The organism is Geomonas sp. Red276 (assembly GCF_054784495.1).
This window is the reverse complement of record NZ_BLXW01000039.1, coordinates 1-46,867: the sequence shown is the minus strand read 5'-3', so window position 1 is coordinate 46,867 and position 46,867 is coordinate 1. Positions and strand designations below refer to the sequence as shown.

Here is a 46,867-nt window from a genome sequence, read left to right as displayed (position 1 = left end):
CGAAGACCACGTGGTGGTCGGGGTGGACGGTGCACTCCTTCCAGGTCGGCAGGTCGAAGCGCGATTGCGGAAGCGGCTGAAGCGCCTGCAACTCGTCCCTCTCGAAACGTACCAGCGGCGCCTCGTGCGTCGTGCCGTGCGGGCGCTTGCCGATCTCCTCCCGGCACCAGATAAGCGCCTTCTCGTTGGCCTCGGCCAGGTCAGCGTAGCTTCTGCCGGCGACCAGTTGCTGCCTTACGACCGGCATGCAACGTTCCACCTTCCCCTTGTGTTCNACCTCCGCGCACCCAGACTTTTTTCCCGACGAAGCGAGTCGGTACGGAGTAGTAGCTCTTCTCGAAGACCACGTGGTGGTCGGGGTGGACGGTGCACTCCTTCCAGGTCGGCAGGTCGAAGCGCGATTGCGGAAGCGGCTGAAGCGCCTGCAACTCGTCCCTCTCGAAACGTACCAGCGGCGCCTCGTGCGTTGTGCCGTGCGGGCGCTTGCCGATCTCCTCCCGGCACCAGATAAGCGCCTTATCGTTGGCCTCGGCCAGGTCAGCGTAGCTTCTGCCGGCGACCAGTTGCTGCCTTACGACCGGCATGCAACGTTCCACCTTCCCCTTGTGTTCAGGGGTGCGCACCTTGGCGGGATCGGCGACGAAGCCGAAGTGACGCTCCAGTTCCGCATAGGCCCGGTTGATGGTCGGGTCGTACAGGTCGGGTTTCGCGACTCCGCTCTTGAGGTTGTCAAGGAGCACGGTGGCGGGAACTCCGCCGAAGAACTGAAAGCCCAGGATGTGGCAATCGAGCCAGGTAGCAACATCCTGGCGCTCCACGAACCGGACGAAGCGGTGACGGCTGTACGAGAGGGTCAGTACGAAGGCCCAGACTTTGGTGCGCTTCCCGCCGAGGACGATCTTCACCTGGCCGAAGTCCACCTGGGCCTGCGAGCCGGGCGGAACCTCGATACGCACCGTCACATCCGGCTGGCCCGGTGCGATCAGGTTGACGTAACGGTTCACGCTGCGCTCGCTGAAGTGGTGCCCCGATTCGGACAGAAGCCGCCAGACCTGCCTGGCGGTCATGTCCGGCTCGGTCAAAAGCTCCTTGATCCGGTCGTGGTGCACGGCGATTGCNGAAGTCCACCTGGGCCTGCGAGCCGGGCGGAACCTCGATACGCACCGTCACATCCGGCTGGCCCGGTGCGATCAGGTTGACGTAACGGTTCACGCTGCGCTCGCTGAAGTGGTGCCCCGATTCGGACAGAAGCCGCCAGACCTGCCTGGCGGTCATGTCCGGCTCGGTCAAAAGCTCCTTGATCCGGTCGTGGTGCACGGCGATTGCATCACGTGCCGGGGCGACAGCCTTGGCCCCGGTGACCGATGCCAGTACGGACAGGGCGATGGCGGCGACTTCCTCGGCACTGCTGACCATGGTCAGACCGGCGGCCGTGGCCAGTTCCAAATACTTGCGTAGGGTGGGGCGGGTGATGCCGAGGCTGGCAGCGATCTGGCTCTTGTTACGCCCCTGCTGCCACTGATACAGCACTTCACTGATCTCAATCATCGGTATGCTCCTTCTTGCCATGAGGTCTCCTGCACGGAAATGATTCGCACAGGGTAGAAGGAACTCCGCTGATCGCTAAGTGGAAAATGAGGTTGGCGACGGTTGCAGCCAAACTGGAAAATTAGGCTGGCGACGGGGGTGGAAAATTCGGTTGGCGACAACCCCCTTCAAACTGGCAAATTACCATGGCGNCGGTATGCTCCTTCTTGCCATGAGGTCTCCTGCACGGAAATGATCCGCACAGGGTAGAAGGAACTCCGCTGATCGCTAAGTGGAAAATGAGGTTGGCGACGGTTGCAGCCAAACTGGAAAATTAGGCTGGCGACGGGGGTGGAAAATTTCGTTGGCGACAGCCCCCTTCAAACTGGCAAATTACCATGGCGGCCGACACCGAATGACGTGATAACTATGTTTTTGGACGTCGCACAGCTGTCTTGAGGCGTTTGTGTAACTAATTACTCGGTAGGTATCTCGATGGCCGTGAATAAACCTGAGATTGCTAGCAGTCCAGCGGCAAGCGGACCGGCAGGAAGCCCCTTCGAGGCTCAGGTAGGCGCACACTATCTGTTAGCAATGCTGATCGGCTCGGAGCCATTAGGGTTACCTGGGACGATAATCGACCGTGTGGAGTTCCCACGTGCCGCAGAGGGCCGCCCACTAGACGACGTTATTGGGTGGCACCTCTGGGGTCGCATCTGTAATATTTACTTTTTCAACTTCTCAAGCGCGACAATTTCTCTAAGACTCTGTTTCTAGCCGTTTCGGCCAACAGAATGTACCACCAGTAGCTCCCAGAGCTGTATCAAGTATGGGACGGCAGAGCGTTGTGCGGCCACGCCGAAAGCTAATAGCTGAATTTATCTTTTAAGAAAGGTATGGCAATGAGCAGGCCGGATGGGAGGCTCGCGAGAAGGTAAATTCTTTGACTTTACCTTTTGCATGTCCTAATCTGCGGCCGTCATATATGAAGCCCAATTCTTTTCGGATGGTGATCTGCTGCCATGCATGATGGAATATCGTCATCACTTTGCCCATTCTGCGCCCTTGATCCCTCCCGTATCGCGGCGAGTAATGAGCTTGCCGTTGTCATCCTCGATGGTTTTCCCGTATCCCCCGGGCACACGCTGATCATTCCCAGACGTCACATAGCCTCTCTTTTTGAGGCGACAGAAGAGGAGAGGGCGGCATTATTCTCTCTACTTGGGGAGGCGCGTGAACTGCTTCTGCAAGAACGCTCCCCCAATGGCTTCAACATCGGGATAAATGACGGAGTTGCTGCCGGGCAGACGGTTATGCATCTCCATATCCACCTCATCCCCCGCTACCTGGGGGATATGCCTGACCCGCGTGGCGGCGTGCGTTGGATTTTCCCCGCCAGGGCTGCGTACTGGAAATAGCAATGGCGAGACCGTCCGCTGAAGAACAGCTGCAGTTTTTGTCGAACTTGCAGAGACTTTTGGACGAAGGCTCTTTCGTCGCCACCTACAAATTTGCCCTCATCTTGTCCCTTGCCGACTTTTCAGTGAAATACGGCTCCGACGACGGCGAGTCTGTGCGGCTCACAACGCGTGACATCGCTGAGAGCTTCATCGAGTATTATTGGCGACAGGCCGTCCCTTATGTACATGATGACGCAGATTTGGAGTTGCGGTTGCTAAAGCACAGCACCGGTAATCAACCGGTGATTTTGAACCGCATCGTGGAACTCCATGCTGCCTTCAGTGGCTCCCTCTCAATAGCCAGGCGGCAAGTCGTCTTGTGGGAAGCGCTTGTCCGCAGCGTGGCACAGACCATTGCCAGCATGCCCCTCTGGAAGCTGCAGGTCGTCGGGCGGTCCACCTTGCCCTTTCTCTACGTTCAGCATGGCTCCGGAAGCAGGATCGATCTTCTTCCCGGCGTGGTCTTCAACTTTCGGCGTTTTTACGACCTGATACGAAACATGGTGCAGGGCGCCTGGACCCGACATGTCAGGCGCATCAATAAGGACACCCTCGGCAAGGCAGATCTCGCGGAATTTCTCTTTGGTGCGGAGCGAACGGCCCAGCCGGGACTGCGTTCGCTGCTGAAGGATGTCCAGGTGGACAGCTGCTTTTATTGTAGTGGACGGCTGAGAGAGGCGGGGGAGATTGACCACTTTATCCCTTGGGCTCGTTATCCTATCGACCTCGGGCATAATTTTGTGCTGGCCCATACCACCTGCAACAGAAACAAACGCGATTACCTGGCCGGCCAGGAGCATCTCGAACGGTGGCAATTGAGGAACTCCAACCTTGGGGCTTTACTCGCGCGGGAATTTGACGACCGCGGTATTCTGCATGATATCAATGCCACAAAGCGGATCGCCTTCTGGGCGTATGACCAGGCTGAGAATTCAAGGTCGAATTTGTGGCACCAAAGCAATATCGTCTCCCCGATCGAGGACAAGTGGCGGCAGGCTTTCGGTGGCACTGGTCTGTGAAGCCGGTGGCGTCCTTTGGGGCAAGTCTTGTTTGTTAATTCTCGGAGACGTGTCAAGGGGGAGCTGATAGATGATTTTCCACTGCACTAAGGCGCTTGCAGCCAAGCTGGCTTCGGTGTCACCGTCGCCGCTGGGCGATAGTAATCCTCTCGGCTCTTGGCATGCGCATCTCCATGTCATCGACCGGCGGCAGTGCGTCATGTTTTGCCACGACAGCACCCGTTTTGTACTCTTCGAGGCTGGCCTCAAGAAAGAAGAGTTTCATAACCTGGGACTACTTCATAAAAAGCTCTACTTGGCCGTACTTATGTCGATGGGAGTCTCTGAAGCAACTCTCAAGCGGGTTGAGCTGGTGATGGGGCCTGCTCAGTTTGATACGGTAACCGACCGGTCAGTGCTCGGGACGTTGAATCAGTCCCGTGGTGAGTTTGATTACTTCATTTCCGGTTACAGCAACATCCTGGAAGTTGATCCCATCATGGCCGCGAAGTGGTTCAACAAGAGGCCACTGACCGCCAGGGGCAAGTGGTTGTGGCCGGAAAAAGACATGCTTGAACTAATTGGCTCATTGTAGGCCTGCCCCAGGCATCTTGTGTGGTGATGGGTGTGCTTATGTTTCAGCTCCCTCCTCGGGCGCGATAACTGCGCTGAGATCGACTTTGAGGCTGCGCGCTATCTTTTGCAGGAGCTGGACCGATGACGTCCGCTTCCCGGATTCGATCTGCGATATGGCGGCCGGAGTCACCCCGCAAGATTTGGCCAGCTCACCTGCGGAGATGCCACGGTATTCCCTCCAGACCCTGACAGGATGCTCGCCCTCAAGCAGCCGATCGATTACCTCCACCGGTATGGCCTCCTCGTCGCCGGCGGCAAGCGCCGTCCTGGCCGCATCAAACTCCTTCACATCCGCCAGCATCTCGGCATCCTCCAACAGACGGCGGTATTCCTGATAAGGGATCACCGCGTACTCCGGTTTGCCATCCCTCTTGATGATTTGCGGTTTCATCGATAGATTCCTCCCCGCGGACCGATATCGACCACCAGAATTATCATTTGCCACGTATTTCGTAAAGCACTCACCACGTTTCCTCCGGCGGAAGGCAACCAAGACAGGCCGGTATCCGGCACTGGTTAACGCATAACTCCGGAAGATGTAGTTGACGGGCAGACCACCAACCATGAGCCCACGTCGGCTGATCGGGATTATGCTCTGTGCGGATAGCCCCCATTTGAGCAGCTGGCGGGAAACGAGTGTCTCGGCGTTGTCACTCACCCAGAATTGACACGTGTTCTCAAATTTGCTAACCTTTGCCCATGAATTTCACCATTGAATATTTTCACGCTCGAGTTCTTGCCGAGATCGAATCTTGGCCTGACGGTATCCTTGCTGATTATGCGAGGATCATCGAGTTGTTGATGGAGTTTGGGCCAAACCTGCGCATGCCACACTCCCGATCAATGGGTGGCGGAGTTTTTGAGGTACGACCGCGGGGGCGAGAAGGAACCGGCCGGGCATTTTATTGTTTCGTGGTGGGACGGCGGATTGTCGTTCTGCATGCATTCATCAAGAAATCACAAGCCACGCCGGATCAGGAGTTGAAGATAGCTCGGAAGAGGATGAAGGAGGTTCAAAATGGCTGACTTAAAGTATGAACCGGTACCGCATGACCACAAGGCATTTCTAGAAAAAGCGAATAAGAGGGAGGAGTTCAGAAATACTTATGAGGGCCTGGAGGAGGAATATGCCCTGGCAAAGGAGATGCTTGCGGCTCGGGCGCGAGTAGGGCTTTCACAAGAGGCCGTCGCTGAACTGATGGGAACGACAAAGAGTGCAGTGTCGCGATTGGAAGCTATCGGTAAACATGCACCTTCTGTGGCAACTCTCAAGAAATACGCTCAGGCCGTAGGTTGCCACCTTGAAATCAAATTCGTTCCGGGGCATAGCAAGCAAGAACCTTAACTGCCACCCTGTTGCTGGGGCGGGGGGCGTTACTCGGATGGCTCCCTCTGGAATTCCTGCACGATGGCGTCGGCAAAATCCAGTAGGTCGCCGAGCCGGTTTTCGATGACGTCCACCATCAGCTTTATATCTTCACAAAGCAAGTTCAGGGGGGGGACTGGCCTGCGCATGAACCTGGTCAAGCGCCGCCTTTTCATCGGGACGGGGTAAAACATGCCCCTGACCTTGCGCCCCTTCCCTCCCCTGGAACTGGATCTCCAGCCGGCAGGTAATGGCATACACGATGGGGAAGGCGCCGTCGGCCTGGCGCGGCCAGGAGACCTGGGGCTCCACCTCGTAAAAGAGCCAGGGCATCCAGAAGTTGCGCCGGTAGCGGGCCGAGATCACGTAGGTGTTAATCCAGTCATCAACGGCGGTCTGGCCGAAAATGCTCCCCCCCACGGTGATCGCGCTGCGCGAACTGAGCTCGTGGAGCAGGGCCAGTTCGCTACCCCACTCCATCGCCCCGATTTCCTGGGATACCGTACCCGAGTTGGACCAGCGAAGCAGGCTCTTCGGGTCGAGGGAGCGCTCCAGGATCAATTCCGTCGTTTCGCCGAGCCCCGCCTTGCTCTTTACGAAAAACGTTTCCGCCATGCGTGCCAGAGACAGCTCGCTGATTCGGTAGGCGTATTGGTAACGGGCCCGTGTGAACAGTTGGATCGGGATGGAGAGATCGATACCTGCTCCGAGGAAGGCGTAGGTGGTCGGCGTCCGGCGCAGCTGGTAACGCAGTTCGGTGTTTACGAACCGGGCGGGCTGGGTGGTACGGTCAAAACCGGGGTTGCCCGGATCCTGGGGGAGCCGGGGCGAAATGGGATCTGGCTCCTTCTCACCGGAGATGATGAGGTTCAGCCGGTTGTCGAGCCGCTTGAGGGCGATGTCCGCCCGCACCGTGGCGCCCGGCGCGAATTTCCCCCCCTGTTCCCATCGCAGCGAATTGCGCCAGACGAGGTGGTACGAGGTTCCCGGCGCCTTTTCCATGTTGGGGGTGCCGAAAAAGGTGTCCAGACGTACCGTTTGCTGCAAAATGCCCGACTCCACACGGTCGTGCGCGGCCTCGGCGGTTTTCCCCAAGGCCCGGATCTTGTCCGCCAACTGGTCTAAAAAGGTGGGGCCGGGGAGGTAGGCTTCCGGGGGGAGGAGGCTTGGGCGGGCCGCGGGGCGCGGTTTGCCCAAAAGTGGTACACTCGCCCCCTTCAACCCTGGCTCCGGCTGGAAAGGAGTGCTCCCCGTGTTCGCACCTCCTTCGCCCTGGGCACGGGGAACGGGAGCAGATGACGGAGTCTCGGAGGGGGGCGCGAGTTGGCTTTGTTGTCCCGGGTGGGGCGGTGAATGGGACGGCGCCGTTTGCATTGGCGGTGCCGGTTGTGCCGCAACCGGAGAAGAGGCTGATGGCAGAGCGGGAGTCGGGATCTCCTCGGCGCGGGCGGATTGTATCCTCAGCCCTGCCACCACCCAAAACGCGCCGACGATTACCGACAAAAGCAAACGCTTTACTTTTGGCGGTTCAGGTAGTGCCCGCCTCTTTCCGATCATACATCGCTCACCGAGAGGAATCGTCCATCAATCGCTACGCCCTGAATGGCTGAGGGTGAGTTTAGATGTAACGAACTGTATTAGCAACCGTGAATCATCCTCCTTCTCCTTGTTGCCAAGCGGCTCCGCTCTTGTCGAACACCACCTTTGGACAGAGCGATACAAATATCAAGTAGGTCCCCTCTGAAATTCTCTGCCATTCATGGCGGAAAGAAATTGCAGGGCATGCCAGAGCAGGAGTTGAAGATAGCTCGGAAGAGGATGAAGGAGGTTCAAAATGGCTGACTTGAAGTATGAACCCGTACCCCATGACCATAACGCATTTCTAGAAAAAGCGAATGAGAGGGAGGAGTTCAGAAAGGCTTATGAGGGCTTGGAGGAGGAATATGCCCTGGCAAAGGAGATGCTGCTGGCTGGGCCTTTACCTCAGTGGCATAGCAGCTTGTAGGTGGCTTCGTTGAGGGAGCCGGGGGAAAGGGGATACTCCTTCGGGGAGCGGTAATGCTTTCGTGGGGTCAGGAACTCGCCCGCCGTGTCATAGGGATACTCTGCGACGTCATAGAGCCGGTGTTTCTGGCAATCGGCGGTAAAAAGGAGCTTCACACCTCCCAATCCGGACCGGGGGGTGACGTAGTGCCAGCGTACCCACACCGCCGGTTGGCCGTGATAGGGGGCGAAGGACAGCAGGTCGAACGAGGCGGCGACCTGCCGGTCCTTCCGGTACAGTTGCCAGTTGGCCTGAGCGGCTGTTGACGTCGACACCAAGACGATCACCACTATCCATAGTCGAAGCATCGCACACCATCCTGATTAAAAGAGAACTTCTACTTCCCCCCGTCAGTAGGAGCCACCTGACTCTCCAATCCATTATTTTCCAGAACCGGAAAACATACATTCATTTGCTGACCTCCCCTCGGTATTGTCGCATAGGTCCAAGATGCATTCAATAATTTGAATGTCAAGAAGAGGCAGCGGCGGTGGCCATTTTTTCAGGAGCGCTTGACAGGACTCATTGATGTGTTTTAATGCCAAGCAGTGCCTGTTCGGAGACTCTCGTACCTCGTACAAGGAGACCTACTATGGCAACCAACCCGTTCGACCTTATCGAGCCCACCTGGCGGTCACTCGGCCATCTCGAGTACGGCTTCTGGATGGTGCGATTCGGGGAAGCACTGGCGAAACACGAGGACCACCAAGGGGAAAACGCCATTCCACGCCCCCTCGCCGGTGGGGCACAGATCATCGAGGGGGGGAACCAGATGATCGGTCTGGCCAGGGCGGCGGAAGGGGGTGACCGCTTCCGGAAGGCCGAGCTGGACGCCTATCGGCCCCAGGCTGACCTCCTGGTTTCGGCCACGGTGAACTGGGTGGTCACCAGGTCGATCGTGGAAAACAGGCCGTCGGTCAGGGGGAACCTCCACCTCGAAGAAAAAAAGAGGGAGAAGAAGCTGCTGAAGAATCCGGCGCCGCTGGGCGTCACCGCGCCAACCACCCCCAAGGTGAAACGCTCGGACAACCACAGCAGCATAGTCTACGTCAGCGTCGGCAGGATCCTAATGGCCTCGATGTACTACGTGCAGATCTGCCAGGGCGACCCCACCGATCAATCGGCCTGGGTCGACGCGGCGCAAGCGGACAGCTGCCGTAACATCGAGATAAAGGGGCTCACCCCCGGCGCGGTCTACCATTTCCGGGTCAGATGCTACGGCTCCGGCGTCTACAGCCCCTGGTCCCAGGTGGTCACCGTCCGCGTCCTGTAATCCCGCCGCAAAAAGAACGGCCCGAAGGGGCCCGGAGGCCCGGCAGAGGGGAAACGGGTACAGCCGTTCCCCCTCTGGCCGGGTCTTTGCGTTCCCACTTCACGTTCCCGCCTCGAAATTTCCCTTTCCAAGCTGAAGTTATCCACTTCTCTCCGGAAGTTTCACTTTTCGAACGAAAGTTGATCACTTTTCCGCGGAAGTTAAACTTTCCGAACGGAAGTTAACAACTTTTCTGCGGAAGTTACACTTTTTAGATGAAAGGTGACAACTTCTCTGCGGAAGTTTCACTTTCTGCGCGAAAGTGCATAACTTTCGAACGGAAGTGATTAACTTCTGCGTGAAAGTGCATAACTTTCGTTTGAAAGTGCATAACTTTTGCTCGGGTGTTAACAACTTTTGCGCAAAAGTTTCACTTTCCAAATGGAAGTTAACAACTTTTGTCCGAAAGTTTTAACTTCTGAACAGAAGTTGATAACTTTTCTCCGAAAGTTTCACTTTTCGAACGGAAGTGAATAACTTTTGCTCGAAAGTTTCACTTTCTGAACGGAAGTTGATAACTTTTGCGTGGAAGTTTCTCTTTTCGGATGGAAGTTAACAACTTTTTTTCGGAAGTTTCACTTTTCGAACGGAAGTTGATAACCTCTGTTCCAAAGGGTTGATTTGCTTAGGGAAGGGGGGGGCTTACAACCTCCCTCACCCGGCCTTCGGCCACCCTCTCCCCCGAAGGGGCGAGGGTGGCCGAAGCTACGCCACCGTTACTGCCTCCCCCGGCCCTTCATCTGTAACTTTTTAAACAGTTCAAACCACAGCACACTCAGAAGACCGGCGGACGCCGATATGGCGACATCTACCGGATGTACGGCACTGAAACGGAATACTTCCCTGGCCACGGGAATGTTCAGTACTACGGCGAGAAATGCCAAGGCCCCCCCGGTGACCCACCACTGGGCTGAATTCGGTGCCCTCAAGATGGAGCCTATCGTTGCCGACCAGGATCGGTTGGTGATCATCAGCCCGAGGTTGGCTATGATCAACGTCATGAACGTCAGGGTCCGTGCCTCGTACTCTCCCTGCCCACGGTTGAGACAAACGCCGAACACCGCCAGCAGCACCAGCAAGACGCCCAGTCCCTGCAGAGTGCTCAACAGGAGAACCATTTTGCTGAACAGCGGCTCCTGGGGCTTTCGCGGCGGCCGGTGCATCGCGGAGGGCTCGGCCGGCTCGACTTCGTAGACGACGGAACAGGCGGGATCGATGATCAGGTGGAGAAAAGCGATATGGATCGGCATGAAAAGCAGTGGCCATTTGAAGAAAACCGGGATGAGCGACATGCCGGCAATCGGCACGTGGATGGCCAACAGATATGCCATCGCCTTCTTGAGGTTGTCGAAAATCCGCCGCCCCATCCGGACGGCTCGGACGATCGAGGCGAAGTCGTCATCAAGAAGCACAAGAGCGGAGGCCTCACGGGCCACGTCGGTACCTCTTCCGCCCATGGCTATGCCGATATGGGCAGCTTTCAACGCCGGCGCATCGTTGACCCCGTCGCCGGTCATGGCGACGACCTCGCCATTGGCCTTGAGCGCCTGGACCAAACAAAGCTTCTGTTCCGGGACGACGCGGGCGAAGATGTTGACGGTTTTCACCCGTTCCCGTAATTCACCCGCCTCCATGCGAGCCATCTCGTCGCCGGTGATCACCTGGTCCGGCTCCCTTAGCCCGATCTGCCGGGCGATGCTTCTGGCGGTGCCGGGATAATCCCCGGTGATCATCACCATTCTCATGCCGGCCCGGTAGCAATCCTGCAGGGCTCCGGCCACGGTAGGGCGCACCGGGTCGGCAAAACCGATCAGACCCAGGAACTCGAAGGTGAAATCGTGCTGCGCTCCCGGCAACCCCTCCTCACGGAAGTACGAGCGGGCGACCCCCAAGACCCGCAATCCATCGTCGGCCATTTTGGTAACCGCCGCCATCATCTCCTTCTGCTCGTTTTCCGCGAAATGGCAAAGGTCGAAGACCGCCTCAGGCGCGCCTTTGGCGGCTATCACATAGGTTTCACTTTTCGCAGCCCGCCAGACATGGGACATGGCAAGCAATTCCGGCGAGAGCGGGTATTCCTTTTCCAGGAACCAGTCGCCGTGCAGATGCTCGGTGTGCGCGAGGAAGGTATCGCCGAATTCCTTGATCGCGCGCTCCATGGGATCGAAGGGATCCCGCTGGCTGGCGAGGATGCTGAACTCGACGAGATCATGAAAAACCTCGGGAGGCAGATCCGTGCGGAAATCGCCAACGTGGCAGAGGAGGCCGTCGGTGTGCAGGGCCGCGACGGCCATCCGGTTCAGGGTCAAGGTGCCCGTCTTGTCCACGCAGAGCACGGTTGCCGAGCCGAGGGTTTCCACTACCGGCGATCGCCGGGTAAGGACCTGGGTTCGGGAGAGCCGCCAGGCTCCCAAGGCGAGGAAGATGGTAAGGACCACCGGCAGTTCGTTGGGCATCACTGCCATGGCCAGGGTGAGACCCGCCAGCATACCGTCGAGCCAGAGGCCGCGGGTGAGACCGTAAGTGACGATTAGAATCGCACACAGAGCGGATACCACCGTGGCAAGGATTCGCACCAGCCGGGCGGTTTCTCTCTGGAGCGGGCTTTCTTCGGCCGTTACCGTCTGTAAAGCAGCGCCGATTCTTCCGATCGCGCTTTGTCGGCCGGTCGCGGTGACACGGGCCAGCCCCTGGCCGCTTACCACCAGCGACCCGGAGAATACGAAGGGGAGGTCGTCGCCGCCAGGCTGGAGAAGTGGGGAGGACGCATCGCCCGGCCGTTTCCTCACCGGGGCCGATTCTCCGGTCAGCAGCGATTCATCGGAAGCGAGGTTGGTGCAATCGAGGACCAGGGCGTCGGCCGGGACCCGGTCCCCCTCCGCGAGAACGATGATGTCGCCACGGACGACATCGCGGCCTGCGATTCGTTTCTGGACACCATCCCGAATCACCAGTGCCCTGGGGCTGGAAAGATCCCGGAGCGCCTCCAAGGCCCGCTCCGTTTTGCTCTCCTGGTAAAGCGTGATCCCCATGACGAAAAAGATGAAGGCCAGCAGCATCAGGGCTTCCTGCATGTCCCCAACCAGCAGGTAAACTGCGCCACAGGCCGCCAGCAACAGGAACATCGGTTCCCGCATGACATCGAGGGCAATCCTGAGGTTCCCGCGTTGCCCGGAAGAGGGGAGGTCGTTGGGGCCTTCCTCGCGGAGAATTTCCTCAGCCTCGAGCGACGTCAGTCCGGCGATGTTGTGGAGGTCCATTGTCCTTCCCCCCTGTTTTTCATGGGAGCCCCGTTCATCTCTGGCGGGCAGGTCAACGGCACCTGCCCGCCAGTCATCTTCTCACCCCATCCGCCCCACCTCGAGGGGAGGGGCTGCGTCCGGCGGTCAGTCAAACAACTCGGACAGCCACGACTTTTTCCTGTGGTAGCCGTGCGATCCGTGGTGGTCGTTATGGTGGCCGTCATGACCTTGCAGGCCGTACCCGTCATGCTGGGGGCGCCGTTCGGGGGGATATGGGGTGGCGTAGCTCTGGGAACGTTCGAGTATCTTGTCCAACTCTCCGCGATCGAGCCAGACGCCGCGGCATTCCGGGCAATAATCGATTTCCACGCCATTGCGATCGGCAATTTTAAGGTCAATTCCTGTGCAGACGGGACATTTCATAGTGTATCTCCTTTGCGGTGGCGGTCTTCATGCCCGGGACAAGAGGGGCACGACGGTTGCCGGACCGGGCAACGATCGTTGCCTACCCCTGCGGGTAACATGAGACCGGTGCGAGGACGATGAGCCGCTTGCGGCATTTTCCCCATCCTGCCCCCGGTCGCCCCCTCTGAAGAGGAGTGCGCGGCTGGCTGGGCGGAAAGAGCGGCTTGTGGGCGACTTCAGGAGGACATGCTCAACGATGACGTCAGGCGGAGGGGTTGCGGTTTTTCGGGGGGACGTATATCTCGGAAGATACCTGCGGGAGGACGGCAATGAGCGCCGGGATACGATTGCGGGAAATGGCGGGGGAGTAGGCGACGGTTGAAAGGGGCGCGAGTTGGAGGTAATCGGCGCAGCAGCAGCTCGTTTCACAACAGTCTGCTTCGAGTTGAGGTGGGCCCTGCTCGGGAGAGAATAGCTGCAGCTGCACCTCTGAATCGGTGGCCGCGTGAAAGTCCGTGCACGGGTGAGCAAAACAGGCTACCGGAGTCAGTAGTACGACCATTATGAGCAGTATGGCTGTCAGGCTCTCGCGCATGCCCGTAACATACCAAAGTTTTCAAAAAGGGCAACAGCTCTTTGCGTTCCCAAAAGAAGCCGGCTGCCTGTGAGGATTACCATGGCTAAAAGTAAAGGCACCCGGTTTATGCCGAGTGCCCATTGCATTATTGTTGGGCGCCGCCTCTGGCCGACCTCCCTCACCCGGCCTGCGGCCAATGACTCGTCATCCTCTCATCTGGAGGGGGGAGTGTCGGTCGGGAACATCACGTGGGTCATCAGGGCCACGATCTGTCCGGCGGGGCATCTCGCGTTGTTGAAGACCAGGTGGTAGAGGGTCGGGTCGGCGATGTCGCGCCCCAGGAAGTCTTTCAGGAAGGCGTCCCGCTGCCCCTGCCGCTCACTGATCAGATCCTGCGCCTCGTGGGAGGGAAGCTTGGTCCGCGCCATGACGCTACTCACCTTGAACGTCATGGGGGCGACGATTCTGAAATGGAAGCAGTTGGCCAGCTCCTGGGTCAAGATCGCCGCTCCGCGCCCCACCAGGATCACGTTCCCCTGCTGCGCGAGCGCGAGGATCTGGCGCGCCAGCAGCCGGTAGTAATCCTTGTCGCTCTTCCAGCGCGGGGTAAAGGTGGAGAGCATGTCGTCCAGGAAGCGGTTACGGCTGCCGATGTTGGCCAGCACCTCTTCGTTGACGCGATTATCCTGGGCCACCGCCTCCAATAGCGCCCGGTCCATGACCAGCCAGGGCGCGCCGGTCCGCTTTTCCAGCACCGCCTGCAACTGCGCCGCGACCGGATACCCCTGACAGCCGTACTCTCTCGTCAGGGTGACGGTCGGGCGCAGCCTCTCTCCGGCTAGGCCGTGTTCCTTCAGGTTCCTGCGGGTGACTTCGATGAGACTGCCGATTCTTTCTTCGATGGAAGGGATGAGCATTCTGTCTGTCATGGTCGCCACCTGTGCTTGACCTGAGTTGGGTGTCAGGATGATCTGTGAGTATAAGTAGGCACTCATTTTGGTCATAGTCAACCGCCGCCGCGGCGATTTTTTGCCCCAGCTTCAGATCCGCACCTGCGCGGCTGCTCTCAAGACACGCAGCGGATGGGATAGTGCCTTGACAACAATACTTTAACTGGGAAAGTTACATATCGAGGACTTTTCTATGGCAGTAGCGTTGCGGGAGGCTGAGGATGAAAGAGTCAGTTGCCGCATTCAAGAACGCCCTGCTCGCCCTGGACCGCGTTTCCGCGCAGGAGGTGCTGCAGGAGTCGATCGATAGGCTGGGGGTGGTGCCGACCCTGGAAATGTTGATAACCGCCTCCCTGACCGAGATCGGCCGCGGATGGGAAGCCGGAGAGCTGGCACTCTCCCAGATCTACATGGCGGGGCGGATCTGCGAAAATCTGATCGAGACCTTCCTGCCGCTCGGGGATCCGGGCCGAAAGAGCCAGCCGCGGCTCGCCGTCGCCGTTTACGAGGACTACCACATGCTCGGCAAGCGGCTCGTGCATTCGGTGCTGCGCTCGGCGGGTTACGAACTGCGCGATTACGGACGGGTCGATCTCGACTCCACCCTGCGGCTGGTGGCGGAGGACCGCGTCGAGATACTGTTGCTCTCCGTGCTCATGCTCCACTCGGCGCTGCACATCACCGAGTTGCGGCACCGGCTCAACCTCGCCGGCCTGCCGGTCAGGATCGTGGTCGGTGGCGCACCCTTTTGCTTCGACCAGGGGCTGTGGCGTGAGGTAGGCGCCGATGCGATGGGGCGTAACGCCTCGGATGCCGTCACGATTCTGCAGGAGCTGACCGGAGGTGGCCGATGACCGCCATGACCTCGCTGCAACGGGTATTCGCCACCATGGGCAACCGGGAGCCGGATCGCGTTCCCTACTTCCTCTCCCTCACCATGCACGGGGCCCGGGAGCTGGGGCTCAGCATCAGGGAGTATTTTTCCAAGGGTGAACTGGTGGCCGAGGGTCAGCTCCGCATGCGGGCGAAATACGGCCACGATTGCCTGAACGGTTTTTCCTATGCGCCGGTGGAGGTGGAGGCCTGGGGCGGGGAGGTCATCTTCAGCGATGACGGCCCCCCCAACTCGGGCGCGCCGCTGATCCGTTCCCCGGAGGAGATCCCCCGCCTGGCCCCCCCCTCGATCGCGGATTCGCCCTGCCTGCGGGAGGTGCTCAAGGCCCAGCGGATCATGAAGTCCCGGGCCGGCGACGAGGTTCCTATCGTCGGCGTGGTGGTCTCGCCTTTTTCCGCGCCGGTGATGCAGATGGGGTTTGGCCCCTACCTCGACCTTATCCATGAACAGCCGTCTCTGTTCGAGAGGCTGATGGCGGTCAACGAGGAGTTCTGCGTCGCCTGGGCCAACGCCCAACTCGCCGCGGGAGCGACTTTCATCTGTTATTTCGATCCGGTCTCGTCGACATCGGTGGTTCCCCGGGAGCTGTACCTGAAGACCGGCTTTCCGGTGGCAAAACGCACCATCGCCCGCATAAAAGGGGCGACCGCGACCCACCTTGCCTCCGGCCGCTGCCTCCCCATCGTCGGGGATATTGCCGATACCGGCACCATGGCCATCGGGGTGAGCGTCCTGGAGGATCTGCAGACGGTCAAGGCGGCCTGCCGCGGCAGGCTCACCGTGGTAGGGAACCTCAATGCCATCGAAATGCGCCACTGGAGCGATGAAGAGGCGGAAAGGTCGGTAAGGGATGCCATCGCGGCGGCCGGGGCCGGGGGCGGGTTCATCCTGGCCGACAACCACGGGGAGATCCCCTGGCAGGTGCCGGAGCCGGTGCTCTACGCCATCGCGGAGGCCGTGCGGAGGTGGGGACGCTATCCCCTGACCCAGGTGGCGGAACATGGCTGACACGATCGACCTTTTGGTCTGCGAGAACTACCTGGAGGAGGCGAGGGCGGTCCTTGCGTCGGATGACGTCTTCGACGGGGTAACGGTCCGCGCCTTTCCGAGCCGCTGTGGCCGTCCGCCTCTGTCTCTGGAGGAGGCCTCGCACGGCCTTCCCGCCGGCGCCGAAGCGGATGTCGTCGGCGATTCCTGTCTCGCGCTCCTGCGGGATGCGGCCGGCAGCGGCGCTCCCCTTCGCCTTCACATCACCACTCCCTGTTTCGCCATGTTCGCCGGCCGAGGCGAGGTGGAAAGAGCGATAGGGGAGGGCGCCTACCTCCTGACCCCCGGCTGGCTTGCCCACTGGAGGGAGCGGATCGCATCCTGGGGCTTCACCAGGGAAGGGCTGCGGGGCTTCCTGCTGGAAACGGCCAGGAAACTCGTCCTGCTGGACACCGGGGTGGGCGAGGAGTCGTCCACTCACCTCAAGGAATTTGCGGAATACGCCGGCCTTCCGTATGCGGTCGTCGACGTCGGTCTCGACCACTTCTCCCGCCTGCTCACCGTCATCGTTCTCAAGCGCAGACTGGCAAAGGAACGGCTCAACGCCGAGGAGACGGTCGCCAAACTGAGACAGCAGTGCTCGGATCACGCCATGGCCCTGGACCTCCTCGGCCGGTTTAACCGCATGCAGGACGAAGAGGAAACCATACGGCTGATACTCGATATCTTCAACATGCTGTTGGCGCCAAAGGAGCTCTCCTACATCAGCTTCGCGGAAGGACAGCCGCTGCGCACGCACTCTTTGCGGGCCGGGTGCGGCACGCCCGACGAGGCGACCGTCCGGCGTCTCGCCGATTTCGCCGGCAATCACTGCTGGAAGGAACCGGGCGGCGGCCTGTTCCGCGTCGTCCAGGATGACGAAACCCTCGGCCTGGTCATCGTCGACGGGATCACCTTTCCCGAATACCGGCAGCACTATCTCAACATGGCGCTCACCGTTTTGATGCCGGTCTGTGCCCTCTCCGTCAAAAATGCACGCAACTTCGAAAAGTTGAAGCGGTCGGAACAGGCGCTGCTTGCTCTCAGCAAAGATCTGGAGCAACGGGTGAAAGAGAGAACCGCCGAACTGGAAAAGAACAACGAACAGTTGACGCTCATCAACCGTTTCCTGGTCAACCGGGAGTTGCGCATGGTGGAGCTGAAGGAGAAGATCCGGGAGCTGGAGGGAGGGAGGGGGAAGGGGCAGTGACGGCTAAAACCTCCCTCACCCGGCCTTCGGCCACCCTCTCCCCTGAAGGGGCGAGGGTATATTGGTCGGCCGGCGGCCACCCCCTCCATTGAAGGGGCGAGGGATGCTTACTTTGGGGGGGGCCACGGGTTGCAGGAATACGTTGGCGACGTTTCCTCCCTCACCCGTTCTGTTTACCACCGGGTTCACCGCTTCTCTGCTTTGTACTTTTGCATCCGGATACGCCATGACGCTACCTCCCTTCTCCGTGTCCCGTGGCAGAGCCCGGGACACGACGATGTATCTGCCTTGACCATCATAACAGAGGGGCATTCTTACATGCAAAGGGCTCGAAGACGGGGAGTCGCAGGTGGAAAAAGCCGATCGGGGGACCATCTCCCGCTGGGACCGACACTCCCTCTCCTTCGAGAAGAGGCGGGGGGGAGGACGGGGCAGGGGAGGGGGCGCGTAGCGGAAGATCTTCGCTGATCGGCAAAAAAAATCCCCCCTCGCAAGGAGGGGGGCAAGAGGAGTGCTTCGAGAAAAAGGCACCGTGGGCAGCGGTGCCCGGGCTGCCTTGCGGCAGGTTACTTGTCGGAGTGGCCGACGGCGCAGGTAACGGCCGACTGGTCGGGCAGGGGACTTGCGTCACCCTGGCCATTCGCTGGCGCCCCCTGTTTCTTACCCAGGCACCGGGTGGCCTTGGCGACCGCCTCCTCGTCGCCGGGAGGGTAGAAAGCCGCCATCCTTCCGCTCCACGACTCCTTGTAGATCATGTACCTGGTGCATTGTTCGTGCTGGCCGAAGCAGAGCTTCTTCTTTATGTACTCGGCCGCCTGAGGGAATTCCGCCATGTTGTCCTTGAAGAACTGACAACAGTCGTGTAGTTCGCATGCCATCGTCGTCACCCAATCGCTCCGCCGGGAGCTGTTGGCCCGTCCGCCCCGCACCGTTGCTGTTGCCGGTGCGGGAGGGCGGGACCGGAACGTACTACCACTCTTCCTTCTGCTTCTCGACGAGCTGCTTCAGATAGAGCTCGGGAGTAGTCAGCCTGACGATTTCCTTGTCGGTGTACCCGAGGTTCTTGAAGTTAAGCACCCCGTTCGGCGCGTGGCAGTTGGCGCAGGAGAGGGCCTTCCCCTTGGTGACCAGGTGGTTGGAGCCGAAGTAGATGGTCTGCCAGCCGGGGACCGCGCTTTTCGCCACCTGCTCCGGGTTCTTCAGCCCGAGGGTGCGGGCCGCCGACTCGACGCCGCCGCGGGTGTCGCCGCTTGCCATGGGGGGGGCGAAATCCATGGAGAGGAGCTCGCCGGTCTTGGCGTTATAGAAGGCCTTCCCCTGGAAGATCTTGAACGGCATGATCTTGCTCTTGCCGTCCTTGCGGCTTCCCTTGGGGCCGATGAAGTGCGGGGTGTTGGCCACCGTCCCGTTGTACCAGGCGTAGACCGGGGTGGTCTCGTTGGCCTCTTTTTTGAGCGTGGTCGGCTCGTAGAACTTGTCGGAGGTCTGGGTCCAGACGGTGAAATCCTTGGCGAAGGCGCCGCCGGTGCGGGGGATGTGGCAGGTCTGGCAGGCGATCTTCGCGATGTGGCGGTTGAGGTCGGCATCCTTGTGGGGCTTGTCGCCGTGGCAGGAGGCGTCCGCGCAGGTGATCCTCACCCCGTCGTTGGCCCAGTTGTTGGGGTCGAGGCCGGTGGGGATCTTGTGGTGCTTGGCCTTGTGGCAGTCCACGCAGACCATCCCCTTGGCGGCATGGACGTCGGTCTCCTTGGTGAAGGAGAAGCCGCGCTTGACGACGTAGCCGCCGCCGGCGGCCTCGTGGCAGACCATGCAGTTCTTGACGCTCGGCTTGCCGATGGCGAGGGCGGCCTTGGTGCTGCGGTCCTGCCCCATGACGATGCGCCCCTGCTCGTCCTTGAACGGCTTTCTCTTGCTGTAATCGTAGTCGCTGGAGTGGCAGACCAGGCAGTCGATGGCCTTCTCCGCCTCGGGGCCGGTGCTCCCGACGTCGCTTAAGTGGTTGCCCGGGTGGCAGGTGTTGCAGCCGGAGAACTTGGTCTTGCCGGTCTCGGGGCTCTTCGGGATCTCCTTGAGGTTATTGACGATGTCGTTGCCGTTGCACATCACGTAGATGCGGTTCTTCATCCCGTACGGTTTCTTGGGATCGATGCCGTCGACGTTGGTCACCTTCGAGGCGTGCTTCCAGTGTACGGTGTCGAGGAAGGCCTTGGCGGTGCCGGGATGGCACTCCTCGCAGGTCTCGGGCCCCTGGTAGCCGCTCTTTTCGATGCTCTCCCGCCCGAAGTGCTCACCGGCCATGGCGGTGGACGCGACGAGGACGAAAGCCGCCGCGATGATGCTTGTTCTGGTCATTTGATTCCTCTCTTTTTAAGTAGGCCCCGCGGCCCGTGCCGGCGGGGCATTGAATGCTAGCAGCCGGCCGTCTTCTTGAAGAGCTTGGAGACGTTCTTCCCGGCGGTGACCTCGTACTTGCAGCGGATCTCGTCCCCCTCGACGATGCGGTGGTCCTTGAACTTGTCGAGGGTGAGTTCGTCGTTGACGGTGACCACCACCGGGGTGCCGGAGCCGTTGTCCTTCACCGTGGCGGTGGCGCTCTTCGCGTCCTTGCCGGCGATCTCGATCTTGGTTATGACCCCTACGAACTTGACCTCTTCCGCGCAGGCGGAGCTCGCAAGGCCTACGGCCACCACCGCCGCCAGAACCATCGTGGATATCGCTTTTTTCATCTCGTTCTCCTTTTTCCGGGCTCCCTCTCTCGGGGCACCCGTCCCGTTAGAATTTCACTTCGAAGGTGCCGTAGATGTCGTGCGCGTACTTGACCGGGGTCAGCATCATCATGTCGGAGGCGCTGATCGAGGAGATCTTGACCGGTGCCCCGACCCAGTTGTTGCTCCCGGTGTACTCGAAGTCGTAGTACTGGTAGCCGATCCTGAAGAAGGCCTTGGAGAGGTAGGAGGAGACAGCCTTCATGCTAAGCCCCTGGATCAGGTAGGCCTCGTAGACGTTGCCGCGGGTACCCAGTTTGGAGGTCCAGATGTCGTCGGCGGCGGGGGCGAAGGTGATCCAGTTCTTGGAGCCGTGGTTGTACTCGAAGCCGAGCTTGGTGTCGGTCGGGGTGTAGTCGTAACGGGCGCCCAGGTAGGCGGCCCAGCCGGTCTTGTCGTTGGGTGCCTCGGGGCGGAAGAACTGGCCGGTCATGAGCCCCTGGAACCCGGCGCCCGCGGAGACGTTGCTGTTGGGGTGGGTGACGCTCAGGCCGGCGTCGCCGAAGAAGTTGAGCTTGCCGGGGCCGATGTCCTTCAGGGTGCTCATGGCGCCTGCGCCGTACCAGTCGATGGAGCCCAGGTTGACGGTGGGGGCGGTGTCGCCGAAGGCGGTGTTCTTCATGACCGGGAAGTCGAAGATGTCGAAGCCGCGGTTCCACTGCAGCCAGACCCGCAGGGGATCGGTGTCGACCGGGACCACCGCCACGCCGAGCATGTCGGTGTCGTTCAGGCTGTTGCCCGGGTTCTCGAACCCGCTCTCGAAGCCGCGACCGTAGCAGACCTTGGCGTAGGCGCCCGGGAGCGCCTCGATGTCCGGCGCCCAGCCGATGGTCATGCCGTCGAAGGCGTAGTCGACGAGGAGCGCGGGGGTGCCGCCGTTACCGGGGCGCTCGTCGTTGGTGCGGAGGTTACCGGGGGCTCCCCCGGTGGAGGGGCGACGGCCGACCGAGAACCAGACCGGCTGGTCGGCGATGTTGGACCAGGTCGCGTAGGCGCGGTCGACGTTCAAAAAGCTCGAGGAGGGGACGTGCCCGAGCGTCCCGTCGAAGACGCCGGTCCGGTCGGCGAAGAACGGCGTGGAGCCCGCGTTGGTGACCGAAGAGTCGTCCTGGGAGCCGAAGGCCTTGTAGGCGAGGAGCCGGACGTTGACGGTGACGTCCTTGGTCGCCTTGGCGTGGATGTTGAGCCCGAGCCGGTTGGTGTAGAGGGTGTCGTTGTTGGGCTTGTAGGCGGGGACGACCTGGGCGAAGTTCTGGAGCGCCCCGAGCATCGCCTGGTTGTTCCCCAGGAAGGCGTTGGCCGCCTGGTAGGTGGTGGCCCCCCTCATCTGGGTCGCGAAGTTCTGGAAGGCGGCGACCTGCGGCCCGAAACCGGCCGGATCGTTGAGAAAGCCGCTGTTCATCTGGCTCTGGGCGAAGGAAAAGGTCTGGTTCACGTCGGTGTAGGGGGTGGTGGCCCCCCGCAGGCTGTCGATCCGGAAGCGGTAGTCGCCGCTCACCGACAGCCACCGGCTGAGCGATTTCTCCTCCAGCCGTTGCACCTTCCTGGTCAGATCCTCGACCTTGGTCTGCAGCGCCTGATCGTCGGCCAGGGCTGCGGCGGGGACGGCCAGCGCCACTACCAGCGCCCCCAACAAGAGTTTCCCTACGGTGTTCCTTTCCATGTCTCTTTCTCTCCCTCTTTCTCACTGCTGGATGACCGCGCCGGCCGGCCCAACCCGAAGGGACGGCAGCCGCGGGGTGTTGGTAGCGGTGGCCTCAGCTTCCCGAGGCCGGATGATTCCCGGATCCCTCTCCGAGCCCGTGCTTCTTCATCCGGTAGCGGAGCGTGTCCCGGCTGGTCTTCAAAAGCCTCGCCGCTCTCGTCTGGTTCCCCTCGCTCATGGCGAGCGCCCTCTGGATCATGAGCTTTTCCAGCTCGTCGAGGGCGATGCCGGAGGGGGGGAGCTCGATGGTTTCCCCGGCCGGCCGCTCCCCGCTTACCCCCTTCCGCTCCATCGGGCGGGAGCCCTTAACCCCCCTGATCTCGGCCGGGAGCTGGTCGGGGGGGAGGACGTTCCCCGGCTCCAGCATCATCAGCCGCTCGATGGCGTTACGGAGCTCGCGGACGTTGCCGGGCCAGTGGTAGCCGGCCAGGCAGGCGAGGGTGGCGGGCGAGAGCGCGGCGACCTTCCTGCCGTACTCCGCGTTGAGCGATTCGATCATGTACTGCACGAGCGGCTCGATGTCCTCCGCCCGCTCGCGAAGCGGGGGGAGCTCTATGTGCATCACGTTCAGGCGGAAGAAGAGGTCGCCGCGGAACTTCCCTTGCGCCACCATCTTCGGGAGGTCCTGGTGGGTGGCGGCCACGATGCGGACGTCCGCCTCCACGTCCTCGCGCCCGCCGAGCCTCCTGAAGCGGCGGTTCTCGATGGCCTTCAGGACCTTGGCCTGCATGGGTAAGGGCATGTCCCCGATCTCGTCGAGAAAGAGGGTCCCCCCGTGCGCCGCCTCGAAGAGCCCCTTGTGCAGCCGGGAGGCGTCGGTGAAGGCGCCCCTCTCGTGGCCGAAGAGCTCGTTTTCCAGAAGGTTCTCGGGAATCGAGGCGCAGTTCACCTCCACGAAGGGGGCGCCCGCCCGGCCGCTGTGGCTGTGGATCGCCCTGGCCACCAGTTCCTTGCCGGTGCCGCTCTCCCCGGTGATGAGCACCGTCTTGGCGTCGGCATCCGCGGCGGCCTTGATCAGCTTGAAGACGCCGATCATCTTGGGGGAGTTGCCTATCATCTTCCCGTGCCCTACGCTCCTGCGAAGCTCCGGCGCGCTTTTTTCCTCCCCGGCCTCCCTCTTTTCCAGGGTCCGCCGCACCACCTGCCTGACCAGTTCCAGGTCGAAGGGCTTGCCGAAGAAATCCTCCGCCCCGTCCTTGAGCGCCTGCAAGGCGCAGTCGGCGCTCGCGTGGGCTGTCATCATGATCACCCGGGTCTCCCCGTTTATCCCCTTGACCCGCCTGAGGAGCTCGAGCCCGTCCATGTCGGGGAGGGAGATGTCGAGCATGACCAGCTGCGGCCGGAAGCGCTCGAGCTTCACGAGCGCCTCGGCGCCGGTCAGGGCACTCTCCACCTCGAACCCTTCCCGGCCGAGCAGCGAGGCGAGCGACGAGGCGATCAGCCTCTCGTCATCGACAATCAGAATGCGGTCCTTACCCACGGTCGTCCTTCCTGGTTGATACTGCGGGGGAGAGTCGCCCCTCCCCCGCCTAAACCGGCTGCTCCGCATCTGCCGCATCAGTGGGGGGCGATGAAGGCGTAGGTCATCATGCAAAGGAGCGCAATGCCGGTGAAAAGGGCCAGGAAGCCGAAGGCCTTGAAGAAGAAGTCGTAGAGGGGACCGCTGGATTTCTCCGCCTTGAAGCGCTCGGTGATCCCCTCCTCTTCGTACCGTTTCCACTGGTCGCCGCGCTCCTCGATGAACTCGTGCTTGGACATCTGGCCGTTGAAGATGACGAAGTCCATCGGGAATTTCTCGGGGCGCCCGTGGGTGTTGAAGAAATGGACGGTGAAGATGAAGCCGGTGGCCAAAAGCGCCTCGTCGGAGTGGACGATGGTGGCCACGTTAAAGGCCCAGCCGGGGAGGAAGCTCCCGAAGAACTGCGGGAACCAGAGCATGAGGCCGGAGCCGCCGATGGCGAACATCCCCCAGAAGACCGCGATGAAGTCGAACTTCTCCCAGTAGGTCCACCGCTCGAAGGTGGGTTTCGGGCCGCGGAAGAGGAACCAGCGGACCATGCCGGTCACGTCTTTGAGGTCGCGCAGGTTCGGGCAGAGGGAGTCGGGGCCGAACAGCCGCTGGAGGAAGTTCCCGGGGAGGTCCTTGCGGAAGAAGAGGAAGTGGATGGACATGGCCAGCGCGGAGCCGAAGTAGACCATGGTGATGCCGGCGCAGATCCGGTGGATGAGCCCCGCGTTGGCGCTCCCGCCGTAGAAGTACATGAGCATCTTGGCCCAATCCTGGCTGCTGAATTTGAGCGGGAGCCCGGTCATGGCGAGGCCTAAGAAGCTCGTGATGACCAAAAGGTGGAGGAAGATGTGGCGCCTTGAGAAGCGGCGGTACTGCTTATGCCCGTCGTGCACCGCGTGAAGGAGCTCCCCGCTCTCCAGGGCCGCCTGCTTCTCGCGGTTCTCGATGAAGCCGCGGCAAAGCCACAGGAGGGTATGGAGCCAGAAGACGGCGAAGGTGGAGACCAAAAGCCCGGTCATGCCGATGAAGGTCCAGTAGAGGACCGGGTACTTGTCGCGGTCGGTATGCTCGCCGTGGGGGTAGTACTGGGTGAAGAGGAAGGTCGCCTTGCTGTGGCACTTGCGGCAGGTGTCCACCAGGTTCTTCGGATTGACGGTGGAGCGGGGATCCCTTCCCGGGAGGACGGCGTGGGCGGTGTGGCAGTCGGTGCAGCCCGCCACCCGCTCGGGATACCCCAGGCGGTAGTTCTTGCCGTGGTAGCTCTCCATGTAGGTCTCGACCGCCACGTTGAAGACGCCGTTACGCTCCATCATCTTGCGGTCGCTGTGGCAGCGGAGGCAGACCTTGGTGTGGAACTCGCTGTTGTTGCTGCGGCCGTTTCTGGCGGTCACCGCCTTTATCTCGTGCAGGTTGTGGCAGTCGTTGCAGGCCGCCGAGTCCTGGTTGCCGGAGGCCACCGCCATGCCGTGCACGGACTGCCGGTAGACGGACTCCTTGTCGTGGCACTGGATGCACTTGGCCACCACCGCCCGCTTGTCCTTTTTCCAGTAGGTGTGGGTGTGGATGTCGGTGTGGCAGGAGGCGCAGCCGATGTCGTGCATCATGTGGACGCTCGCGTAGTGCTCGGCGGCCTCCTTCTTGTGGCAGCGTGCGCACTGCACCTTGCCGACCTTGATCTCCCCCCTCATGTGCCGGGCCAGGTCGGTGATCTCGACGTGGCAGCTGTTGCAGGCGTTCTTGCCGTGCACGGAGGCCGCAAAGCGCGAGGCCTCGATCTTGTCGCCGTGGCACCCGAGGCAGGTTGCGGGGTCGATGGCCATCCCCTGCTGGGCCCGGGCCGGGGTGGATACCGCCAGCGATACCGCGATAATCATTGCAATGTAGATGAAACGCACACTTCTCTCCTGTTGCCGTTATTGGGCGCCCGGGGCGCTTTTTACCCGCCGGCGGGCGCACTGCTGCCGTCGATTGCTGCCGCAAGGGCGGCCGGCCCCCCCTCCCGTGCCACGGAGGGAGGAGGCTCGGGGGGAGGGGAGGCCGGCCACGATGTTTAAGTAAGTTTGGTTACCGGTTCTTGGGGGCGAGCAGGTGGTAGGAGATGGCGCCGATACCGGGGAGGAGAAGGGTCAATGCCGACCACCTGAGTTTCTTGGGCTTTTCCAGGGTCTCGTTGAGCGAGATTTCGTAGAGGGTGTAGTAGGTGGCGAAGAAGAGGAAGATGACGAAGAGGACGCCGCAGGCCAACATGAGTCCGAACTTGATGTTCTCCAGTTGATGCATCTTGCTAACTCCTTTGTGTGAAACACCTTATTGGTAACCGTTTGCTCCTCGTTCATCACGCCGTAATCGTCGGTTTACCCATGCCTTACCTCCCGTTTTCGACGCCGGATGTTACGGCCGGGTAACACAGTCTGGTCGTGCGTAACATTGCGTCGCATATAATGAAACCGGCACTCTTTTTTTCTTGACCTCGGCAATGGATTTAAATATATATTTTTTTGAATGTAAAACGAATATTTCTCATGGCTGGATGCGCAAAACGCATAAGAAGAGGATGTTCAGGAATATGGACTCATTAAACTTGCGGAGTTTGATCGAAGTAGTCAGGACGGGAAGCTTCTCCAAGGCGGCCGAAAACCTCTTCGTCACCCAGTCAGCCATCTCCCGGAGGATCAAGTGCATCGAGGAGGAGTGCGGTCATCCGCTGCTCGATAGGTCGGGGCCGACCATCAAGCCGACGGCGGCGGGAAAGCTCTTCATGCGGGAGGCGGAAAAGATATTGAGCCTCGAGGAGAGCATCCTGCACCGGCTGGACACCCTGGAGCAGGAGCCCCCCGTCTCCTTTGCCTGCACCCATCCTTTCGGCATCGCCTACCTCCCGGACGTCCTCAAGCGTTACATGGCCAGATACCCCAGCCTCAAAAACCTGAAGATCACCTTCAAGCCGCCGCACATCGCGCTGGACGGCCTGCGGGAAGGGATCTTCGACTTCATCGTGATCGAACACTGGGAGTTGCTGGACCTCTCCGCGTACGCGACCTGGCCGCTGCCGGAGGGGGAGATGGTCTTCGTGAGCTCACCCAAGCTGGGGCTGCCGGCGGGGACGGTGACCATCGACCAGCTGGTGAAACAGCGGCTGTACCGCAGAAGGGAGGACTGCTGCTCCTGGAAACACCTGGCGATGAGCATGCAGGTCGCCGGCCACGACGTGGGCGAGTTCACCGATACGGTGATCTACGACGACCTTCACGTGATAGTGCAGTCGATTGTGAATGGGGACGGGATTGCGCTGATCTGCAGGGAGCTCGTTCAGTCGCAGATTGAGGCGGGTGTGCTCTGCGAGCACCGGGTGGAGGGATTGGAGCATCGCCGGAAAAGGACGCTGGTCATGAACCGGCAGGCGTCTCTCACCCCACCCGTCAAGTTCCTCATTTCGGCCATCTTCGCCTCCTTCGGCGTCGAGGCTCCGGAGCTGTGAATAGGGGGCGCTGACGCCAAGTTAGGCGACGGCGTTCATGTTCACAATTTCACTGGGGCCAGCGGTAGAAGGCCGTTATCGACGTCGGGTATCTCTTCATCGCATGGTTGCCAGGTCGCGAGAAGGGCAAGCAAGGATTTCGTTCTGGCTGGCTCGATGATCAGTCGATCTCCTTCTTTGCGGATGATGGCTTCGTAACCTGGTAATTCGAACTCTTTCGGGATTCGCAGTGCCTGATATCTCCCGTTTTTAAAGAGCCTCACGTGTGCTTTAGCGATCACCTCTCCTCCTTCCTGTTGGCCTTCGCCAAGGCATAGGCTAACTCCGCCTAGCCCCGCTGTCCACTTTTCCTTCAGAGTCTAGACAAAAGGGGTGGCGCTTTGTTCGCGGCGGCCTCAGTTGACCTGGATGGAAAGGCTTTTGCTGGCGGTCTGGGCGGGGGTGGAGGAATCGGTGACCTGCACGGTGAAGGTGGAGGTGCCGGCGGTGGTCGGCGTTCCCGAGATCACGCCGGAGCTTAGGTTGAGTCCCGCCGGAAGCGTGCCGGTCGGGATGGACCAGCTGTAGGGGGAGGTGCCGCCGGTCGCCGTCAGCGTCTGGCTGTAGGCGGTCCCTACCGTCCCCGCCGGGAGGGTGCTGGTGGAGACGGCGAGCGAAGAGGCCGTGGTCGTGTTCTGCGGAAACCAGTCCACTCCGCATCCGGCCAGGATGAATAGGGTCAAAAGGGCAAAGAGTAACTGCTTCACGTCTCCCTCCATTATTTTCAAGATTTCAAGATTCTAACACATGGCAGTGCTCTACGAGTCACTCCGCGCCTCTTTTTGGTTCCCTCCATCCAGTCACATCCCCACGCTTGGCGCTTTTCATAGCTCTTTCATCGCCGCTTCATACTGGGTTCACCTTCCTGTCCTATCTGTATCGGCACGATCACTGCCGACGAGGGGCTGCGCATGCGGCATAACAACAGTTGAGGCATCGGGGGGGGGGAATTCTTCCCTCACCCGGCCTTCGGCCCCCCTCTCCCCTAAAGGGGCGAGGGTATATCTTCGCGCTCTCCCCCCATGTGGCAGTGGGGTTATAATGAGAAGAGAAAACCAGGCCCCGCGCGAGAGGGGGAAAGGAGATACAGGATGTTAGTCATAACGGGAGCAACCGGCAATATTGGGAAAAAGGCCACCGCTCTTTTGCTGGAACGCGGGGAGCGGGTGCGCGTGATCGGCAGGGACAGGACGAAGCTGCAACATCTGGTGGAGATAGGGGCCGAAGCGGCGATGGGGGACTTGAAGGACCTGCAGTTTGTCACCGATGCCTTCAAGGGGGCCAAGGCGGCCTTTGCCATGATCCCGCCGCCACCCTTTTCGATAGCGAATTTCCGCAGCCATCAGCGAGAGGTCGGGGAAACCATTGCCTCCGCTCTGAGCGCCGCCAAGGTGGGGTACGTGGTCAACCTGAGCAGCCAGGGGGCGGAGCTGACCTCCGGAACCGGCCCGGTGGTGGGGCTGCACGAGCAGGAGGAGCGGCTGAACCGGCTGGACCTGAACGTCCTCCATCTCCGCCCGACCTACTTCATGGAGAACCTCATGGTCTCCATCCCGTTCATCCGTGAGCACGGCATAGCCGGCTCGGCGGTCCGGGGGGATATCAAGCTGGCCATGATCGCCACCAGGGACATCGCGGAAAAGGTGGCCAACCATCTGGCGACCCTGGACTTCCACGGGAAAGAGGTACGGGATCTCCTCGGGGAGCGGGATCTTACGCTGCAAGAGGCCTTCACGGCGATCGGCCGCCAGATCGGCATCCCCGATCTCAAATACGTGCAGTTCAACCCCGATGAGGCGTTCAAGGGGATGACCCTGTCCGGGTTCAGCTCCGACACCGCCCGGCTCTTCATCGAGATGAGCAAGGCGCTCAACGAGGGGCTCTTCGGCGTCAACCGGCCGCGTAACGCCGCCAATACGACACCGACTTCGATAGAGGAGTTTGCCAAGACCTTCGCGGCGGTGTACCAGGGGGCGGTGCATATGCATGCGGAGTGATTTAAAGGCATGGAACGCGGATGACGCGGATTGAGCGGATCAACGCGGATAATGCAAAAGCATTTTAGGGTAAAGCCTGGAACCCAAGTCAAAAGCAATGGAACGCGGATGACGCGGATGTCCTCGCCCCCATCGGGGGAGAGGGGCGGGGGGGAGGGAGGTTCTAAAATCTTCCCTCACCCGGCCTTCGGCCACCCTCTCCCGGAGGGAGAGGGAATAACTATACAAGGGGTTGATTTAAGGAGGGCTTCGGCCTGAAGGGGGGAGGGTTACGCTTTTCCTTCCTGACGCCGGGCGTACTGGCCTGGGGAACTTCCCAGCTCTTTGCGGAACATCTCGATGAAGGCGCTCAGGCTCTGGTAGCCGAGATCGTAGGCGACGGCGGTGACTTGGTCGCCATCCCCCAGCCTTTTCACCGCTTCCTGCAACAATAGCCTCTTCCTCCAGGTGCCGAAGGTGAGACCGGTCTCCGCCTGGAAAAGCCGCGCGAGGGTCCGGCCGCTCGCCCCCGCCTCCCGCCCCCACGACTCCAGGTCGCGATCGTTCCCCGGATCGGCCAGCAACTGCTTTGTCACCCGCAAGGCCCGCTCGTCCCTCGGCATCGGGAGATGCAGCGGGGTCGTCTCCGCCTGCCGCAACTCGTCCAGAAGGACCTGCATCAACCGCCATCCCGCACTCTCGGGAAGATAATCCTCGCCGATCTCCACCGCCTTCAGCACCAGCTCCCGCAAAAGCGGCGTCACCTTAAGTACCGTGCAGATCTCCGGCAGTCCCTTGACCGCGCTCGGATCGACGAAGAGGTTCCGCAGGGAGACGGCGCAGGGGAAATAGACCTCGTGCTCCTGGTTGGGAGGGACCCAGACCGCCTGGGAGGGGGGCACGACCCAGATGTCGCGGCCGCAGATGACACGCATCACCCCGCTGCTGGCGAAGATCAGCTGGCCGCGGGGATGACTGTGGACGGCTGCGCAGCCGACCTCGCGGGCCATCATCTTCTGCGGGCTCACTTCGATGGCCAGCGGGATGACCGGCAACTTCTCATCCAGCCGGAAGCCAAGTTCAATAGGGGGGATTCTTGTCAGTTTCGAGACAGTCATTGTCACACTATAGATAGACTGCCACGCCGAAGCAAGCTATAGTTCGTTCTCAAATCCAGCCCGGAAGGAGTCCAAAGATGAGTCGCAGCCATCTGCAAGAGATCGTTTCCCAGTTTTCCCAACAGGCAATTCCCTTCGCCCGGGTACCGGGCCACTTGGACGCCATGGAGCTCCTGGTCGAGCTTGCCCGGCCGGTGAAGGACGACCTCGTGCTGGATGTCGCCTGCGGGCCGGGGCTCGTGGCCTGCGAGTTCGCCCGCCATGCCGGGCACGTGACCGGCCTCGACATCACCCCCGCCATGCTCGAGCAGGCCGCCAGGCGCCAGCAGGAACTGGGCCTTGCCAACCTCACCTGGACGGAAGGGGACGTACTCCCGCTTCCCTTCGCCGACGGCACCTTTTCGCTGGTGATCACCCGCTACAGCTTTCACCACTTCCTGGAACCCGAGCGTGCGCTGGCGGAGATGATCCGGGTCTGCCGGCCGGGTGGGCGGGTGCTGGTGGCGGACGTCGCCATCGAACCTTCCAAGGCGCCGGCCTACGACCGGCTGGAGATCATGCGCGATCCCTCGCACACCCACGCGCTGACCACCGAGGAGTTCTCCGCGCTGATGCTCGCCTCGGGGCTCGAGGGGTGCCGGCAAGGGAGCTACCGCGTGGAGATCGAGCTGGAGGCCCAGTTGAAGGCGTCCTTCCCCAAGCCGGGGGACAAGGAACGGCTGCGGGAGATGATCACCGCCGACGTCGGCGTCGACAGCTTCGGCATCGCCCCCCGCCGGGCCGGCGACTCCGTCGTCTACAGCGTTCCCATCGGCGTCTTCGTCGGGAGAAAGGGGATGCGGCCGTGACGGATTATGGAAATGCAGGGAAGCACCGGTAGCGGGGAGGGGAGCGGCAACAGGGCAGAAAAGCGAGCGTTTTCTAACGTGAGGGGGCGGTCTTGAGCTTGATGTGGACGCGGCAAAATGATACTGTCTACAATTCCCGCTCCCGCCCTTTTTATCTCTTAAGCCGGCATCCCGCCTGGCCCTGTTAGTATCGGAGAAGGCATGTGCAGTTGTAACGAGTCATCCAGTGTCCTGGATGCTTTTCCGGAAAAGAAACTGGAACTCGAAGCATACATCGACGGCTTCGGGTCGATGGCGGAACTGAGGAAAAGCCGCTCCAACCTGATCTCCACCCTCCATAAGGCGCAGGCGCTTTTCGGCTACCTGCCGCAGGAAGTCCAGCTCTTCATCGCCGGCAAGTTCAGACTGCAGCTCTCCGATGTCTACGGCGTCGTCAGTTTCTACTCATTCTTCGTGGTCCAGCCGCCGGGAAAATTCAGGATCAATGTCTGCACCGGGACGGCCTGCTTCGTCAAGGGGGCCGATCGCGTGCTGCGGGAATTCGAGAACGTGCTCGGTATCTCCCACGGGGAAACCCGCGAGGACCGGGCGTTTTCCCTCGGCGCCCTGCGCTGTGTCGGCGCCTGCAGCCTGGCGCCGGTGGTCATGGTGAACGACCGGGTGTACGGCAACGTGACCCCCGAGATGGTGCGCGGCATCGTCGAGGGGTGCGCCGGTTTGACGGAGGGCTCCGATGCGGATCGCTAGCGCGGAAAGCCTCCGGATGCTGGCCGGGGATCTGAAGTCCCAAAAGGAAAAGCGGGACGGCCTCGCCGTCCTCGTGTCGATGGGGACCTGCGGGCTCGCGGCGGGAGGGAAAGCGGTCTACGACGCGCTCCGGGCGGAGGCGGAAAAGCTCGGGCTCGCGGCGTCGGTGGAGATCGTGGAAACCGGCTGCATGGGGCTATGCCACAGCGAGCCGACGGTGGAGCTGGTGGAGCGCCCGACGGGGCGGACGCTGATCTACGGCCACGTCACCCCCGAGAACGCCGCGGACATTCTCACCGCCGGCATGGCCGGAAGCGGCGAGGTCGCCACCCTCGACCGCTCGTGGTACGTGCCGGAGGACGAAGATGATTTCCCCGGCTGCCACCAGACCCGCATCGTGCTCCGCAACAGCGGGCGGATCAACCCGTCCAAGATCGAAGACTACCTGGCGCACTCCGGCTACCAGGCGCTCTCCCGGGTGCTGACCGCCATGACGCCGGACGAGGTGATCGACCTGGTCGAGGCCTCGGGGCTGCGCGGGCGCGGCGGGGGAGGGTTCCCGACCGGGAAGAAGTGGCGCTTCGCCGCGGGGGTGGAGAGCGACGACAAATACGTGATCTGCAACGCCGACGAGGGGGACCCGGGCGCCTTCATGGACCGGGCCATCCTGGAAGGGGACCCGCATGCCGTGCTGGAGGCGATGGCGATCACCGGCTACGCGATCGGCGCCCGGCACGGCATCATCTACATCCGGGCCGAGTACCCGCTGGCCATCGAACGGCTGGAGACCGCGCTCAAGCAGGCGCGGGAGGCCGGACTGATCGGTGCCGGCATCCTTGCTACCGGCTTTTCCTTCGACATCGAGATCAAGTACGGCGCCGGCGCCTTCGTCTGCGGGGAGGAGACCGCCCTCATCCAGTCCGTCGAGGGGATGCGCGGCATGCCGACCTACAAGCCTCCCTTCCCGGCCATCGCGGGGCTCTGGGGGAAGCCGACCATCGTCAACAACGTCGAGACCCTCGCCAACATCTGCCCGATCATCAGAAAGGGCGCCCGGTGGTTCAGGAGCATCGGGACGGAGAACTCCCCCGGGACCAAGGTCTTCGCCCTGGCCGGTAAGGTGAACCGGGTGGGACTGGTCGAGGTGCCGATGGGGACCACCCTGCGGCAGGTGGTCTTCGAGATGGGGGGCGGCATCGTCGGGGGGAAGGCGTTCAAGGCGGTCCAGACCGGCGGCCCTTCCGGCGGCTGCCTTACCGATAAGAACCTGGACCTTCCGATCGATTACGACACCCTGAAGGCGAAGGGGTCGATGATGGGTTCCGGCGGCATGATCGTCATGGACGAGGACGACTGCATGGTGGACGTCGCCAAGTTCTTCCTCGACTTCACCATGGAGGAGTCGTGCGGCAAGTGCATGCCGTGCCGCATCGGGAGCAAGCAGCTCTTCATGGTGCTCGACCGGATCTCCAAGGGTAACGGCGTGGAAGGGGACGTCGAGACGATCAGGACCATCGCCCAGGCGATGACCACCGCTTCGCTGTGCGCCCTGGGGCAGACGGCTCCCAACCCGGTGCTCTCCACCCTGCGCCACTTCCCCGAGGAGTACCGGGCCCACATCGTCGAGAAGCGCTGCCCGGCCAAGCGCTGCAGCGAGCTCCTCACCTACACGATCGACGCGGAGCGCTGCATCGGCTGCACGCTCTGCAGCAGGAGCTGCCCGGTGAAGTGCATCTCCGGCAAGGTGAAGGCGCCCCACCGGATCGACGAGAGGGATTGCCTCCGCTGCGGGGAGTGCCTGCGGGCGTGCAAGTTCGAGGCGGTGGTGGTGCGTTGATTTTTCGCTCCCCTCGCCCCTTTAAAATCTGCCCTCACCCGGCCTTCGGCCACCCTCTCCCCCAAGGGGGGCGAGGGTATAGGGAGACGGGCCTTCGGCCACCCTCTCCCCCAGGGGGGGCGAGGGGATAGGGAAAGAGGGCTTCGGCCACATTTGGGCCTAGGGACGAGGATAAATTGAGAGGGCCTTCGGCCACGTTTTGGCCTACGGGCGAGAGGAAAAGAAGAGAGTTTTATGGGCAAGCGTAAGGCGATTTCATTTGTCATAGACGGTAAGGACCTGGCGGCCAAGGCGGGGGAAACCATCCTGGAGGCGGCGCTGCGCCACGATATCGATATCCCCAACCTCTGCCGGTACAAGAGGATCTCGCACACCGCTTCCTGCCGCCTCTGCATCGTCAAGGTGAAGGGGAGGCCGGGGACGGTGACCTCCTGCACCACGGAGGTCGAAGAGGGGATGGAGATCATCGCCTTCGACGACGAGCTGGAAACGGTCCGGCGCACCGTCCTCGACATGGCGCTTTCCAACCATAACGACGACTGCGTCAGCTGCGTCCAGGACGGGAGCTGCCAGCTCCAGGACCTGGCCTTCCGCTACAGCCTCGGGCGCCACGAGAGAAAGCTCCCCCCCATCTGGCAGGAGATCGACAAGACTTCCGACTACAGCTCGCCGGTGCTCGACTTCGAGGCCTCCAAGTGCATCGAATGCGCCCGCTGCCTGCGCGCCTGCTACGAGCTCCAGGGGAAAGGGGTGATCGGCTTCGTAAACCGGGGGATCAAGACCACGGTCGGGACCGGCTATAAGGACTGGGCCTCCTCCAACTGCGACGGCTGCGGGCAGTGCATCCAGATCTGCCCGGTGGGTGCCCTCACCGCCAAGCAGGTCTACGGCGACCGCAAGCGGATCCGGGAGAAGGATATCGAGCGGACGGTGCAGACTACCTGCCCGTACTGCGGGGTCGGCTGCCAGCTGGACGTGGCGGTCCGCAAGAACCACATCATCAGGGTGACCGGCGCCGAGGACGCCCTTCCCAACCACGGCAAGACCTGCGTCAAGGGGCGCTTCGGGCTCGACTTCGTGAACCATCCGGCGAGGCTCAGATGGCCGCTCATCAAGCGGGAGGGGAGCTTCGTCGAGGTCGGCTGGGACGAGGCGATCGCCTACACCGCGAAGAGGTTTTCGGAGATCAAGGACGAGCACGGTCCCGATGCCATCGCCGGCCTTTCCTCGGCGCGCTGCACCAACGAGGAGAACTTCGTCTTCCAGAAGTTCATCCGGGGCGTGGTGGGGACCAACAACGTCGACCACTGCGCCCGGCTGTGCCACGCCTCGACCGTGGCGGGGCTCGCCGAGACGCTCGGCTCCGGCGCGATGACCAACTCGATCGCCGAGCTGGAACACGCCGACGTCATCCTGGTCACCGGTTCCAACACCACCGAGACCCACCCGGTGATCGCCGCCGAGATCAAGCGGGCGGTCCTCTTCAACGGGGCGAAGCTCATCGTGGTCGACCCGCGCCGGATCGACCTGGTGCAGCACGCGACCCTCTGGCTCAGGCAAAAAAGCGGCACCGACGTCGCCTGGCTCAACGGCATCGCCCACGCCATCCTGGCCCAGGGGCTCCAAAACGACGCCTTCATCGCCGAAAAGACGGAGAACTTCGAGGCGCTGAAGGAGCTCTTGAGCCGGTACACGCCGCAGGAGGTGGAACGGATCTCGGGGATCCCGGCCGGCCAGATCATGGAGGCGGGGAGAATCTACGGCAGCGCGAAGAAAGGGAGCATCGTCTACGCGATGGGGATCACCCAGCACGCGACCGGGACCGACAACGTGAGGGCACTCGCCAACCTGGCGCTTTTGACCGGCAACATCGGCCGGGAGAGCACCGGCCTCAACCCCTTGCGCGGACAGAACAACGTCCAGGGGGCCTGCGACATGGGGGCTCTCCCGGACGTCTTCCCGGGGTACCAGAAGGTGGCCGATCCGGCAGTCCGGCAGAAGTTCGCCGGGGCCTGGAAGGTGGAGCTTTCGGAGCGCCCCGGCATGACACTGACCGAGATCATGAGAGGGGCGAGTGCCGGCACCGTCAAGGGGCTCTACATCATGGGGGAGAACCCGGTGATCTCCGATCCCAACTCCAACCACATCCGGCAGGCGCTCGAGCGTATCGATTTCCTGGTCTGCCAGGACATCTTCATGACCGAGACCGCGCAGTTGGCCGACGTGGTGTTCCCGGCGGCCTCCTTCGCCGAAAAGGAAGGAAACTTCACCAACACCGAGCGGCGGGTCCTCCCGGTGCGGCGGGTGGTGGACGCTCCCGGGGAGGCGAAGGAGGACTGGGCGATACTGCAGATGCTCGCCCGGGCGATGGGGGCTTCGTGGGAGTACCGCTCGGCCAGCGACATCCTGGGGGAGATTAACCGGCTCACCCCGCTCTACGGCGGCATCACCCCGCTTAGGATCGAAAAGGGGGAGGTACTGCAGTGGCCCTGCCCGACTCCGGACCATCCGGGGACCAAATTCCTGCACCACGAGCGGTTCACCCGCGGCAAGGGGCTTTTCTCGGCGGTCGAGTACCGGGGGGCCAGGGAGCTTCCGGACGCCGCCTACCCCTTCGCGCTGATGACCGGCCGCATCCTGTACCACTATCACACCGGGAGCATGACCCGTAAGACCAAGGTGCTGCCGCAGTACGTCAAGGGGGGCTACGTCGAGATGGCTTCCGGGGACCTGCAGGAGCTGGGGGTGGAAAACGGCGACTTCGTGAAGGTTTCGTCGGTACGGGGGGAGATCCGGATCGCGGTGAAGGAGACCGACCGGGTGCGCAAGGGTGAGGTCTTCATCCCCTTCCACTTCGCGGAGGCGGCGGCCAACGTCTTAACCAACGACGCCATCGATCCGGTCGCCAAGATCCCCGAACTGAAGATCTGCGCGGTGCGGATCGAAAAGAGCTTCGTCTGCTATGGCGAGGATGAATGACTTCAACTACCTGCCCTCACCCGGCCTTCGGCCACCCTCTCCCGGGGGGAGAGGGCATAGCTGGTGAACCTTGACTAACAGCACAGTTGCTCTCCCTTGAAGGGGCGAGGGTATAAATGTCGGCCGCCCTTCGGGCATGCTCTCCTGGCTCGTTCCTGCTCTCCCCCCTTTGAAAAAGGGGGGCCGGGGGGGATTTGGCTTGGTCTGGCTGAACCAAATTCCCCTAAATCCCCTCTTTTCAAAGGGGGACTCTTATGGGCAGGTTTGTCGGGATCTTACCAGCTCCGGTACGGGCCGGAATCCATGTGGATGAAGCCCGCCTTCGGGTAGTAGCCGACGCCGCCCGGGGAGAGGTTGCGCGCCACCCGCCGCAGGTGGTCGAGACCGATGCCGGCGATGGCGAGGTCGATGGCCTTTCCTTTCATGTGGAAGCTGTGCTTGGCCACGCCGTGGGATTCGCTGCGCAGGTGGAGGTTGTAGGCGGGAGAGCGGTACCCCGAAATGACCTGGAATTCGTGCCCGCCCCCGAGCGCCAGGTCCAGCCGGTGCAGGTATTCGATGACCCGGAGGTCCATCTGGGTGGTTTCGTTGGTGATGGGGCAGCGCAGGGCCCAGTTGAGGGCCTTGAGCGCCTCGGAGTCGTAGATTCCCTGCTCGTTGCGGTAGGTCACGGTGAGCCGTTCGTCGCTTTTCAGGTTGTGCAGCGAGATCCTCGCCTCCGGCCGGGGGCGGCCGTCGAAGACCTTGGCGAGGGCGTTATGGGAACTGAACAACGTCGTCGCGAAGACGAGCGATGACTTGAGAAATCCTCTGCGGCAGGTGAGCCGATACATAAGCACCTCCCTTTCTTCCCTTTCCCCTCCTTTAGACGAAAATTCCCCATCCGCCCCTTGTATAGTCATTCCCTCTCCCTCCGGGAGAGGGCGGCCGCAGGCCGGGTGAGGGAATCTTTTAGAAACTCCCTCACCACTGCCCCTCGTCCCGGAGAAGGGGATGGGGCGGCTCAGTAGATGTAGACGCTGGTACCGACCGGTACCATATCGTAGAGCTTGGCGATGTCCTCGTTCACCACGCGGACGCAGCCGTGGCTGACCGCCCGCCCGATGGTCTCGGGCTGGTTGGTGCCGTGCAGGCCGTAGCCTCCGCCGAGCACCAGCCGATGGGTCCCCAGCACCTTGTCGAAGCGCCGCTGGTTGGTGTCCATCGGGGGAATCAGGATCCTGCCGTTGACCACGATGTACTTCGTTTCGGTCGCCTTCATGATCGTCCGGCTTCCGTCCGGGCGGCGGCGCACCACGTCTTTCCCCTCCACCCTGATCACCGATCCTCCGCTTCCGTGCAGCTCCCCGCCCCGGTTAAGGTGGAAAAGCCCCAGGTGTTTCTTGCGCGCCTGCTCGACGTAGAACCAGTCCGGCGGCACCCAGAGCGGGTTTACCTCTTTTCTCTCCACGGTGAGCTTCCCGCGCGGCGTCTCGAACTTCCAGATGCTCGCTCCCCCTTCCTTGATGAGGGTCTTCCCGCTGCCGGTGGCCACCCGGGTGGTCATGAGGAGCCGGTCACCATCCCGGTACCAGAGGCGCCGGTCCTGGATGCTGACCACCAGGTACGGGCGAGCCGGCGGGAGCTGGGCCGCCTCGGCCAGGAGCTTTTCGGAGAGGGCCAGGTCGTGGCGGGCGATCCCCAGCGCCTGGAGACGGCCGTCCAAGGCGAGCAGCGTCTCCTGTCGCTCGGCCCTGATCGAGGAGGTGAGGACCAGGATCGCCACCCCCAAGGCCGCCAGCAAGACGAGGATGGCAAGGTACCAGCCCGCTCCGCTGGCCAGGGAGCCTCCCAGGTGGGTGCCTGGTAACTGCTTGTATCTAAGCGTGTAGGTCTGCATATCAGTAGAAGTACACCCGCATCCCCGGGTGCAGGGTTTCCCTGATCGCTTCCAGGTCGGAGCGGGCCACCTGGATCGCGTTCGGGGGATACTGGCCGCCGGAAAGGGAGCCGTCTTCCGGCATTGGGTAGATCGCAACCCCTCCCTCAAGGAGGACCGGCAAGGGGTCGGCGCTTGCCGCCGCACCCTCGGGGCCGGTCGCCCCGTTGGGAAGTGGAGCGGCCGGTGCCGCAACGGTGACAATTCCTCCCGCCAGGATCCTGCGGCTGCGCCGGAGCGGCACCAGGAGCGACCCGTCCGGAGTGGCCGCCGTCAGGGCGGAGCCGAGCCGGACCGGCATCTCACGCAGCACGGCCCGGTCATGCTGCAGGTACATGACCCCCCTGGAGCAGTCGATGCTCAGGTGAGGCCCCCGGGCAAGCACCGCCTCACGGCGCCCAAGCAGCATCCGCCGCTCCGCCAGGTTCCGTTCCGCCTGCTCCATGCTCTCCACGCGAAGAAGGTCGGCCTGATCCATCGAGGCGAGCAGTTTCGGCTGTTCCCGCAGATACTGGAGATGCTTGGCAATCAGGATGAGATCGGCGAGGAGGAACAGGGCGATGGCAACGGTGTAGAGGACAGTTCTGCGCGGATAGTTCTCGTGGAGGTGGTGCCAACTTGGGGGGAACGTCTGGGAACGGCTGCTTGAGTGGGTGGGTCTTCCGGTCCTCATGGCCGGGCCCTCGTTCTTTAACTGATACTAACCGGCACCATCGATTGCTCTCATAGCGGAATTTCTGAAGACCACTGAGAGCTCACTTCCGATCATCTGACAATATTATAGCACCTTGATAAAGGCAGAGGCGAGAACAAGTAGTGACCGCCTCTGCGCTGTCTCACAAAACGGCCTTCTTTGTTCAGAAGGGAGCTGTCGGTGCGACCGAACGTGAGGGGAGATCGTAGGTCGCGTTGAGGTAGGAAACACGACACTTCCCGGCGGCCATGGCAATCATTGCGGGCCCCGGCAATCATTGCGGGCCCCGGCAATCGTTGCGTGGCCCCGGCAATCGTTGCGTTTCACGATGAAGCTGTTCAACGCAACCTACTCCTGTCTTGCAACCGGGCCACGAGGGGCGAAAGAATTCCGCCCCCGTTCAGGTATTGACCGGATTTTCGTGTATCATGTGAAAAGTATCATTATCAACTCCACAACATCCACAGTCATCACCATAGTGAGGAATCCTCAGCACCATCGGCAACACTGTCAGTCCGTCCTGCTTTTAGCTAACCCTGATCCCAGGTAGTGACACCGCCTGCGGCGTCAAAGGAGGACCAACCGTGCGTGAAGCTGCCACTCCCTGTGACCGTCTGCTGCCCCTGCTGATCCGTTACTGTCTGTCCCTCGCTGTCCTGGTTACCGTTTCCGGCTGCACCTTCGACCGCCCCCGCCGTCCTTATCCCGGCGATACACTCAAAGCTCCCATCGACAGCTGCACCAGTCGCTGCACGAAGGGGGAGGAAACTACCTGTGTCATAACCTGCCGCGGCGATTCCCCCGCCGAAGACCGTACCTTCGAGAGCTACAGCTCCAACCGGACCCTGCTGGCCAAGGGGAACTACCTGGTGGGATACGTCGAGTTCGACGACCAGGGGTGGTTCCAGGACAAGAGGCAGCGCAACGCGATCTTCGACGCCATCGCCGACGACCGCGAGCGGTACCGGCGGGAGACCGGCCGCGACCGGCAGTACCTGATTGCCGTTTTCGCCCACGGCTGGAAGCACAATGCCGACGGCGACGACGACAACGTGAAGGAATTCAACAAGCTCCTGGAACGCCTGGCCGTGCAGGAACAACTCCTCGCCCAACGTGAGAGGAGGGACGCCCGCAAGGTGGCCGGCATCTATCTCGCCTGGCGCGGCCTTTCCCTCAAGATTCCGGGCATCAACGAAATCACCTTCTGGAACCGGAAGAACGCCGGTGAGCGGGTCGGCGACCGTTCGGCGAAGCAGCTGTTGATGGAGATCAACAACCTGCGGGCCAACCTCAACGGGTGGCAGCAAAGCGACAAACTCGCGAGCAAACGCCAGACCCAGCTCATCCTGATCGGTCACAGCTTCGGCGGTCTCCTCATGTACCACGCCCTGCACGCCAGTCTCATCGATCGGGGGCTGGTCCTCGAGCGCCGGGACGACAACAGCTACCACTTCGATACCGCGAAGAGCTTCGGAGATTTCATTCTGCTGGTGAATCCGGCCTTCGAAGGGACCGCCTACGAACCTCTCTTCGAAGCGGGGAAATCGCGCTGCTTCCCTCCCAACGAGCGCCCGATCATGGTGGTGGTGACCTCCAAGAGCGACTGGGCGACCGGGGTGGCTTTCCCGTTGGGGAGGCTCTACACCCTGACCCAGACCGCACCGCACCCCGGGGAGAGGGCGGCCATCATGAACACGGTCGGACATCTCGACCGTTACAAGACCCATGACATCACCTACGACCCGTCCCACCAGCCGGCTCCCCTGGAGCGGACCTCGGGCCTCTCCATCACCACGGTCAGCCAGGTGCTGGAGAACCTGAAGGAGCTGGCCAAGGCGCCCGAGGCCCCCTGCAGGCTGCAGCGGTGGTATGACGGCGTCAGGCTCGATCCCACGCCGGTCTATACCGACCACCTTCCCTATCTCGTGATGTCGGCCGACCGCAGCCTGATCAAGGACCATGGCGACATCTGGAACGACCGCTTCATCCAGTTCGTCACCGCCTTCATTACCAAGGAGGTCCTAAGCAAGGAGGCGCAGCCGGCCCCGCAGGAAAATGAGGAGCGGAAAAAGGAGTCATCGAAGAAGCCCTTACCGGCCGTGTATCGCTTCTGGTTGGAGGACGGCAGGCACTGTCCCGAGGCGAATCCGGCGCAAAAGCCGCGGTGACGTTCGAGCCGGCGCCGGCCAACTCCGGCCGGTTTCCGCTCAGGAGGGTGTGACCCTATGAAAAAGAGCATGGAAGATCCCCCCATTAGCTACCAGGAGGTGGTCGATCAGGAGATCGATGCCATGATCGGTCATCCTTCGCCCGGAAGGCAGGCGGAGCTGCGGCGGCAAAAGAGGACCTCGCTGTCCGCCATCTGCCTGTCCGGCGGCGGCATTCGCAGCGCGACCTTCAACCTGGGGATACTGGAGGGGCTGGCGGAGAAGGGGCTATTGGACAAGTTCGACTACCTCTCGACGGTCTCCGGCGGGGGGTACATCGGCAGTTGGCTGAGCTCCTGGGTGGAGCGGGTGGAGAAGGCGCCTTCTTCGCAGCAGGCTCATGGCCCCGGAGAAGGGATCGGCAGGGTCGCCAAGAGCCTCACCGGTGCCTTCCCGGCCGGGCGTGAGATCCCGCAGGTGCGGTTTTTGCGCGACTACAGCAATTACCTGACGCCGCGGGTGGGGGTGCTCTCAACCGACACCTGGACCCTGGGAGCCATCTATCTGAGGAACCTGCTGATCAACTGGCTGATGCTCCTTCCTCTTTTCTTCGGCATCCTTTGCCTTCCCCGCCTTTACCTGGCGATCCTTCCTGGACGGCTCGACTCCTGTGCGTACTGGTACCTCGGGAGCGGTCTCATCCTGGGGGCGCTGGGCGTATTCTGTACCTGCGCGGATCTCCCCAGTTTCGCGGTAGCCTCCAATAAGCTGAGGACCTGGTGCCGCAAACTCTTTCTTCCCTTGCTCGGGATTTCCTCGGTCTTGCTGTCGATGTACTGGGCGGCGGCCTACCCCGACACCATGCTGCGCGCGTATCCCCTCTGGTGGTTCGTGGCCGGGGGCATCGGCATGTTCGGCAGCGGCTGGCTGCTGCGGGCCGTCTGCTATCTCTTTCCGTGGGGCAAGCCTCCGAACGACAGCAGCAAAAAGGTCGTTGCCTGGCGCGTTTTCCTCTCGACCCTGGTGGCCCTGCTGGCCGGCGCCCTGGGCGGGTGCCTTTGCTATTATGCCGGGATCGGCGTGCTCCCGCTCCTCCCCGATCCCGGTGCCGGTTGCGGAGCCCCCGTCGTTTACGCCACCTTGGCGGTTCCGCTCCTGATTGCCGTCTACCTGCTGGCGGGGGTGATCCACATCCTTCTTCTGAATTGCTGGACCGGCGACGATGACCGCGAATGGTGGGCGCGCTCCGGGGCCTTCCTGCTCATGGCGTTCCTTGGGTGGTTGGCGCTGTTTGTCCTGGTCATCTTCGGCCCCTGGCTGCTCAACGCCCAGAACGTGAACCACCTCTTGGCGACCTTCGGGATCTCCGGGGTCTCGGGCCTGGTGACCGCATTGCTGGGGAAGAGCCAGGCGACCCCTTCCCCGTTGAGGGGAACCGAGCAGAAGGAGAATCCTTTCGCCAAGTTCGGGCTGCACCTCGCGGCGCTGGTCTTCATCGTCCTGCTGGTGGTGGGACTTTCGTCGCTCGCTTCGCTGATCATCAACCCGGCCCCGGCCAAAAAACACCACACGCTTACCTTCTGCGAGCCGGTTCCCGAGGTCCCACCGTCCGGAAGCGCAGCTTCGCTCAGCCCGGCTCCGGTGGCGGCTCCGGCGGCCACGGCAACTCCGGCTCCGGCCACGGCCACGGCCACGGCAACTCCGGCCACGGCGGCTCCGGCTCCGGCGGCTCCGGCTCCGGCGGCTCCGGCTCCGGCAGCTCCGGCTCCGGCAGCTCCGGCTCAGGCGGCGCCAACTCCGGCTCAGGCGGCAGCTCCGGCGGCGAAAGGGCCTGGCGTTCAGCCGGCGAAAAGGGCACTGGGCCCCGACCCTCACCTGGCGTCATTCTGCAATCACTGGTCGCGTTTCCAGTTGTGTCTCTTGTTCCTGGGAACCCTGGCCTTCTCCTTTTTCGTCGGTTGGCTTACCAATCCCAACAAGTTCTCGCTGCACGCACTCTACCGGGCGCGCCTCATCCGGGCCTACCTGGGGGCGACCAGGAATCCGCAGACCGACCGCCGGAATCCCCACCCTTTCACCGGTTTCGATCCCGACGACAACGTCTTTCTGCACACCCTCTCCGCGCGCCCGTTCCACATCGTGAACATGGCGTGGAACGTGGTGCGGGGGAGGAAATTGGGGTGGCAGGAGCGGAAGGCGGTCTCCTTTACCGCCTCGAAGTTGCACTGCGGTAATGCCGACCAGGGATACCGGCCCAGCGAATTTTATGGGACGACCTACGGGTTGGGGCCGATATCGCTGGGGACCGCGATGGCAATTTCCGGGGCGGCCGCCAGTCCGAACATGGGGTATCACTCCTCGTCGCTGATCACCTTCGTGATGGCGTTTTTCAACGTGCGTCTGGGGTGGTGGCTCGGCAATCCGAAAAAGGAGAAGTGGAGAAAGAGCGGTCCGTCGATAGCGTTTTTGCCCATGCTGAAGGAGACCTTCGGGTTCACCAACACGGAGAGCACCTTCATCTACCTCTCCGATGGCGGTCATTTCGAGAACCTCGGCCTCTATGAGATGGTGAGGAGACGGTGCCGGTTCATTGTGGTGGGGGATGCTTCGTGCGACGCCAAGACCGGATTTGAGGACTTCGGCAACGCCGTGCGGAAGATCAGGGTGGACCTTGGGGCGGAGATCGATATCAAGCTGGAAAAGCTGAAGCCGGAAGAGGATAAGCTTGACGGGCTCAGGAAGTGCGACTGCCATTTTGCGGTCGGAACGATCAAGTATGCAGGCGACGATGAGGCATCAGCGAAGGAAGGGATCCTTCTCTATCTGAAACCCGCGCTCTGCAAGAAGATACCCGCCGACGTCTTCGAGTATGCCAACCAGAATCGGGAGTTCCCCCATGAGAGTACCGCCGACCAGTGGTTCAGCGAGTCGCAGTTCGAGAGCTACCGCAAACTGGGCTATCACAGCATCGAGCACCTGGTCGAGCTAGTTGGCACAAGCAGTTTCACCACCCTCGACCAATTTTTCGACCTGGTCACCAAGAAGCTCCGGGGAGACAAGGAGACAGTCTGAGGAAACGGGCCACGGAGACACGGAGAAAAATCTGAGAAGACGGGGCTTGGTTAAGTTTTCTCAGATTTCCTCCGTGGCTCCCCCGAAGGAGAAGTAGAACGTCGCGCCCTTCCCTATATCGCTTTCGCAGAAGATCTTGCCGCCGTGCCTAAGGATGATCCGCTTGACGGTTGCCAGCCCGATGCCGTGCCCCTCTACTCCATTGACGTTGGAGAGCCGATGGAAGGCATCGAAGACCCGCTCTGCCTGTCCCTGCTCCAATCCAATGCCATTGTCTTTGACATAGTAGTACATCTCGCCGTCGCGTTCCGCCTGACCGACCTCGATGACGGCCGGATCGGCGCCCTGCGAGTACTTCCACGCGTTCCCCAACAGGTTGTGCATCACCACCCGCGCCAGGTCCTGGTCCGCAGAGGTCCGGAGTCCTTCCGCTATCCGGAACTCCGCCTGCCGGTCCTGCTCCTGGAACTGCAGCTCCACGGCAATGTCATGGCTCATGCGGCTCAGATCTGCTTCGCAGCGAACGAGGTCTCCCCGTGTCACCCGCGAGAAATCGAGCAACGCCGAGATGAGTGTCGCCATGTTCTGCGCCGCTTCCATGATTGAACCGATGTAACTTTCCAGGGCCCTCGGCTCCCTGGCCTCGGGTATCTGCTGTATGAGCTGGCAGTACCCGCTCACCGCGGTCAACGGGCTCCGCAGGTCGTGGGACACCGTCGAACAGAACGCGTCCAGTTCCCGGTTGGCGGTCTCGAGCTCCTGCGTGCGGGAGAGCAGGTCGTCGTTGAGGGCGATAATCTTCTGCACCCCCGCGTCCCGCTCCCTGATGGCTCGACGCAGCCGCGAGCTGCCGAAGAAAATCCCCGCCACTCCGAGCCCCCATAGCGGCATGAAGCTGATCGCCACGAAGATGGAGTTCTGCCTGGCCACCGCCCAAAGCGGCTCGAGCGGTACGGCGATGCTGAGCCCTCCACGCACGTCCCCCACGTGGTATCCCTGCTTGGCGTGGCATTTGAGACACGCCTCCTCACACATCAGCGGCTTCATCAGCCGGAAGTAGGTGTGATCGCCCATCTTCTCGACGGTGCTTTTTTCCTGCTCCTTGGAAGTAAACGAGCTCAACGCCGACGCTTCCCAGGTGTCGGGCATGTTGTCGGGGCGGATGGGACGCAGGCTGGTCAGGTGCCCCTTGGTCCATGGCGAACCTGACGACATGTTGGAGATAAGGCGGGCCATGTAGGCGGGATTGACCATGGTCAGCGTCTTCCCCTCCGTCGTCCTGATGTCCCGCTCCGGCAAGGCGGAAAGGTAGGGATTGGGTTGGGTGGTCTGGGTGATCGGGGCGTAGACCGGGCCGGCCTGGGCGTTCCAATGGCGATAGGTGACATCGCGCTCGAAATGGCTGCGCGCCTGAGCCCGCGCTATGTCCACGGCCTGTGATTTCTCGTAGTGAAAGTTGAGCGCGGCCAACGCCACGATTACCGCCGTCCAGCCTGCCGTGAGGCTCCACGCGTAGTAGGTCAGCGCCCGTGGCTGGGTAAGATTTTCCTTCATTTCACCTTCCGCTATTGTCATATCGGGCGATCAGCTATAGGACCGGTTATGGGTAACGTGTCGTCATAGCACAAATATTTCTTTAGCGCTATTACAACCCGAATGCTGTTTTTATGTCGGTCCCGCCAGGTACTGTCCGCAGCAGGAACAGGAATCTCTCTTCCATCCGGTCACCGGCTCTGACGGAGGCTCACTCGTGTTGGCCTCGGGCGGGGCTTGACACAGTCGCCGGGGTGCTAGAATTAATACGGTTGATGAGACATATTTCACTTTAAGGTGCGCCAGAATTTCCATTCATCGATCATGGATCAACCGTCTGAGCCAGGGGGGAAGGCCCGGGTAAGGGAGGCATCATGCAATCCTGCAAATCATGCGGCGAGGAGATGGCGGGTAACGGTAACTTCTGTCCCAAGTGCGGGTGCGGTCTCTCGGACGACACCGTCACCATCCGGTTGACCAAGAGGGCGTTTCATAACCTCAAGCTGTACTCCTTGGTGTCGATCGGGGCCGGCTTGTCCCTGATGTTTCTCGGCATGAGCTCGCCTGCGCTCGGCGCGGCTGTGCCCCTTATGTCGTCCTTCCTGATCATGGGCGGGCTCGTCGTCTTCGTGCTGGCCCGCTTCGGGGCCTGGTGGCAGTAGGACAGGTGGGACGAGACTCCCGGACGACCGATGCCGAAAGTGCGGTGACTTTCGGCATTTATTTTCCTGATTAGCGCCAATCTTCCGCTAGGCGTAACCACCGCTCTGGTCGGCTGCCAGTCCGGGCAGCGGCAGCAGCGAGGCGGGGAAGCATAGCAGCAAGATCGAAACGACGGTTAAAGCGGTACTGA

40 protein-coding genes and 3 pseudogenes are annotated in these 46,867 nt (G+C 61.7%); 19 read left to right on the top strand and 24 right to left on the bottom strand.

Annotation, left to right across the window (positions count from 1 at the left end; all coding sequences use genetic code 11):
* From ACYVL5_RS19995 to istA, 3 genes and pseudogenes are all read right to left on the bottom strand, one after another.
* Positions 1 to 247: pseudogene (locus ACYVL5_RS19995) on the bottom strand (IS21 family transposase); the annotation flags it as partial.
* On the bottom strand, positions 201 to 428 hold the full coding sequence (locus ACYVL5_RS19990) for a Mu transposase domain-containing protein (RefSeq protein WP_460597343.1): 228 nt from the start codon (positions 426 to 428) through the stop codon (positions 201 to 203). The gene ACYVL5_RS19990 and the pseudogene ACYVL5_RS19995, both read right to left, overlap by 47 nt.
* Positions 414 to 1,127: pseudogene (gene istA, locus ACYVL5_RS19985) on the bottom strand (IS21 family transposase); the annotation flags it as partial. The gene ACYVL5_RS19990 and the pseudogene istA, both read right to left, overlap by 15 nt.
* A gap of 1,422 nt (positions 1,128 to 2,549) precedes the next feature.
* Here istA and ACYVL5_RS19980 point away from each other — a divergent pair.
* The 3 genes from ACYVL5_RS19980 to ACYVL5_RS19970 all read left to right on the top strand — a co-directional run bounded on the left by ACYVL5_RS19980 (position 2,550) and on the right by ACYVL5_RS19970 (position 4,580).
* Entirely contained in the window at positions 2,550 to 2,945 is a 396-nt protein-coding gene (locus ACYVL5_RS19980; RefSeq protein ID WP_460597341.1) for an HIT family protein, read from the top strand.
* 2 nt (positions 2,946 to 2,947) lie between these two features.
* Positions 2,948 to 4,006 (top strand): HNH endonuclease domain-containing protein, encoded by a 1,059-nt coding sequence (locus tag ACYVL5_RS19975; protein WP_460597340.1) that lies wholly within the window; start codon positions 2,948 to 2,950, stop codon positions 4,004 to 4,006.
* A gap of 70 nt (positions 4,007 to 4,076) precedes the next feature.
* Positions 4,077 to 4,580 (top strand): DUF6933 domain-containing protein, encoded by a 504-nt coding sequence (locus tag ACYVL5_RS19970; protein WP_460597339.1) that lies wholly within the window; start codon positions 4,077 to 4,079, stop codon positions 4,578 to 4,580.
* Between the two features lie 36 nt (positions 4,581 to 4,616).
* Here the strand turns inward: ACYVL5_RS19970 and ACYVL5_RS19965 are convergent, their stop codons facing one another.
* The gene (locus ACYVL5_RS19965) at positions 4,617 to 5,012 is read right to left on the bottom strand and encodes a helix-turn-helix transcriptional regulator (RefSeq protein ID WP_460597338.1); all 396 of its coding nucleotides are present in this window, start codon (positions 5,010 to 5,012) and stop codon (positions 4,617 to 4,619) included.
* 308 nt (positions 5,013 to 5,320) lie between these two features.
* On the opposite strand from ACYVL5_RS19965, the gene ACYVL5_RS19960 reads away from it, so the two are divergent.
* Complete coding sequence (locus ACYVL5_RS19960) at positions 5,321 to 5,647, top strand: type II toxin-antitoxin system RelE/ParE family toxin (RefSeq protein ID WP_460597337.1); 327 nt, start codon at positions 5,321 to 5,323, stop codon at positions 5,645 to 5,647.
* Complete coding sequence (locus tag ACYVL5_RS19955; protein ID WP_460597336.1) at positions 5,640 to 5,966, top strand: helix-turn-helix domain-containing protein; 327 nt, start codon at positions 5,640 to 5,642, stop codon at positions 5,964 to 5,966. The genes ACYVL5_RS19960 and ACYVL5_RS19955 overlap by 8 nt, the downstream gene beginning before the upstream one ends.
* A gap of 132 nt (positions 5,967 to 6,098) precedes the next feature.
* Here ACYVL5_RS19955 and ACYVL5_RS19950 read toward each other — a convergent pair whose 3' ends face one another.
* Complete coding sequence (locus ACYVL5_RS19950) at positions 6,099 to 7,184, bottom strand: hypothetical protein (protein WP_460597335.1); 1,086 nt, start codon at positions 7,182 to 7,184, stop codon at positions 6,099 to 6,101.
* Between the two features lie 637 nt (positions 7,185 to 7,821).
* Between ACYVL5_RS19950 and ACYVL5_RS19945 the strand changes: the two genes are divergently transcribed.
* On the top strand, positions 7,822 to 7,992 hold the full coding sequence (locus ACYVL5_RS19945) for a hypothetical protein (RefSeq protein ID WP_460597334.1): 171 nt from the start codon (positions 7,822 to 7,824) through the stop codon (positions 7,990 to 7,992).
* Here ACYVL5_RS19945 and ACYVL5_RS19940 read toward each other — a convergent pair.
* The gene (locus ACYVL5_RS19940) at positions 7,971 to 8,339 is read right to left on the bottom strand and encodes a surface-adhesin E family protein (protein ID WP_460597333.1); all 369 of its coding nucleotides are present in this window, start codon (positions 8,337 to 8,339) and stop codon (positions 7,971 to 7,973) included. The two genes, ACYVL5_RS19945 and ACYVL5_RS19940, sit on opposite strands and share 22 nt — an antisense overlap.
* Before the next feature lie 284 nt (positions 8,340 to 8,623).
* On the opposite strand from ACYVL5_RS19940, the gene ACYVL5_RS19935 reads away from it, so the two are divergent.
* Complete coding sequence (locus ACYVL5_RS19935; RefSeq protein WP_460597332.1) at positions 8,624 to 9,304, top strand: fibronectin type III domain-containing protein; 681 nt, start codon at positions 8,624 to 8,626, stop codon at positions 9,302 to 9,304.
* 755 nt (positions 9,305 to 10,059) lie between these two features.
* On the opposite strand, the gene ACYVL5_RS19930 is transcribed toward ACYVL5_RS19935, so the two are convergent.
* The 3 genes from ACYVL5_RS19930 to ACYVL5_RS19920 all read right to left on the bottom strand — a co-directional run bounded on the left by ACYVL5_RS19930 (position 10,060) and on the right by ACYVL5_RS19920 (position 14,496).
* Positions 10,060 to 12,603, bottom strand: a complete 2,544-nt coding sequence (locus ACYVL5_RS19930) for a cation-translocating P-type ATPase (RefSeq protein ID WP_460597331.1) — start codon at positions 12,601 to 12,603, stop codon at positions 10,060 to 10,062.
* 126 nt (positions 12,604 to 12,729) lie between these two features.
* A complete protein-coding gene (locus ACYVL5_RS19925; protein ID WP_460597330.1) occupies positions 12,730 to 13,008 on the bottom strand; it encodes a TFIIB-type zinc ribbon-containing protein in 279 nt (92 codons plus the stop codon).
* Between the two features lie 771 nt (positions 13,009 to 13,779).
* Positions 13,780 to 14,496 carry a cytidylate kinase-like family protein gene (locus tag ACYVL5_RS19920; RefSeq protein WP_460597329.1) on the bottom strand — a complete coding sequence of 239 codons (717 nt, stop codon included), beginning with the start codon at positions 14,494 to 14,496 and terminating at the stop codon, positions 13,780 to 13,782.
* A gap of 242 nt (positions 14,497 to 14,738) precedes the next feature.
* Here ACYVL5_RS19920 and ACYVL5_RS19915 point away from each other — a divergent pair, with 242 nt between their 5' ends.
* Genes ACYVL5_RS19915 through ACYVL5_RS19905 form a run of 3 tightly spaced genes read left to right on the top strand, consistent with a single transcriptional unit; the run spans position 14,739 to position 17,648 of the window.
* The gene (locus tag ACYVL5_RS19915) at positions 14,739 to 15,371 is read left to right on the top strand and encodes a cobalamin B12-binding domain-containing protein (protein WP_460597328.1); all 633 of its coding nucleotides are present in this window, start codon (positions 14,739 to 14,741) and stop codon (positions 15,369 to 15,371) included.
* Positions 15,368 to 16,420 (top strand): uroporphyrinogen decarboxylase family protein, encoded by a 1,053-nt coding sequence (locus ACYVL5_RS19910; RefSeq protein WP_460597327.1) that lies wholly within the window; start codon positions 15,368 to 15,370, stop codon positions 16,418 to 16,420. The genes ACYVL5_RS19915 and ACYVL5_RS19910 overlap by 4 nt, the downstream gene beginning before the upstream one ends.
* Positions 16,413 to 17,648, top strand: a complete 1,236-nt coding sequence (locus ACYVL5_RS19905) for a DUF1638 domain-containing protein (protein WP_460597326.1) — start codon at positions 16,413 to 16,415, stop codon at positions 17,646 to 17,648. The genes ACYVL5_RS19910 and ACYVL5_RS19905 overlap by 8 nt, the downstream gene beginning before the upstream one ends.
* Before the next feature lie 566 nt (positions 17,649 to 18,214).
* Here ACYVL5_RS19905 and ACYVL5_RS19900 read toward each other — a convergent pair.
* The 7 genes from ACYVL5_RS19900 to ACYVL5_RS19870 form a co-directional block, all read right to left on the bottom strand.
* The gene (locus tag ACYVL5_RS19900) at positions 18,215 to 18,526 is read right to left on the bottom strand and encodes a hypothetical protein (RefSeq protein ID WP_460597325.1); all 312 of its coding nucleotides are present in this window, start codon (positions 18,524 to 18,526) and stop codon (positions 18,215 to 18,217) included.
* A gap of 91 nt (positions 18,527 to 18,617) precedes the next feature.
* A complete protein-coding gene (locus ACYVL5_RS19895) occupies positions 18,618 to 20,000 on the bottom strand; it encodes a cytochrome C (RefSeq protein WP_460597324.1) in 1,383 nt (460 codons plus the stop codon).
* Positions 20,001 to 20,056: 56 nt separating this feature from the next.
* Positions 20,057 to 20,374: a hypothetical protein gene (locus ACYVL5_RS19890; RefSeq protein WP_460597323.1), complete on the bottom strand. Its 318-nt coding sequence runs from the start codon at positions 20,372 to 20,374 to the stop codon at positions 20,057 to 20,059.
* A gap of 46 nt (positions 20,375 to 20,420) precedes the next feature.
* Positions 20,421 to 22,076 carry a DUF3373 domain-containing protein gene (locus ACYVL5_RS19885; protein WP_460597322.1) on the bottom strand — a complete coding sequence of 552 codons (1,656 nt, stop codon included), beginning with the start codon at positions 22,074 to 22,076 and terminating at the stop codon, positions 20,421 to 20,423.
* Between the two features lie 94 nt (positions 22,077 to 22,170).
* Positions 22,171 to 23,598 carry a sigma-54-dependent transcriptional regulator gene (locus ACYVL5_RS19880; RefSeq protein ID WP_460597321.1) on the bottom strand — a complete coding sequence of 476 codons (1,428 nt, stop codon included), beginning with the start codon at positions 23,596 to 23,598 and terminating at the stop codon, positions 22,171 to 22,173.
* Between the two features lie 77 nt (positions 23,599 to 23,675).
* Entirely contained in the window at positions 23,676 to 25,502 is a 1,827-nt protein-coding gene (locus ACYVL5_RS19875; protein WP_460597342.1) for a cytochrome c3 family protein, read from the bottom strand.
* Between the two features lie 190 nt (positions 25,503 to 25,692).
* The gene (locus ACYVL5_RS19870; RefSeq protein ID WP_460597320.1) at positions 25,693 to 25,908 is read right to left on the bottom strand and encodes a hypothetical protein; all 216 of its coding nucleotides are present in this window, start codon (positions 25,906 to 25,908) and stop codon (positions 25,693 to 25,695) included.
* 286 nt (positions 25,909 to 26,194) lie between these two features.
* Here ACYVL5_RS19870 and ACYVL5_RS19865 point away from each other — a divergent pair, with 286 nt between their 5' ends.
* The gene (locus tag ACYVL5_RS19865; protein ID WP_460597319.1) at positions 26,195 to 27,106 is read left to right on the top strand and encodes a multiheme cytochrome-associated LysR family transcriptional regulator; all 912 of its coding nucleotides are present in this window, start codon (positions 26,195 to 26,197) and stop codon (positions 27,104 to 27,106) included.
* A gap of 41 nt (positions 27,107 to 27,147) precedes the next feature.
* Here the strand turns inward: ACYVL5_RS19865 and ACYVL5_RS19860 are convergent, their stop codons facing one another.
* Together ACYVL5_RS19860 and ACYVL5_RS19855 are read right to left on the bottom strand one after the other, a co-directional pair.
* On the bottom strand, positions 27,148 to 27,387 hold the full coding sequence (locus ACYVL5_RS19860) for an antitoxin (protein WP_460597318.1): 240 nt from the start codon (positions 27,385 to 27,387) through the stop codon (positions 27,148 to 27,150).
* A 114-nt stretch (positions 27,388 to 27,501) separates the two neighbouring features.
* Complete coding sequence (locus tag ACYVL5_RS19855) at positions 27,502 to 27,852, bottom strand: Ig domain-containing protein (RefSeq protein ID WP_460597317.1); 351 nt, start codon at positions 27,850 to 27,852, stop codon at positions 27,502 to 27,504.
* 384 nt (positions 27,853 to 28,236) lie between these two features.
* Between ACYVL5_RS19855 and ACYVL5_RS19850 the strand changes: the two genes are divergently transcribed.
* On the top strand, positions 28,237 to 29,142 hold the full coding sequence (locus ACYVL5_RS19850; protein WP_460597316.1) for a Rossmann-fold NAD(P)-binding domain-containing protein: 906 nt from the start codon (positions 28,237 to 28,239) through the stop codon (positions 29,140 to 29,142).
* 269 nt (positions 29,143 to 29,411) lie between these two features.
* Here ACYVL5_RS19850 and ACYVL5_RS19845 read toward each other — a convergent pair whose 3' ends face one another.
* Positions 29,412 to 30,176, bottom strand: a complete 765-nt coding sequence (locus tag ACYVL5_RS19845; protein WP_460597315.1) for an AraC family transcriptional regulator — start codon at positions 30,174 to 30,176, stop codon at positions 29,412 to 29,414.
* 140 nt (positions 30,177 to 30,316) lie between these two features.
* Between ACYVL5_RS19845 and ACYVL5_RS19840 the strand changes: the two genes are divergently transcribed.
* From ACYVL5_RS19840 to fdhF, 4 genes are all read left to right on the top strand, one after another.
* The gene (locus ACYVL5_RS19840) at positions 30,317 to 31,087 is read left to right on the top strand and encodes a class I SAM-dependent methyltransferase (protein WP_460597314.1); all 771 of its coding nucleotides are present in this window, start codon (positions 30,317 to 30,319) and stop codon (positions 31,085 to 31,087) included.
* A gap of 201 nt (positions 31,088 to 31,288) precedes the next feature.
* Complete coding sequence (locus ACYVL5_RS19835) at positions 31,289 to 31,834, top strand: NADH-quinone oxidoreductase subunit NuoE family protein (RefSeq protein WP_460597313.1); 546 nt, start codon at positions 31,289 to 31,291, stop codon at positions 31,832 to 31,834.
* Positions 31,821 to 33,671, top strand: coding sequence for an NADH-ubiquinone oxidoreductase-F iron-sulfur binding region domain-containing protein (locus tag ACYVL5_RS19830; protein ID WP_460597312.1), 1,851 nt, complete (start codon positions 31,821 to 31,823; stop codon positions 33,669 to 33,671). The genes ACYVL5_RS19835 and ACYVL5_RS19830 overlap by 14 nt, the downstream gene beginning before the upstream one ends.
* A gap of 234 nt (positions 33,672 to 33,905) precedes the next feature.
* Positions 33,906 to 36,650, top strand: coding sequence for a formate dehydrogenase subunit alpha (gene fdhF, locus ACYVL5_RS19825; RefSeq protein WP_460597311.1), 2,745 nt, complete (start codon positions 33,906 to 33,908; stop codon positions 36,648 to 36,650).
* A gap of 275 nt (positions 36,651 to 36,925) precedes the next feature.
* Here fdhF and ACYVL5_RS19820 read toward each other — a convergent pair whose 3' ends face one another.
* The 3 genes from ACYVL5_RS19820 to ACYVL5_RS19810 all read right to left on the bottom strand — a co-directional run bounded on the left by ACYVL5_RS19820 (position 36,926) and on the right by ACYVL5_RS19810 (position 39,241).
* Positions 36,926 to 37,483: a YcbK family protein gene (locus ACYVL5_RS19820; RefSeq protein ID WP_460597310.1), complete on the bottom strand. Its 558-nt coding sequence runs from the start codon at positions 37,481 to 37,483 to the stop codon at positions 36,926 to 36,928.
* 170 nt (positions 37,484 to 37,653) lie between these two features.
* Positions 37,654 to 38,529, bottom strand: coding sequence for a L,D-transpeptidase (locus tag ACYVL5_RS19815; RefSeq protein ID WP_460597309.1), 876 nt, complete (start codon positions 38,527 to 38,529; stop codon positions 37,654 to 37,656).
* 1 nt (position 38,530) lies between these two features.
* The gene (locus tag ACYVL5_RS19810; protein WP_460597308.1) at positions 38,531 to 39,241 is read right to left on the bottom strand and encodes a hypothetical protein; all 711 of its coding nucleotides are present in this window, start codon (positions 39,239 to 39,241) and stop codon (positions 38,531 to 38,533) included.
* Positions 39,242 to 39,846: 605 nt separating this feature from the next.
* Between ACYVL5_RS19810 and ACYVL5_RS19805 the strand changes: the two genes are divergently transcribed.
* Both ACYVL5_RS19805 and ACYVL5_RS19800 read left to right on the top strand, forming a co-directional pair.
* Positions 39,847 to 41,430 (top strand): hypothetical protein, encoded by a 1,584-nt coding sequence (locus ACYVL5_RS19805; protein WP_460597307.1) that lies wholly within the window; start codon positions 39,847 to 39,849, stop codon positions 41,428 to 41,430.
* A gap of 57 nt (positions 41,431 to 41,487) precedes the next feature.
* Positions 41,488 to 44,481 (top strand): patatin-like phospholipase family protein, encoded by a 2,994-nt coding sequence (locus ACYVL5_RS19800; RefSeq protein ID WP_460597306.1) that lies wholly within the window; start codon positions 41,488 to 41,490, stop codon positions 44,479 to 44,481.
* A 60-nt stretch (positions 44,482 to 44,541) separates the two neighbouring features.
* Here the strand turns inward: ACYVL5_RS19800 and ACYVL5_RS19795 are convergent, their stop codons facing one another.
* Positions 44,542 to 46,035 carry a c-type heme family protein gene (locus tag ACYVL5_RS19795; RefSeq protein WP_460597305.1) on the bottom strand — a complete coding sequence of 498 codons (1,494 nt, stop codon included), beginning with the start codon at positions 46,033 to 46,035 and terminating at the stop codon, positions 44,542 to 44,544.
* Between the two features lie 353 nt (positions 46,036 to 46,388).
* On the opposite strand from ACYVL5_RS19795, the gene ACYVL5_RS19790 reads away from it, so the two are divergent.
* Entirely contained in the window at positions 46,389 to 46,676 is a 288-nt protein-coding gene (locus ACYVL5_RS19790) for a hypothetical protein (protein ID WP_460597304.1), read from the top strand.
* A gap of 70 nt (positions 46,677 to 46,746) precedes the next feature.
* Here the strand turns inward: ACYVL5_RS19790 and ACYVL5_RS19785 are convergent.
* Positions 46,747 to 46,867 (bottom strand): annotated as a pseudogene (locus tag ACYVL5_RS19785) (IS1595 family transposase); the annotation flags it as partial.

Coding starts and splice junctions, on each gene's coding strand:
- ACYVL5_RS19875 (WP_460597342.1), bottom strand. CDS start 25,502: ATGATTATCGCGGTATCGCTGGCGGTATCCACCCCGGCCCGGGCCCAG.
- ACYVL5_RS19915 (WP_460597328.1), top strand. CDS start 14,739: ATGAAAGAGTCAGTTGCCGCATTCAAGAACGCCCTGCTCGCCCTGGAC.
- ACYVL5_RS19975 (WP_460597340.1), top strand. CDS start 2,948: ATGGCGAGACCGTCCGCTGAAGAACAGCTGCAGTTTTTGTCGAACTTG.
- ACYVL5_RS19965 (WP_460597338.1), bottom strand. CDS start 5,012: ATGAAACCGCAAATCATCAAGAGGGATGGCAAACCGGAGTACGCGGTG.
- ACYVL5_RS19870 (WP_460597320.1), bottom strand. CDS start 25,908: ATGCATCAACTGGAGAACATCAAGTTCGGACTCATGTTGGCCTGCGGC.
- ACYVL5_RS19935 (WP_460597332.1), top strand. CDS start 8,624: ATGGCAACCAACCCGTTCGACCTTATCGAGCCCACCTGGCGGTCACTC.
- ACYVL5_RS19925 (WP_460597330.1), bottom strand. CDS start 13,008: ATGAAATGTCCCGTCTGCACAGGAATTGACCTTAAAATTGCCGATCGC.
- ACYVL5_RS19910 (WP_460597327.1), top strand. CDS start 15,368: ATGACCGCCATGACCTCGCTGCAACGGGTATTCGCCACCATGGGCAAC.
- ACYVL5_RS19970 (WP_460597339.1), top strand. CDS start 4,077: ATGATTTTCCACTGCACTAAGGCGCTTGCAGCCAAGCTGGCTTCGGTG.
- ACYVL5_RS19955 (WP_460597336.1), top strand. CDS start 5,640: ATGGCTGACTTAAAGTATGAACCGGTACCGCATGACCACAAGGCATTT.
- ACYVL5_RS19940 (WP_460597333.1), bottom strand. CDS start 8,339: ATGCTTCGACTATGGATAGTGGTGATCGTCTTGGTGTCGACGTCAACA.
- ACYVL5_RS19945 (WP_460597334.1), top strand. CDS start 7,822: ATGGCTGACTTGAAGTATGAACCCGTACCCCATGACCATAACGCATTT.
- ACYVL5_RS19800 (WP_460597306.1), top strand. CDS start 41,488: ATGAAAAAGAGCATGGAAGATCCCCCCATTAGCTACCAGGAGGTGGTC.
- ACYVL5_RS19905 (WP_460597326.1), top strand. CDS start 16,413: ATGGCTGACACGATCGACCTTTTGGTCTGCGAGAACTACCTGGAGGAG.
- ACYVL5_RS19920 (WP_460597329.1), bottom strand. CDS start 14,496: ATGACAGACAGAATGCTCATCCCTTCCATCGAAGAAAGAATCGGCAGT.
- ACYVL5_RS19890 (WP_460597323.1), bottom strand. CDS start 20,374: ATGAAAAAAGCGATATCCACGATGGTTCTGGCGGCGGTGGTGGCCGTA.
- ACYVL5_RS19835 (WP_460597313.1), top strand. CDS start 31,289: ATGTGCAGTTGTAACGAGTCATCCAGTGTCCTGGATGCTTTTCCGGAA.
- ACYVL5_RS19830 (WP_460597312.1), top strand. CDS start 31,821: ATGCGGATCGCTAGCGCGGAAAGCCTCCGGATGCTGGCCGGGGATCTG.
- ACYVL5_RS19930 (WP_460597331.1), bottom strand. CDS start 12,603: ATGGACCTCCACAACATCGCCGGACTGACGTCGCTCGAGGCTGAGGAA.
- fdhF (WP_460597311.1), top strand. CDS start 33,906: ATGGGCAAGCGTAAGGCGATTTCATTTGTCATAGACGGTAAGGACCTG.
- ACYVL5_RS19980 (WP_460597341.1), top strand. CDS start 2,550: ATGCATGATGGAATATCGTCATCACTTTGCCCATTCTGCGCCCTTGAT.
- ACYVL5_RS19900 (WP_460597325.1), bottom strand. CDS start 18,526: ATGGCATGCGAACTACACGACTGTTGTCAGTTCTTCAAGGACAACATG.
- ACYVL5_RS19840 (WP_460597314.1), top strand. CDS start 30,317: ATGAGTCGCAGCCATCTGCAAGAGATCGTTTCCCAGTTTTCCCAACAG.
- ACYVL5_RS19885 (WP_460597322.1), bottom strand. CDS start 22,076: ATGGAAAGGAACACCGTAGGGAAACTCTTGTTGGGGGCGCTGGTAGTG.
- ACYVL5_RS19810 (WP_460597308.1), bottom strand. CDS start 39,241: ATGAGGACCGGAAGACCCACCCACTCAAGCAGCCGTTCCCAGACGTTC.
- ACYVL5_RS19960 (WP_460597337.1), top strand. CDS start 5,321: ATGAATTTCACCATTGAATATTTTCACGCTCGAGTTCTTGCCGAGATC.
- ACYVL5_RS19850 (WP_460597316.1), top strand. CDS start 28,237: ATGTTAGTCATAACGGGAGCAACCGGCAATATTGGGAAAAAGGCCACC.
- ACYVL5_RS19795 (WP_460597305.1), bottom strand. CDS start 46,035: ATGAAGGAAAATCTTACCCAGCCACGGGCGCTGACCTACTACGCGTGG.
- ACYVL5_RS19895 (WP_460597324.1), bottom strand. CDS start 20,000: ATGACCAGAACAAGCATCATCGCGGCGGCTTTCGTCCTCGTCGCGTCC.
- ACYVL5_RS19820 (WP_460597310.1), bottom strand. CDS start 37,483: ATGTATCGGCTCACCTGCCGCAGAGGATTTCTCAAGTCATCGCTCGTC.
- ACYVL5_RS19815 (WP_460597309.1), bottom strand. CDS start 38,529: ATGCAGACCTACACGCTTAGATACAAGCAGTTACCAGGCACCCACCTG.
- ACYVL5_RS19865 (WP_460597319.1), top strand. CDS start 26,195: ATGGACTCATTAAACTTGCGGAGTTTGATCGAAGTAGTCAGGACGGGA.
- ACYVL5_RS19790 (WP_460597304.1), top strand. CDS start 46,389: ATGCAATCCTGCAAATCATGCGGCGAGGAGATGGCGGGTAACGGTAAC.